A 57,671-nucleotide genomic window follows, 5' to 3' on the forward strand; every position below is an offset into this window, starting at 1 on the left:
GCGCTACGTGACGCGGGTGTACGCGGACCTGTTCGGCCGCCAGCCCGACCCGCGCGGCCTGCAGAACTGGACCACCAAGCTCACCTCCGGCACTCCCCGGATCGCGGTCGCCAACTCCATCACCTACTCCGACGAGTACCGCTCCCGCCTGATCGCCGCGACCTACCAGCGCTACCTCGACCGCGCCCCCGACGCCCACGGCGCCGCCACCTGGCTCCAGGCCATGCGCACCGGGCGCACCATCCAGCAGATGGAGGTCGGGTTCGTCGCCTCCGACGAGTACTACCGCCGCGCCGGCGGCACCGACGCCGCCTGGGTGAGCCGGCTCTACCAGCACGTCCTGGGCCGCACCGCCGCCCCCGCCGAGATCCGCAGCTGGACCAACGCCCTGGCACGCGGCACCTCACGCAGCCAGGTCGCGCTCGGCTTCCTGATCTCCTCCGAGCACCTCACCACCGTCGTCGACGGCTACTACGTCGACCTGCTCGGCCGGCACATCGACCCCACCGGCCGACGCTCCTGGGTCACCCGCATCCAGAACGGCGAACGCGTCGAGGCCATCATCGGCGGCATCATCGCCAGCGACGAGTACTTCCGGAAGGCCTGAACCCCCGCACCGGACGGCCCGCACCCACCGGGCCGTCCGGGCGGGGCGCACGTCAGTCGAAGTCCAGCAGGTCGCCCAGCCAGGACTCGCGCTTCTTCTTCTTGCCGTACGGGTAGCGCGGGTCGCGGGTGTCCCGGCGGTCGTCGTAGCGCCCGTCCGGGCGCCGGTCGTCCCGGTACCCGCCGGGGTAGCCGCCGCCGTCCCGGTAGCCCGGCTCGCGGTACCCGGTCTCCCGGTAGCCGCCGTCGCGGTAGCCGGGCTCCCGGTAGCCGTCGTACCCGGGCGCGGGCGCCGGCGGGAACCCGGGCTCGGGCACCGGGGCGGCCGCGGGGGCCGCCGCGGCGCCGCCCGGGACGCCGGCCGCGCGGTCGAGGATCTTGTCCAGCTCGCCGCGGTCCAGCCAGATGCCGCGGCACGACGGGCAGTAGTCGATCTCGACGCCCTGCCGCTCCGCCATGATCAGCTCGGCCCCGTCCGTGGGACACCTCATGTCGACCTCCTCACCGGGTACCGGGTCCCCGGCACCGCCTCCTGCCGACCCGAACGAACCGGCGCCCGCCGGGGTTCCTCAGAGCGTCGACCGCCAGGCCGCGACCCGGTCGACCGCCTCGGCCACCACGTCCGGCGCCGAGGCGAACGACAGCCGCACCCAGTCGTGCCCGTCCACGCCGTCGAAGTCGGTCCCGGGCGTCAGGGCGACGCCCGCCTCGTCCAGCAGCCGCGCGCACCAGGTGCGGGAGTCCATCCCGTCGCCGGACACGTCCGCGTACACGTAGAAGGCGCCGTCCGCCGGGGCGACCCGGGCCCAGCCCAGGTCGGGCAGCCGGTCCAGCACCGTCCGGCGGGACGCCGCGTACTGCGCGACGTTGGCCTCCGCCGCGGCGTAGCCCTCGGGGGTGAACGCCGCGACACCAGCATGCTGCGCCAGCGCGGGCGGGCACAGCGCCACGTTCCCGGCGAGCGCGTCGACCGGCGCCGCGAGGTCCTCGGGCAGCAGCAGCCAGCCCAGGCGCCAGCCGGTCATCGCCCAGAACTTCGAGAACGAGTTCACCACCACCGCGCCGCTGCCCAGCGCCGTCGCGGCGGTGGGGGCACCGGCCGGGCCGGGCTCGGCGGCGGCCGCGTCGGCGTAGGTGATGCCGTGGTAGATCTCGTCCGACACGAGCCGCACCCCGCGGTCGGCGCACCAGGCGGCCAGCCCGTCCAGCGCCGCGCGGTCGATCAGCGTCCCCGTCGGGTTCGCCGGGCCCGCGACCACCAACCCGTCGATCGGCGGGTCCAGCGCCTCCAGCTGCTCGATCGTGGGCTGGTAGCGCGTCTCCGGCCCGCACGGCAGCTCGACCACCTCGCAGCCGAGCGACGCGAGGATGTTCTTGTACGCCGGGTACCCGGGCCGGGCCAGCGCGACCCGGTCGCCCACGTCGAACGCCGCCAGGAACGCGAGCATGAACCCGCCCGAGGAGCCCGTCGTCACCGCCACCCGCGCGGGGTCCACGTCGACGTCGTACCAGGCGCGGTAGTGGCCCGCGATGGCGGCCCGCAGCGCCGGGGACCCGAGCGCCTCGGTGTACCCGAGGTCGCCGCCGGCCAGCAGCTGCACCGCCCGCTCCCGCACGACGTCCGACGCCCCGGTGGACGGCTCGCCCACGCAGAGGTTGAGCACCGACTGCCCCGCGGCGCGGCGCGCGTTGGCGGCCGCGACGATGTCCATCACGGCGAACGGGGGCACCTGCGACCGGCGGGAGACCTTCATCCCGCCATCCTGCCCTGCGCCCCACCCCGGCTCACGCCGAGAGAGGGCCGCCGCGCCGAGGTAGGACCGTGGCACGCCCTACCTCGGCGGAAGGGCCCTACCTCGGTGCAGCCTCGGCGGCGTGCACCAGGGCCGGCGCCCGTCAGGCGCGGGCGGCGTCGCGGTCCGCCAGCGCCGTGCGGACCGCGTCGACCACGCCGTCGGCGGCGGCCTCGATCTCGTCCAGGCAGTGCTCGAAGTTCTGCGGGCCGCCGTACCAGGGGTCGTCCACGTCGAGCAGGTGCTCGTCCTGCACGTCGGCGACCGCGGGCGCCGCCGGGTCGAACGTCCGGAACATCACGACCCGCGAGGCCGCCGCGTCGTCCGCCGCGATCCGGCGCAGCGCCCGGGCGTGCGACGCCGTCATCGCGAGCACGAGGTCGCGCTCCGCGAGGTCGCCGGCACGCACCTGCCATGCGGCGCGCGACGGGACCGGGTACCCACGGGCCGCGAGCGCCGCGCGCGCCCGCCGGTCGATGGGGTTGCCGTGCTCCTCGTCGCTGACCCCGGTGGAGTCGACGACCACCCGGTCGCCCAGCCCCGCCGCCTCGAGCCGGTCGCGCAGCACCACCTCCGCCATCGGCGACCGGCAGATGTTGCCGGTGCACACCGTCATCACGCGGTACCGCTCGCCGTCCTGGGTCACGCCTCGTCCTCTCGTCGCTCCAGCAGCACACCCGTGCCACCGTCGAAACCGATCCTCGCCAACGTCGGCGCCCGGCGCACCTCCCGGAACCCGTGGGCGGCGTGCAGCGCCAGCGAGGGGGCGTTGCGGGCGTTCACCACGCTGCGCACGGGACCCCGCGGCGGTCTCTTCTGGGACACGACGTCGCCGAGCAGCCGCGACCCCACCCCGGTCCGACGCCGCGCCGGGTGCACCGTCAGCGCCGAGACGTACTGCCCGTCCGGCACGTCCTCGTACCCGGCCCAGTGCGCGAGCATCGCCCAGCCCACGACGAGTCCGGCCCGTTCCGCGACCAGGACCCGACGCAGCGGGTCGACGACCCACGCGGACGCCCGTGCCTCGAAGCCCTCGGGCAACACGCCCCGTGTCGCCGCGACCACGGCCAGGCTCGGCACGTCGGCGAGGAGCGCGCGCCGCACGCGCACCAGCGCGTCCACCCGTCCGTGCGCGTGCGGCTCGTCGGGGGCGAACTGGGTCACCCGGTCATCGTGGCAGAGCCGGCAGCACTCAGCTCCCGCCGCCCAGCCGTCCCGCGAGCCGGTCGTGCCGGCGGGCGCTGTCCGGGTTCAGACCCACGATCACCGCCGTCTTGCCCTTGGACGCGTACTTGGTGGTGATCGCGTCCAGCGCCGCGACCGTGGAGGCGTCCCAGACGTGCGCGTCCGACAGGTCGATCACGACCCGCGCGGGGTCGCCCTCGTAGTCGAACTGGTAGACGAGGTCGTTCGACGACGCGAAGAACAGCTCACCGGACACGGCGTAGACCCGCTCGCCGTCGGTGTCGGAGGCGTCGCGCCGGGTCACGGTCGTCAGGTGCGCGACCCGCCGGGCGAACAGCAGCGTGGCCAGCAGCACCCCGGCGACCACCCCGTACGCGAGGTTCTCCGTCGCGACGGTGACGGCGACGGTCAGCAGCATGACCGCGGTCTCGCTGAGCGGCATCCGGCGCAGCGTCGAGACCCGCACGGAGTGCCAGTCGAACGTCGCGACGCAGACCATGACCATGACGGCGACGAGGGCGGCCATCGGGATCGCCCCGACGACGTCGCCCAGGCCCACGACCAGCACCAGCAGGAACACGCCCGCGAGGAACGTCGAGATCCGGGTCCGCCCGCCGGACACCTTCACGTTGACCATCGTCTGGCCGATCATCGCGCAGCCGCCCATCCCGCCGAACAGCCCGGACAGCACGTTGGTGGCGCCCTGGCCCCACGCCTCCCGGGTCTTGTCCGAGTGCGAGTCGGTCACGTCGTCGACGAGCTTGGCCGTCATCAGCGACTCCAGCAGCCCGACCAGCGCCATGCCGACCGCGTACGGCGCGATGATCCGCAGGGTCTCCAGGTCCAGCGGCACGTCCGGCAGCACCAGAAACGGCAGCCCGTCCGGCAGCGCCCCCTGGTCCCGGACCCGCGGCACCGCGAGCCCGAGCACCACGGTGACGACGGTCAGCACCGTGATCGCGACGAGCGGCGCCGGCACCCCCGTGGTCAGCCGCGGCAGCAGCACGATGATCGCGATGCCGACCGCGACCAGCGGGTAGACCAGCCACGGGACGTCGACCAGGTGCGGCAGCTGGGCCAGGAAGACGAGGATCGCGAGCGCGTTGACGAACCCGACCATGACCGAGCGCGGGATGAACCGCATGAGCCGGGCCACGCCGAGCAGGCCGAGCAGCACCTGCACCACCCCGCCGAGGATCACGGTCGCCAGCAGGTACTCGACGCCGTGGTCCCGGACGACGGGCGCGACCACGAGCGCCACCGCGCCGGTCGCGGCGGAGATCATCGCGGGCCGCCCGCCGAGGAACGCGATCGACACCGCCGTCACGAAGGACGAGAACAGCCCGACCCGCGGGTCGACGCCGGCCAGGATCGAGAACGAGATCGCCTCGGGGATCAGCGCGAGCGCGACGACCAGGCCGGCGAGCACCTCGGTGCGCAGCCGGCGCGGCGAGCGCAGCGCGGCCAGCACGGAGTGGGCGGCGTCGGCCTCGGGCACGACGGGGTGCGCGGCGGCGGGCGGGGACGTGGGCACGCGGGGTCCGTTCGGGTCGAGGGGCGGCGGCCGCACTCTACTCTCACGTCGCGTCAGGGTTGCCCGTCGCCGGGGCGACGCCGGGCGGCTACCGTCGCTCCCAGCCGGCGACCCGCGCCGGCCGGGCCCGCTCGAGGAGACGCATGGACAGCGACCTGATCGTGGTGACCGGCGCGTCGGGCAGGATCGGCCGCCGGCTCGCCACCCGGCTCGCGGCGGAGGGGGCGCACCAGCGGCTCGTGGTCCGGTCCCCGGACCGGGCACCGGTGCTACCGGGCACGGAGACCGAGGTCGCGCTGAGCCCCGGCTACCGCGACGTGGCGTCGATGCGCGCGGCCTTCGCCGGCGCGCGCACCGTCTTCCTGGTCTCGGGCCGCGAGTCCGCGGACCGGGTGACCGAGCACCGGGCGGCCGTGGACGCCGCCGTCGACGCCGGGGTCGAGCGCGTGGTCTACCTGTCCTTCATGGGCGCCGCGCCCGACGCGACCTTCACGTTCGCCCGGGACCACTGGGCCACCGAGGAGCACGTCCGCGCCTCCGGTCTGCGGTTCACCTTCCTGCGGGACTGCCTCTACCACGACGCGATCGCGCACTTCGTGGGCGAGGACGGCGTCATCCGCGGCCCGGCCGGCGACGGCCGGGTGGCCGCCGTGGCCCACGACGACGTCGCGGACGTCGCGACCGCGGTCCTGCTGGACGAGCGGGCGCACGCCCACGACGGCCAGGCGTACGACGTGACCGGACCCGCGGCCTACACGCTGGCCGAGGCGGCGCAGGAGCTGTCCACCGCGACCGGCCGCACCATCACGTACCAGCCGGAGACGCTCGACGAGGCGTACGCGTCCCGCGCGGGCTACGGGGCGGAGCCGTGGGAGGTCGAGGGCTGGGTGTCGTCCTACGCGGCGATCGCGTCCGGCGAGCTGGCCACGACGTCGCCGACGGTGCGCCGGCTGTCGGGCCGCCCCGCGCAGTCCTTCGCGGAGTGGCTGACCGTCAACCCCGACGTGTGGGCGCACCTGCGCCGCTGAGCCCGGACGCGTAGCGAGGCCCGGACGCACGTCGGGACCCGGACGCACGACCGGGGCCGGCCGAGGTCTCCCACGGCCGGCCCCGCCGCGTGGGCGGGGACGACGCGCGACCTCCCCCGAGCGCGCGCCGCCCCCGCCGGTCTACGCGTCCGCGCGGTCTCCCGCCGCGGACGTCCCGGCCGCGTCCTGACCGGGGACGTCGGCACCGAGGAGCCGGCGCCGGGCGACCAGCACCGACCCCGCGCCGGCCACGACGAGCAGGCTCGCCAGCCCGGCGAGGGCCGGGCCGCCGGCGGCTCCGGTGACCGCGAGCGCCGTGGCGTTCCCGGCGGCGTCGACGACGACGGTGCGCCACACGACCCGGCCGCTGACCTGACCGACCAGCGCGAGCCGGTGCGTGCCCGGCGTCAGCGTGCTGGGCAGGGTGACCGTGCCCGTCACGGAGCCGTCCGCCGCCGCACGGAGGTAGCCGAGGTCGGCCGGGGCGGAGAAGAGCCGCACCAGGACCCACTCGCCGGGCTCGAACCCGTCGGCGGACACGGTGATCCGGCCGCCGGGCACCAGACGCCCGGTGACGGTGACCCGGCCGCGGTTCGCCTCGACCAGGTCGCCGGCCGTGACGGTGTGCAGCGGCGTGCTCGGCGGCGTCGGACCCGCGCCGGGCACGACGGGCGTCGCCGGCTCGCCCGGCTGCCCGGGCTGACCCGGCTCGCCCGGCTGGCCCGGCTGCCCCGGCTCCCCGGGCTGCTCCGGCGCCGCGTCGACCGTGAACAGGTCGGCGGCCGCGCCGAGCCCGAGCAGCACCGTCTCGCCCGTGGCGTCGTCCGCCGCGTCGTTGTCGGTCACCGCGTACACCTGGCCGTCGCCCCCGACGGTCAGGCCCTCGAGCTTCTCCTGCGTCCAGCCGTTCGTCGCCCGCAGCGCGGGCAGCACGTCGACGGCGGGTGCCGGGGTCAGCGGCACGGCCGCGGCCTGACCGGGCGTGACGGCCGGCAGGTCGACCTGGCGCACGACCTTGACCGCCGCGTCCGGGCCGTTGAGCTTGTCGCGCTCGATCACCGCGAACGAGTCGGAGTCCACGGCCACGATCTCGGACAGGCCCATCCAGTCGCCCGCGACCGAGGTCGCGGTGAGCGGGTAGGCGAACCACGTCCAGGTGCCGCCGGTCACGTCGTACCGGCCGATCCGCGCGGTGCCGCCGAGGCCGCCCGGGTCGGTGGTGAGCCCGCGCTGCAGGGCGACGACGACGTGCTCGCCGCCCGCGTCCGTGGTCGTGGTGACGCCCTCGATGCCCCACTTGGTCAGCCCGGCGGCGACGTCGGCGGGCAGCGGCACCGTCTCCTGGACCGCACCGGCGGCGTCCACGCGCACCAGGCGGTTCCCGGGCCCGGTCGCGCCCTCGACGCCGAGCCAGAACCCGCCGTCGGCGCGCGCCGCGATGCCCTCGGCGTCCAGGGCGACCGGCGCGCCGTCCTGCGTCACGGCCACCTCGCCGTCGACCACCGCGGGCGAGGTCGAGACGTCGAGCGACAGCAGGCGCGTCTCGGCGAACGCCGCGTCGGTGACGGACCACAGGTGCGTCGGGTCGTCGACGTCGGGCGCCAGCGCGCCGAGCGCGCCCCAGCCGATCGGGTCGCCGGCCGCGTCGTCCGCGGACACCACGCTCGGGAACTGCGGCGTCCCGGCCCCGGCGGCCCAGGCGGCGCCCCGGCCGAACACGGTCACCGCGGACCGGACCCGCGCCTCGGAGTCGTCGGTCTCCGAGGACACGACCAGCAGGTCCCGGGCCGGCACCGGCAGCAGCCCCTCGGGCCCGTTGGTGGTGGCGAGCACCTGCACGAACGCCGGTGCGACCGGGTCCGAGACGTCGTAGACGGCGACGAAGTTGGACCGCTCGGAGCCGACGAACGCGTACGGCGTGCCGCCGAGCGTCGCGACGGCGAGCCCCTCCATCTCGACGCCCTTGTTGTCCGCGCGGCTCTCGCTGTGCAGGCCCGTGCGGACGGCGAGCCGCTCCAGCTCGTTCCCGGCGTCCCACACGACGGCGCCCGTGGTGACGTCGAAGACGGACCAGCCCCGGGTGCCGCCCTTCCAATCGCCCTCGTTGGCCGTGGCGACGTGCGTGTCGTCCAGCCAGCCGATCGCGTCGGGCTCGCGCGGGGTGGCCGGGATCGACCCGGTCTGGTCGATCCGGCCGTCGTCCTCGACGTCGATGCCGGTCACCGCGACCGAGCCGGTGCTGAACGCGCCGGTGACGGCCGCGCCGGCGACGCCCTGGGTCAGGTCGATCAGCGCGACGCCGTTGTTCTCCTGCAGCGTCACGGCGAGGGTGCCGCCGGACGGGCTGACCGCGACGTACTCCGGCTCGGGGTCCTGGGGCGTGTCCAGCCCGGCGTCGGCGAGCAGCGCCAGCGCGGAGCCGTCGGCGCCCACCAGCGGGACCGGGTGCGCGACCCAGGCGGTCACGTCGGCGGGCGCGAGGTCCACGAGCTGCACGAAGCCCGCGGGCAGCTGCGGCAGGTCGCCCTCGTCGCCACCGGCCGGGGTGGCCTCCTCGTCGCGCTGGTTCTCCATCGCGATCGCCGCGACCGTGCGGTCCGGGGTGAGGACGATGGAGTCCGGCTGCCCCTGCAGGTCGATGGTGTGCAGCACGTCGTGCGTCCGCAGGTCCGCGACCACCAGCACGCCGGTCGGGGCGGTGAAGTCGGCCGAGGTGTCGACCACGACCAGCACGCGGTCGCCGACGATCGCGACCGAGGTCGGCGACGCGTCGGCGCTCAGGCCGAGGTCGGCGGCCAGGTCGAGCGTGCCCGTGCCGACCGGTGCGCTCGGGTCCGTGATGTCGACGAAGCCGATCCGGCGCCCGGCGGCGTCGGTGTGCACGAACGTGGTGCCGTCGTCGGAGATCGCGGAGATCTCGGCGACCGTCTCGTCCGCCGGGTCCACGCCGGCGGGGACGTTCAGGTACACCGGGTACGTCGAGAGCCGGTGGAACGTGTCCTGCGCGGCCGGCGGGGCCCACACGTCGGCCGCCGGGGCGGCTGCCGGTAGCGGCGCGGCGACCGCCGCGGAGGTGGCCAGGCCCGCGAGCCCGGCCACGAGCGCGGTGCAGGTGGTGAGCGCGAGACCGCGGCGGACAGGCACGAGCAGCATCCGGACCGGCTCCTTCGTCATGGGGATGGACGAAGGCTGGTCCGTGGCCCTGGCCGGGGCGCGTCCGCCGGGTGAACGCCGGGCGTCCGGGTGACGAAGAGTCGTCGGTGCTGGTCAGCCCCTGCGCGCGGTCAGCACCAGCGGGCCGTCGGGCGTGATCGCGACGGTGTGCTCGGCGTGCGCGGCGCGCGAGCCGTCGGCGGTGCGGATCGTCCAGCCGTCGCCGTCGATCCCGTAGCCGTCACCGCCCGCCATGAACCACGGCTCGATGGCGATCACCAGGCCGGCGCGCAGCTTCATCCCGGTGCCGCGACGGCCCAGGTTCGGCACGTGCGGCTCCTCGTGCATCGTGCGGCCGACCCCGTGCCCGCCGAAGTCGGCGTTGATGCCGAGCCCGGCGGCGCGCCCGACCTCGCCGATCGCCGCGGAGATGTCCCCCATCCGGTTGCCGGGCCGCGCCTGCTCGATGCCGGCGGCCAGCGCCTCCTCCGTGACCCGGATCAGCCGCTGCGACTCCGGGTCCGGCGTGCCGAGCTGGAACGTCAGGGCCGAGTCCGCCACCCAGCCGTTCACCTGCGCGGCGAAGTCGATGCTCAGCACGTCGCCGTCCGCGAGCACCTGGTCCGACGGCAGCCCGTGCAGCGCGGCGTCGTTCACGCTCGTGCACAGCACGCCCGGGTACGGGATCGCACCGAACGACGGGTGGTAGCCGAGGTAGACCGAGTGCGCACCGGCCTCGTCGATCATCCGGTGCGCGTGCGCGTCGAGCTCCTGGGTGGTCATCCCGACCCGCGCCACGTCCTGCAGGCTGCTCAGCACGCGGGCGATGAACGCGCCCGCCGGCCGCATCGCCTCGATCTCCCGGGGGGTCTTCAGCTCGGTCACCCGACCACCCTAGACGCGCCCCGGCTCCCCACCGGCGAGCCCCTGCACGCCGGCGACGAGCATCTCCACGAGTACCGCGAAGCTCCGGTCCAGGTCCTGCGGCAGCCGGTAGCCGCCGCCGAGCTCGAGCACCACGAACCCGTGCACGCCGGCCCGCAGCGCGCGGACCGCGTCCACCCCCCGGTCCTCGGGCAGGTCGAACCCGTGCAGCACGGCGATCATCAGCCCGACCACCTCGGCCCCCGCGGCCGCCAGCTCCGCGTCCGCCGGGTCCTCGGGGTCCGCCGCGACCTGCACGGCCGCGTACCGGCCGGGGCGGGCGTGCGCGTACGCCCGCATGCCGTGCGCGAGCGCCCGGAGCGCGTCGGGCCCCGAGCGGCCGAGCGTCCGGTCGACCAGGTCGGCGCGCAGGTCGCGGGCGGCGGCCACCGCCACCTCGCGCCGCAGGGCCGCGAGCGAGCCGACGTGCTTGTACAGGCTCGGGGTGGCGACGCCCGCCTCGGCCGCGACCTTGGCCAGCGTCAGGTCGGTGAAGCCGGTGGGGCCGCCGGCGTCCACCAGGTCGAGCGCGATCCGGGTCACCGTCTCCCGGGACAGCCCCGCCCTAGGCACGGGCGACCGGCGCCACGTCGGCGAGCAGGCCGAGCACGGCCTCCGTGACGACCTCGGGCGTCTGGTGCTGCGGGTAGTGGCCCGCGTCCGGCACCAGCAGCGTCCGGGCGCCGATCTGCTCGGCGACCCAGGTCAGCTCGGCGGCCGGGTCCGACCAGTCCGGGTCGAGCGCACCGACCACCGCGAGCGCCGGCGCCTGGATCCGCGGGACGCGCGGCGCGACCACCGCGTGGTCCAGCGCCAGCGAGAACCGGCGGAACGCCCGCAGGTACCCGGGCCGGCGCAGGCTCGCACGGATCGCCGCGACGTGCGCGGGCTGCCGGGGCGACCGCGTGCCCTTGGTCAGGGTGCCGTAGTACGCCGCCCAGGCCGCGGCGCCCCACGGGGCGGCGAGCAGCACGCGCAGCACGACCCGCGACGCCGCCTGCTTCAGCGCGCTGCCACCCGCGTTGCGCAGGAACGGGCTGAGCAGCACGAGCGCGCGGACCAGGTCGGGCCGGTCGCCGGCGACCACCGCGGCCGCGGAGGCGCCCATCGAGTTGCCGACCAGGACCGCCGGCCCGGCGCCCAGGTGCTCGACCAGGGCGACGACGTCGTCCGCCGTCGCCTCGTCGCCGTAGGTGACGAATCCCGCGCCGGAGTCGCCGTGCCCGCGCAGGTCGGTGGTGACCACGCGGTACCCGGCCGCGAGGAGCGCGGTGCGCAGCTCGTCGTAGGTGGTCCGGAGGTCACCCATGCCGGGGACCGCCACCACGAGGGGCCCGGTCCCCGCGTCGTCGTAGGCGAGCACGCCCTCGGGGCGCTGCAGGAGGAGCGTGCGCCGTACCGTCTGAGTGTCCATAGCCCGCAGGCTAATGTCATTAGCCTGGCTCGCGCAAGGGGGGTCTGCCATCCTCGGCACCGTGCAGCACGACATCGCCCTCGCCGGCCACGGAGTCCGCCTCGTCCCGCTCGCCGCCGACCACGCGCCGGCCCTCGCCGCCTTCGTCGACGCCCGGATCTGGTTCGGCATGTCGACGCCGCTGCCCGTGGGGACCGCAGGCTGGCGGCAGGAGGTCGCCGCCGCCCAGGCGACGCCGGGCCGGTACGCGTTCGCGGTCCTCGACGCCGGCACCGGGGAGCTGCGCGGCAGCACGTCGTTCTACGACCGGGAGCCGCGGGTGCCGCGGGTCGAGATCGGGCACACGTTCTACGCGCCGCGTTGGTGGGGCGGTGACACCAATCCCGCGTGCAAGCTGCTGCTGCTCGGGCACGCCTTCGACACCTGGGGCTGCGAGCGGGTCGCCCTGCGCGCCGACGCGCGCAACACGCGGTCGATCGGCGCGATCACCCGGCTCGGGGCGGTCCCGGAGGGGGTGCTGCGCGGCCACCGCCGGGCCGCCGACGGCTCGCTGGGCGACACCGCGTACTTCTCGGTCCTCGCCGCGGAGTGGCCGGCGGTGCGGGACCGGCTCCGGGCGCGGCTCGGCGGCTGAGCACGCCGTCCGCGCGCGGGCAGGGAACAGCCCGTGGGCCGGACCTCCGGGTGGAGGCCCTGCCGCGAAGGACGAGGTCGCGGCTCCCACGGGCTGCGGTGACTGCTGCGGATTCGCTCGTCGCCGACGCCGGCTCTGACCGGCGGGGCAGCGAACGGATCAGGCAATCCGTCCGAGCTGCTCGGGCGACTAGCGAGCAGTCACCTCACGCGTCCTGGAAGACTTCATGTCCTGGACCACCTCCTTCCCGTGTGCCTCGACGGTACGTCCGCGACCCCGCACCGGCCAACGGGTTTTCCGCGATGCGGACGCACTCCGGCGTGACCAGGAACAACGACGGCCCGCAGCCCGTTGGGGCGGGCATGACCACGATCGGATTCATCGGCTCCGGCCACATCGGCGGCGCCCTCGCCCGCCTCGCCGTCGACCACGGCCAGGCGGCCGTCGTCAGCAACTCCCGCGGCCCGCACACCCTCGTGGACCTCGTGTCCGAGCTCGGCGACAACGCCCGCGCCGGGACCTCCGAGGAGGCCGCGAAGGACGGGGACGTCGTCGTGGTGACGGTCCCGTTCAAGGCCTACCAGGACGTCCCCGCGGCTCCTCTGGCGGGCAAGGTCGTCATCGACACCAACAACTACTACTGGGAGCGTGACGGCCACGTCGCCGTGCTCGACGAGGGCAGCACCACCGTCTCCGAGATGCTCGCGGAGCACCTGGACGGCGCCCGCGTCGTCAAGGCGTTCAACCACATCACCGCCGCCGACCTCGGCTCCCGCGGCACGCCCGCCGGTACCCCCGGCCGGCGTGCGCTGGCCATCGCCGGGGACGACGCGGAGGCCAAGGCCGTCGTGACCGAGCTGATCGACGCCTGGGGCTTCGACGTCGTCGACGCCGGGCCGCTCGCCGAGGGCTGGCGGTTCCAGCGCGACATGCCCGCCTACGGCGCGGAGCTGGACGCCGACGGGCTGCGCGCGGCGCTCGCGCAGGCCACCCGGGACTGACACCACCCGGGACGGCGGCGTGCGGTCAGCCCGCGTCGCCGTCCCGCTGCCCGGGGACCAGCACCTCGGGCACCAGCCGGTAGCCCAGCCCGCGCACGGTGCTGATGGACCCGCGGTCGCCGACGCCCTCCGCGAGCTTCCGGCGCAGGTTGGCCATGTGCACCTCGATGCTCCGCCGGTCCGCGTCCGTGGGGCTCGGCACCGCGTGCGGGCCGTGCACCGCCACCGCGACGGCCAGGTCGTCCTTGGACACCGGCGTCCCCGCTCGCTCCGCGAGCGCCACGAGGATCTCGAACTCGCTGCGGGTCAGGGGCACGGGCCGGTCGGCCACGCGCACGCAGCGCGCCGGCACCTCCACCACGAGGTCGCCACGCACCAGCACCCGGCCGTCGTCAGGGCCGGGGATGTCCCCGATCGCCATCGGGCCACGGTACGACGACCGCCTCCTGACAGCACCCCGGGGACGGCGCCGCCGGCGTTCCCGCAGGGTGGGTGCTAGCACCTCAGTTCCGCGGCCGGTCGCTCAGTTCCCCTGGACCGGCCCGCCCCGGCGCCGATCAGGCCCCCGTTCACACCACACGGGGCCTGTCCCCGGATACCTGGGGAGTACCTGTGCACGCAGTGCGCGACACGCGAGCGGGCCGCATGCGGCGTCCCGCCGCCCTGGCCGTCACCACGGCCGTCCTGGCGATCATGGTTCCGACCGGCGCCGCCGTCGCCGACGAGGGCGACTCCGCCGCTGACGCCGGCCTCGTCGAGACCACGGTCCCCGTCGAAGCCGTCGACGACGAGGCTCCGGCGCCCGTCGAGAACGCGGACCCGGTCGCCGTGCCGGTCCAGCCGGCCTCGTCTGCGGCCGACCCGACCCCGGTCCAGGCCGACCCGACCCCGGCCGAGGCCGACCCGGTCGTGGACCCCACCGGGAGCGCGGCTTCCCCCGTCCCGCTGACGTCCGAGGTCACGACGTCCACCAGCACCGCGAGCGAGGCGGAGGATGTCGACGACACCGACGCCGGCAGCGGCACGGAGTCGTCCACCGGCGCGAGCCAGACCAGCCAGGACACGCAGGACGAGGTCGGCTACGAGTTCTCCGACCACGGCTTCACGGTCTACGGCGTCGTCGGCAACCCCGAGGACGACGGTTACGCGCAGGTCGGCACGCCCCTGAGGATCGAGCCGCTGGACGGCTGGTTCCCCGAGGGCACGACGTTCGTCTACTCCTGGCTCGTCGACGGTGACTTCCGCTCGACCGGCACGTCGTACACGCCCGGTTCCCAGGACGTCGATCTCCCCATCAGCGTCGAGATCGACGCGACCTACCCGGACCCGAACCAGAGCGGGGGCGGCCTGGTCCCCGTCGCGGCCACGACCGCCGGGGCGCCCGTGGTCCCCACGACTCCGGACGCGCCCACGAACCCGGAGGTCCCGGTGGACACGGGTCATGAGTTCGAGGGCTTCGTGCTGCGCGGCGTCACCGCCGTCGGGGGCACCGCGAGCGTCGGTACGCCCGTCACGATCGCCCCGGCCGACGACTGGCCTGCCGGGACCACCTTCTCCTTCCAGTGGTACTCGTACAGCCAGAGCCGATGGATCGCCGGTGACGCGTACACCCCCGCGCCCGGTGACGTCGGGCACGTCCTCCAGGTCTTCGTGATGCGCTACGTCGACGGCGAGAACGCCGCCAACCGGGTGATCACCGCGGCCGACTCCGTCGTCGACCCTGACGCGCTGCCCGACATGAAGGACGGCTTCCTGCAGGTCACCGGGTTCGAGCGGGTCAACCCGACCGTCGGCAACCCGCTGACCGTCAAGGCCGACAACTTCCCGGAGGGCGCGCAGTACACCTACCGCTGGACGGTCGGCGGCGAGATCCGCGGCACCGGCGTGACCTTCACCCCGACGGCGGCCGACCTGGGCAAGTTCCTGTCGGTCGACGTGCTCGTCAGCCACGAGGGCTACAACGACCACGTCTTCCACCAGGACTTCGACACCGTCGTCACCACCCCGACCGTCACCGTCGGCGCGGCGGACGTCCTCGTCGGCCAGGACGCGGTCGTCAAGGTCTCCGTCGCCGGGCCGCAGGGTGCCGTCGTCCCGTCCGGCACCGCGAAGATCTCCCTCACCTCGCGGGTGACCGGTGAGGTCCGGACCTTCCACGGCGTCGAGCTCGACCACGGCGTGGCGTCCTTCACGGCGCCCGGGCTCGCCGTGGGTGTCTGGGACATCACGGCCTGGTACCAGCCGGAGCAGGTGTGGAGCTACACCTCGCTGGTCACGGCCGCCGTGTCGTACCAGAGCCGGTACGTCGAGGCCGAGGGGCACGGTACCGTCGAGGTCCGTCGCGCGACCGCCGTGCTGACCGCCCCGAAGCAGCTGACCGTGCCGGTCGCCACGCGTGCCGTGGTCCAGGCCCAGGTCACGGCCAAGGGCGCCTCGTTCAGCACGTCGTGGACGATCCGGGAGGGCGGGAACGTCCTCGCCAGCGGCAAGGTCGGCGAGGACGGCACGATCAACGCCACGCTGCCGGTGCTCGCCATCGGGTCCCACGCCCTGGTGCTCGACGTCGCAGCCGGCAAGCAGACCACCGCGGTCTCCGGTGCCTTCACGGTCGTGGTGAACGGCGAGCCGGTCCAGGTGGGCGGCACGCCGAACGCCGGCCTGGACACCCCGAAGAGCGCAACGGCACCGGGGCAGGAGATGGAGCTCGTCGCCGAGGGCTTCCAGCCGGGCGAGACCGTCGCGTTCTACCTGCACTCCGACCCGGTCTTCCTGGGCACCGCGGTCGCCGACGCCAACGGCGTCGCGCGGCTCATGGCGTGGGTCCCCGCGGACGTACCGGTCGGCGCGCACACGGTGGTCGCCACTGGCGGCACCTCCGGCCGGTGGGCCAACCTGGCCGTGACGCTGACCGTGCCCGCGGACGTCACGACCCCCGTGGCCGCCCCGGTCGCCGTCGCCGCCCCGGTCGCCGCTGCCGACCCGGCCGCGGTCCCGGCCGCGACCGGTGACCTCGCGGTGACCGGCTCGCAGTCCGGCGTCCTGATGACGGGTGCCTGGCTGATGCTCCTGGTCGGCGGTGGCCTCGTGGTCCTCGCCCGCAAGGTGCGCACCCTGCGCTGATCCGGCGCCCGCAGAACGGCCCCTCGACCCGCACCGGGTCGGGGGGCCGTCGGCGTCCACCTGGGTGGTAGCACCCAGGAGCGCAGACCTGGTGCGGCTGAACCCTGCCCGCACCTGCGCGGACGGCCGATGGGGCGCACGTCCGGCGGAGCCGCTCGCACCCCGGTGCGGCGGTCCGGCCGGACCGGCGGCCCCTCGACCCGCGGATCGGGTCGGGGGGCCGTCGCCGTCCTCGCGTCAGCACACCTCGAAGACGTGGCCCGGGTCGTCGGGGGTGCTCAGCGCCAGGTCGCGCAGGATCGTCGACGCCGGCCGGTCCGGGTCGGCGCACGCCGCCGCGAACCCCTGGGCCTCGTACTCGACGTCCAGCACCGCGTCGCCGTAGACGTCCGTGTACGCGGCGCACTCGTCGTACCGGCCGCACTCCTCGGACACCGCGAAGTCGAACCCCGCCTCGTCCCTGCCGCGCGTGCCGAGCTCCGGGGTGTTCTTCTGCCCCGCCGCGAGACCCGCCTCGTGCGCGACCGCCACCAGCCGGGTCGCGAGGTCGACGGCGCCGTCCTCGTCCAGCCGGCCCTCGGAGCGGGTCCACGAGTCGAGGTTGTCCAGCTCCACCGCGTCGAACCCGCGCTCGGCGCACGCCGCCACCTGAGCGCCGACGACCTCCGCGAGCACCGCGACCTGCGCGTCCGTCGACGTGTCGAGCAGCAGCTCGTCCGGCCACCCCGGGTCGGCCACCGGCCGACCGTCGTCGTCGCGCAGCACCAGGTCGGGGTGCTCGTCCAACCACCGCTCCCGGTCGCCGGGCTGGGTCTGGAAGCCGTTCACGTAGCACGCGGACCAGAGCCCGTCGGCGGGCACGTCGGTCACGTCCCGGACCACGCCGTCGACGCCCTCGGCCGGCGGGTAGCCACCGCCGAGCTGGTAGTCCACGACCACGCCCGGCGGCGGTCCGGCCGGGTGCGCCGTGGTCGTCCCCGCCGTCGGGGCGGCCGCGGGCGCCGAGCAGCCCGCGAGCACCAGCAGCGCCAGCGCCGTCGCCGCCCGGGCGGACGGGCGGGTCACAGCACCGCGGCCAGCGAGTCCAGCGCCGCGAGCGGGTCGGGCCCGGCCGGTGCCAGCGCGACCGCGTCCGCGCCGGCCGCCTCGAGCTCCGCCAGCCGCGCCCGCGCCTGCTCCGGGGTGCCGACCACGGCCAGCGCGTCGACCCAGGCGTCCGGCAGCGCCGCCGCGAACGCGTCCCGGTCCGGCGTGCGCTCCCGCAGCTCCCGGAACTCGGCGGCGAACGGCAGTGGGTCGATGTGCGGCGCCCAGCCCGGGTCGCCGACCCACGCCAGCGCGGGGCGGACCCGTGCCCGTGCCGCGTCGCCGTCGGGGTCCACCGACGCGACGTCGTAGGCGACCACCCGGTGGCCGGGCGCGTCGCCGATGTGGCCGCGCGCGACCGCCAGGTACTCCGGACCCACCGGCTCCGCGAGCACCGTGCCGTCCGCGACCCGGCCCGCGACCGCGAGCGACTTGGGCCCCCGCACCCCGGCGATCACCGGCGGGACCACCGCCGGCGGGTTCTCCAGCCGCACGTGGTCCAGGTGCACGTAGCGACCGTCGACGGTGACCTCGTCGCCGCGCAGCAGCGCACGCAGCGCCGTCACGTACTCCTCGAAGGCCGTCAGGAAGCTGCCCGGCCAGGCGCCGACCTGCCGCATCCAGTCCGGCATCCCGTGCCCGACGCCCAGGTGCAGCCGGCCCGGGAACAGCTCGGCCACGGTCGCCGCCTCCATCGCCGCGAACGCGACGTTGCGCGCACCGACCGGGAGGATCCCGACGCCGACCCGGATCCGCTCGGTCACCGCCAGCACCGCCGCCGCCTGCGCCATCCCGCCGCGGAAGCCGAGGTCCTCCACCACCCACAGCTCCGCGAAGCCGAGCGCGTCGGCCTTCCGCGCGTAGGGCAGCACCTGGTCGGCGGGCAGGTCACGGGGCAGCAGGACACCGATGTCGAGGCTCATGGCCTCGACTCTAGGGGCGCGGCGTGCTCTGCTGTCGTCATGTCCCGCAGCGCCGCGGGGTCCCGCCCGGGAGGTCGGCATGGCCACGCTCGTCTACTCCGCGATCACCTCGCTCGACGGCTACGTCGCCGACCGCGCCGGCCAGTTCGACTGGAGCGTCCCGGACGAGCAGGTGCACCAGCGGGTCAACGACCTGCACCGCGACGTCGGCACCTACCTGTACGGGCGGCGGCTGTACGACGTCCTGGTTGCGTGGGAGACCATGGACACCACCGTCGAGCCGCCCGCCGTCCAGGAGTACGCCCGGCTCTGGCGTGCCGCGCACAAGGTCGTCTACTCGACCCGGCTGACCGCGCCGCGCAGCGCCCGCACGCAGGTCGAGCCGACGTTCGACCCCGACGCCGTGCGCCGGCTGCTGGCCGGGTCGCCGCACGACGTGCTCATCGGCGGACCGGAGCTGGCCGCGCAGGCCTTCCACGCCGGGCTGGTGGGCGAGGTGCACCTGTTCGTGTCCCCCGTGCTCGTCGGCGGCGGCACCCGGGCGCTGCCCCGCGACCTGCGGGTGGACCTGGAGCTGCTCGACGTCGAGCGGTTCGGCAACGGCGTCGTGCACCTGCACCACCGGGTGCGGCTCGGCTGACCGGCCGTCAGCGCCGGACCGGGAACGACAGGTGCGTCACCCGGCGGCCCTGCACGACCGACGTCGGGTCGCCGAGCACCGCCGGCCGCCCGGCCGCCTCCGTGAAGTAGGGCCGGCCGGTCCCGAGGAACACCGGCACCAGGTCGACGTTCACCGCGTCCAGCAGCCCGGCCCGCAGGGCCTGCGACGCGATGGTCCCCGCGGCGACGCCGACCACCTTGTCCCCCGCGAGCTCCTGCGCCGCCGCGACCGCCTCGACGATCCCCTCGTGCATCACGACCAGGTCCGGCGACCCGAGCGCGGCCGACGCCGTCACCGGCCGGTGCGTGAGCAGCACGAACGGGACCCCGAGCGGGTGCGTCCCGCTCCAGCCGTCCGTCAGGTCGAACAGCTCCCGGCCGACCACCAGGGCGCCCAGTGACTCGCGCCACGCGAGCCAGTACGCCGCGCTGGCCTCGGTCAGCCGGAACGCCGGCAGGTCGCCCGCGTTCTCCACGACGACCTCGCCGTTGTCGTACCAGCCGAACAGCTCGTCGATCCCGTGGTCCGGGCGCGCGATGAAGCCGTCCAGCGACGTCGAGGCGGACGCGATCACCTGGCCCATGGTCGTGACGCTAGACCCGCCGCCGCCGGCGGGGGAAGGGTCAGACCTTCGCGTGCCGCGCCCGCCCGAACGCGTACACCCCGTACGCCGCGAACCCGAGCGCGATCAGCGTCAGCAGCACCGGGCCGAACGGCAGGCCGGCCAGCGTGTGCAGCGCGGCGTCCAGGCCCTGCGCCTTCTCCGGGTCGCTCTGCACGGCGGCGACCACGAGCAGCGCCCCGACGACGGCGAGCGCGCCGCCCTTGCCGATGTAGCCGACCTTGCCGGCCTTGCGGACCCACGGCGCCGGGCTGGACTCGAGGTCCTCGAGGAACTTCTCCTTCCAGCCCTTCACCACGTGGTAGCCGCCGACCGCGATCACGCCGAGGCCCACCAATCCGACGAGCACCCGGCCGAGGCCCGACGACATCAGGCTCGACGTGGCCCCGCCGGAGCCGCCGCCCGAGCCGCTGGTCAGCACCGACACCGTGGTCCACGCCAGGACGGCGTACGTCACCGCCTTCGCGGCAGCCTTGGCCCGGTCCTTCGCCTCGCCCCACGCGATCGCCTCCGTCGCCTGCCACAGCGCCAGCAGCACGAAGCCGACCAGCAGCACCCACAGCAGCGCCTGGCCGAAGCCGTTGCCCGCCAGCTGCTGCAGCGCGCCGGACTGGTCGGCCTGCTCGCCGCCGGACGTCCAGGCGAGCTGGATCGTCACCCACGCCAGCAGCAGGTGCAGGACGCCGCTGGCGCCGTAGCCGAGGCGGGCGCCCTTCTCGAGGAGGGGGTGGTCACCGGCGCGCGAGGCCGCTTGCTGGACGTGGTCGGACATGGGACGAGGGTGGCATCAGAGTGTCTCCGGCGCTCATCGAGCAACTCAGGCACCGGTGTGACCGCACGCGATCTGTCAGACGTCCGCTCTGTGACGAGAGTTTTCAGTACGGTGCACCGCACCTTGAGGACCCCGTCAGACGGTGTCGAAGAAGGAAGCACTCACGGAATCGAATTCTGAGCTCCAGTTCTGCAAACCCATCATCTCCTCGTCCGACGCTTCCTCGAAATCGGGCGGGGCCTCATCTCCACCCGGGACATCGCCGATAAAGAACTCAGCAGCACTGAAAGAAGCGCGGACGTCCCCCACCTCAAGCGCCAACGTCAAGACTCGCTCGCTCGCAGAGATCGAGTTCGTCGCCCAACCTTCGACCCGCTGCCACATGCGGGGCCCGAGCGCGGGTGTATGCCATTCCAATGCTCGAACCGCGCGCAGCACGACCACCGCCGTGTTGCCACCCCGGATTTGCAGGGCCCCTTTACAATCAAAGAGCAGCCACGCCGTGCATTCGACGACGTTGAACCTGAGGTCGAACAGCGCCGCACCCTCTAGCATCCCGTCATGGAGCAAATGCTCCGTTTCCCGCGACGCGGGCAGTGTCCGCCTATCCGCTCTCGTGAGCATTGCGCTGACGTTCACTCGAGCACCCAGTGCCACATCGAATTTCCCTTTTGTATCGTCTGTCCGGTAAATGGGTTCAGGGTCTGTGAACTTCCACCGGGAAGCTCCTTATAGTACGAGGTGTAGCCATTCGGATACTGATACACCGGCCCACTCTTTGGATCCATGATCCGCACACCGCTTACCGCATCACTCAGACCGTGTCCCCCGGAGCCGCCATCGAACTTGAACCCATCACCATTCTTGGTCGGCGATGGCCCCGTGGCCCCCTTCGGGACAATAATCGTCTCCCCGTTCGGCCGAACTACGAAATCTGGTCCTGGGGCGCGACCGGGTGCTGACGTCGACGGCGAAGCCCCTCGACCCGAGGCGGCTCCGCCGCCACCCCCGCCGCCGCCACTGAGGCCCCGCGCCGCCTGGCCCCCGCCGTACCCACCGCCGCGGCCTACAGGAACGCCGCCACCAGCACCGTTCGCAGGGACTGCGGCCAGTCTCGTACTCCCGCTCAGTGCGGCGAAAGAAGCGTTCGCCACGCCACCACCGGTTCGCGCACCTCCGTCGCCCCCAGCCCCCAACGAGGCCCACGAGAATGCCTGCGAGTGCCGAACCTTCGCGCGCCAAAGGTGTGATGCCGCACGAGCACGGGCGCCTCCAAGACGCGCGCAGGCGGTCCCACCATCTCCTCCGCGGCAGGCGGTGGACACCACTCCCCGTACCAAGCCCCCGATGACGTCGGCCTGGTGCCTCTTCACGAACCGAGTGGTCGACTTGTAGGCCGCGCTGACCCTGCTCTTCGCCGACTTCCAGAACTTTCCCCAAGAGAGCTCGCCAGTCGGGTCCCAGAACGACACCGGGTTGTTGTCCGCGTACGAGTAAGCCCCCCACTGCTGCGGGCTCGACGTCTCGAACACGGGATCCACCGACACGAACCGACCGATCTTGGCGTCGTAGTACCGCGCTCCCACCTGCGTGAGCCCGCTGGTGTCCTGGACCTTGTTCAGGAACCCCCGGTCACCCGGCCACGCCGCGGCCGCACCGCGTGCGTTGCCGTACGGGTCCGTCCGTCGCTGCGTCACCGTCTTCGTCGTGTTGGCGATCGCCAACGTCGCCGTCTGGTGCGGGTCGGCGACCAGCGAGCTGACGGTCGACCCGGCCGTCCCGGTCCGCATGGCGACGTTCTGGCCGTTGAAGCTGTAGTACCGGGTGCCCTTGACCACCTTGGTGGCGGTCGTGAGGTTCAGCTCCTGGCCGCCGGGCAGGTAGACCGTCGTCACGCCGCCCTGGCGGCGGATGAGCCGGTCGCCGTCGGCGGTGTAGATCGACGACATGACCGTGGCCGTGCCCTGGGTGATCGACTCGAGCTCGCCCTCGGCGTCCCACTTCAGCGTCTGCGCGGCCGCACCCGCGACCGCCCGGCTGGTGGTGTTGCCGGCGGCGTCGTACCCGTAGGTGCTCGTCGCCGCACCGGCTGCGCCGGTCTGCTTGACCGTCGCGACGGCGTGCGGGCGAGCCGCGCCCGTCGCGGGGTAGGCGTACGTCCGCACCGTGTCACCGGCTGCGGCGTGCACCGTCTCGCTCGTGCGGTTGCCCGCCGAGTCGAGGGCGTAGTCCGTCCAGTACGGCGCCGGGCCACCGAGCGCGGCGACCGACTTGGCGGTCGCGCAGTTGGCGCTCGCCGGGGTCCAGGCCGAGGTGAGCTGGCGCAGGCCGTCGTAGGCGAAGCACTGGGCGTCGACGGGCTTGCCCGTCGGCCGGTCGACGACCGAGGTCGGGTTGCCCATCTGGTCGTAGGTGTACGTCAGGTCCATGTCGGGCCCGGACTGGCCCTCGCGCTCGACCCAGGTCTTCTGGAGCCGCCGGGTACCGCCCTCGTACACGTAGTTGACGAGGAACGAGTACGTGTTGCCGAGGTCCTGACGCAGCAGCTCGCCGTAGACGTCGTAGGTGCTGTCGGCGACGTAGACGCCCCACCCAAGGCCACCGGACATCCACTCGGGACGGGAGGTCGCGTCGTAGTGCGTGGTGACGGTCTCCGCCGGGAGCCCGCCGCCGGCCGGGAGCTTGGTCGTCGCGACCTGCCCGTCAGCGGTGTAGGTGTAGGACGTGGTGTACGTCCCCGCCAGGGCTCCCTCGGTGCTGGGCAGCGTGACGGAGGCGCCCAGCGGGCGGGACGCCTCGTCGTACCCGGTGACGGCCGTGACGTAAGCGGCGGTGCCGACGTAGCGGGTCGACGACGTGAGCTGGTTTTTCTGCAGGGTGTCGTAGGCCCAGCTCGCCCGGAGGGTGCCCGTCGCCGAGGTCTCGCGGAGCTCGGTCTGCCGGCCGAGCTGGTCGCGGACGTAGTAGAGCGTCGTCCCCCGGGCGTCGGTCGACGTCTGCACCAGGCCCGCGTCGTCGTACGTCGTGGTGGTGGCGCCCTTGTCCGGGTCCTTCGCGGACGTCTGCCGGCCGCGCAGGTCGTAGGTGTAGGTCCACGTGTTGCCGACGGCGTCCTTGACGGACGTCATGTTGCCGGCCTTGTCGTAGCCGTACGTCGCGGAGCGGAACGTCCCGGTCGGCGCGGCACCGAGGTACTGGCGCAGCTCCCTGACCTGGCCGCGGGCGTCGGTGATGGTCGTCTGCGGCGTCCCGCCGGTCGGCGGGTCGACGGAGACCCGGTCGCCCTCGTAGGTGGTGGTCGTGCGCCACCGCTCCTGCTCGCCGACGTCGGTGATCTCCGCGGTGGTGCGGCCCACGCCGTCGTAGACGTACCGGGTCCGCGACGGCACGGCGGTGATCGAGACGACGAGGTTCGTGCTCGGGGCACCGTCGGTGAACCATCCGTCGTGCGTCCACGCGGTCTGCCCGCGGCTGTCGTAGTAGGTGTCCGTCACGATCCGGCCCGGCGTGTCACGTGCCGCGGACGGCGACTGCGTCTGCCGGGGACGCAGCATGCCGTCGAACAGCTCGACGCTCGTCAGGTAGGACCCGTCCGCGGCGAGCGTCTTGGTGGTGACGGTGTTCGGGGCGGTCTTCGAGATCGTGTACTCGTAGGTGACGTGCGCGCTCACGTTGCCCTGCGCGCGGCCGGGGTGCCAGACCGCGGTCGTGCGCCCGAGCGCGTCGAAGGTGGAGGACGTGACCTTGCCGTTCGGGTCGGTGACCCTCACGGTGGACCCCCACGCCGGCTCCAGCTCCGCCTTCGTCACGCCCGCGGTGAGCGGGCCGGTGCCGTCGGGGTCGGGCGCCGTGACGCTGGTGGACCTGACCACGCCGCCCGTGCTCGTGTATCCGGTCGTCGACGCACGTCCCATCGCGTCCGTGGCCACGGTGGGACGGCCGAGGGCGTCGTAGGTGGTCGTGGAGGTGGTCGCGTAGATCGGCGTGGTGCCGGAGTACGACGCCAGCTCCTGCGTCGTCGACGGCAGGCCGCGGCTCGGCGCGGCGCCGAGCGCACCGCCGTCGTAGGCAGTCCGCTCGTCCGAGATGACATCGCGCGGCCGGACCGGAGCCGTCCCGCACGCGACGGAAACGGTCTCGCTCCGCTGCACGGTCGCCACCACGTGGGCGGCGGTGTTCCGGGCGTAGTCGACCCGGGTGCAGGTGTCGTCCGCAGTGGTCGACACGTCACCCTGGTCGTCGACCTGGGTGACCATGCCGTAGGTGCTGTCGTAGGACGTGACGGTCCGCGTGGTGCGTGAACCGCCCGGGAGCGCGGGAGCCGCGGTGCGCGACTCGACGGTCGCCGGCTGCAGGAAGCCGGCCCGGGTGCCGTCCGCGGACACGGCGGTCGCCCCGGAGATCCACGGCGTGGTCACGACACCGGAGACCTCCGGACCGTCGACCCCGTTGTACGTGATCTCCTCCCGGACGAATCCGTTCAGCCGCTCGGTGTCGGCGATGCCGTCGACGGACACCTGCCGCGTGCCCCCGCCCGGGAGCCGGTCGCCGTCCATCCCGCGGAAGTACCGGGTGCGCTCGTGAGAGCGCTGCTCGAGCGGGGAACCCGAGAGCACGTCGACGGTCGCGTAGCCGCGGAACTCGCTCCACGTGCGGTGCGCCGGCGGCGAGAACGGGCTGTCGTCGTAGTGCCAGGCCGGCTCGCCGACGTAGCGGTACGCCGTCTCGACGGCCGCGCTCACCTCGTCGTTCGGGTTCTCGACGACCGTGTCCACGACGTACTTGTGGAAGTACTCCTGGATCTCGGGACCGGTGCCCTCGGGCTGCCAGGTGACCGGGAAGCAGCGGCGGGTGTTGCTCTCCGGTGACGCGGGCAGGCTGCCGGAGGTGCAGTCCGCGGGTGCGTAGTTGATCGTGACGGTGCCACCGGCCTCGGAACCGATCGCCGTGATCCGGTAGCGGTTCATCGGCGGACCGGCGTCACCGGTCGTGTCCACGCGGTTCGCCATCTGCGCGCCGCGGAACGTCACCTCCGGGAGCGTGATCGCCGAGCCGACCAGGCCGCGGTGCGTGATGCCGTCGAGCCAGAGCGCCGCGTTGGTCCGGTCACCCGTGTCGGGGAACGTGTGACGCAGGGTCCACGAGTCCACGTCCTGGTAGGCGGAGCCGTCCAGCACCTGCGTCGTCACCGTCACCAGCCGCTTGCGCGTGAAGAAGGACGGGGAGGTCTGCTCGGGGCAGCTGGAACCCGAGCTGCAGATGAGGTCCGCCGGGACGTCCGGCCACGACTTCGCGTTGGCCTCGGTCAACTGGGCGGGGTCGCAGGTGATCGTCCCGGAGGGCAGGCAGCGCTCGGCGACGGAGAACTCGACCCGCGCCGGCGCGGTGGACCCTGCCTCGCTGCCGGCCCGCTGGCCGTACTCGATCCGGCTCAGGTAGCCGCCGCGGACGTAGGACGAGACGGCCTGGTTCAGGTTGCGGCCGTAGGAGTTCGTCTCCTTCTCGTAGACGTACGTCAGCGTGTTGCCGGACGGGTCCACGACGTACTCGAGGTTCCACCGCCACGCCTGCGTGCACGACGACGCGGCGAAGGTGGGGGCGTAGCAGGGGTCCCCGGGGTGGTTCCCGAACACCGGGACCGACCACGCGGAGTTCAGCTCCAGCGGATCGCCCGCGGCGCGCTTGCCCCGGCCGAAGTAGTACTGGGTGCCGTCCGTCGTCGTGACGCGCCAGTACTCGCCGTCGTCGTCGTCGTTCCACCCACCGGTCAGCCGCTCGACCCGCGAACCGTCGTCGGACTGGGCGTGCCAGGTGCCGGTGGCGGCGTCCTTGACCAGCTCCGTGGTGGATCCGCCGAACACGAGCGTCGCGTTGTCGCTGAACCAGCACAGGTCACCGGTGCGGTGCCCGGCGTTGTTGGCGTTCGCGCCCATGTCGTCCGAGCACGACTGGTACTTGCGCTCGACGTACCCGGAGTCGAGGTTCCAGCCGTCACCGACCCACGACGTCTGGTTGTTGGTCGACGCCACGCGCCCGTCGAGCGAGCCGGACGAGTACGACAGCGCGAGATCGGGCTGCGGACCGCCGGACACCGGCGGGACCCGCATGGGGTAGGACCAGCTGAAGTCACCCGTCTGCCCGGACACCTGCCAGGACGCCGACGGGGAGAGCGGCGTCGCCGACCAGTTGCCGGTGGAGCCGGACGTGGACGCCGCGAGCGCCATCACGCGCGCGCCGTCCGCCGCGACGGTCGCCGAGACCGTGCCGGCCTCCTGGTCGTTGGTGGACTCGACCGGGGTACGGGTGCGGCAGCGGTCCTCGTCCGGGTCCGTCAGCGCGCACGCAGGGAGCTCGACCAGCCGCAGCCGGTTCGACCAGTCACCGCCGAAGGCATCGGCGAAGGCGGTGTAGTCGACCGTGACGTCGACGGCCGCGCCGTCGAGCGGCGCATCAGCGGCCACGTCGAGCAGGACCCCCTCGACCCCCGCGTCCTCGGCGGCCTCGCGGTCGAGGACCTCGACGCTGATCTCGGACTCGGCCTCGGCGTCCGGTGCGCTCGACGGCGAGGACGTGGGGGCGGCGGAGGGCTCCGCGGACGGTGCGGGTGCGGCGTCGGGCAGGGCCGCGCCTTCTGGCGCACTGCCGTCCGCCCAGGCCAGGGTCACCACGTCGCCCTCGGCGGCCGTGGCGTCGTCGGCCAGCGTCGTGCCGTCCACCTCCGGCCAGGCCACCGCACCGAGGTCCGCCTGCGGCATCTCGGGCAGCGGCTCGACCTCGACCACGCCCTCGCGCGCCGGCAGCGGGTCGGTGGTGTCCAGGTCGGGCGCCACCGCCTCGGCGTGCGCACGCCGGTCGGCGTCCGACATCGGCCGGTCGGTCGCTGCCTGGGCGACACCCGGGGCGACCAGCGCCAGCGTCACCACCAGCGTCGCGACGACCGACCCGGCGATGCTCCGTCGCCCTCGACCCCATCCACTCATCGGATGCTCCCCCTGCTCGTGTCGTGCTCGGTGTCAGAGCGTGCCGGTCGGCGTGCAGGCGCGACGCACGGCACCGTCATCGATCACGCCGGTCCACGTGCGTGCCTCGCTGACCGCCCCCGTCCACGGGGCGGCACCCGAGGACTTGCTGCCCCCGAGCCGGAGCGGTCCGGTGCCCGACCAGGCATCCGCGTGCTTCGCCGTCTCCGGCACCTCCGGAGCGACGAAGTCGACACCGACACGGCAGAGGTACAGGCTCAGCTGGTCGGCGCCCGCGTCATGGACACCGGCGAGGAACATCCACCGGCCCACCTCGACCGGCGTCGTGGACACCACCGCGTCGGTGGCGGACGTGGCCGTGTCGGACGTGTTCATCGCGAACGACCAGCAGCTGCCCTGGCCGTCGGCGCACGTCCGGTACCCGAGGTCGAACGCCGCGGCCGCGGCGCCGTCCTGGCTCAGGACGGTCGCGTTCCCCGTCGCCGCATCCGCCCGCACGATCGCGGAGACGGCGAAGTTCTGGTCGGTCTGGACCGGGACCTTGGTCGCGGTCCCGGCGGTGGCCGTGCCGCCGAGCAGGAGCGCCCGGTCGGTCGGGTCGAAGTCGATCTCTGCGAGCGGGCCGCCGATCCGGGTCGGCGCCGCCGAGAACGTCAGCGGGGAGGTGTCCCCCGACAGCTTGCTCTGGCTGGCCGCGATCTGGCCGCCGGTCTCGTCGAAGGACCAGACGGTCTGCTCGGGGAACGCGACGGAGAACACGTACGTCTGGGTCGTGCTCGTGTTGCCCGCACGGTCGACCGACTGGACGTACAGCGTCTGCGAGGCGTTGGTCGTCGGGGTGAACGACACCGTCGGGGCCGCCTTGGTGGCCGCGAGGTTCAACGCCGAGCTGTTGAACGAGTACTTGTAGGACACGACATCGGTCTCCCCGCTCGGCGAGAAGGTGAACGAACCCTTCACCCCGATGCCGCCGGCGGGCTTCCCGGTCTCGTACAGGGGCTGGCCGGCCACGGCGACCGGAGTCACTGTCGGAGGCACCGGTGGGTCGGTGTCGATCTCGACCTCGCAGGCCACAGCCGGCCCACCGGTCACGCTCGGGTCGACCCCGTTGATCTGCACGCGGTAGATACCCCCGTGGGCCATCCCGCCGAGGCGGACCGACTGTCCGAGTCCCGAGGCCTGCGCGGCCGGGCGGGCGTGCCAGAGGATCGGGGTGCTCGTCCCCGCCTTGTACACGTCGATGTTCGCCTGGACGGCCTCGCCGTCCGCGTCGCTCTGAACCGCGTAGAGGACCGGCTGCGTGGACCTCGCCGCGGGGCGTCCGGCGCCGGTCACGCAGGGAAAACCACCGGGCGACGTGAACTTCACGTCCGTGGGCAGGTTGGGCGGCCGGTTGTAGGAGATCGAGAGCCCGGCGTCGTTCCGGAACCGCTTCCAGTGCGCCATGCTGCCCTCGTCGACCGCGATGCCCATCGTCAGCTGGTTCGAGTTGGCGTTCGCGACGGCGCGGCCGGCCTCGAGCGCGGAGAACTCCAACCAGCGCACCGGGCTGCCGGCGCAGGTGGACTTGGTCGCCACGACGAGCGTCTGCTGAGGGAACCAGTTGGTGCTGCCGGGCCACGGCGAGGACGAGTTCCAGTTGTCCACGCGGTAGGCAGTCACCGGCCGTGGGGTGCAGTCGTACGAGTGCGTACCGACCGCGGCGAACGTCGCGCCGGTGATGTGCCCCGGCTCCATGGCGCCGATCGCGGCCAGACCGCCGAACTTGTACATGATGCGGCTGGCGAAGGTCGCGGTGCAGGTGGACGACACCGCGCGGTCGCAGCGGCCGACGCCCTCGTCGTTCGCGAACCGGTACGACTGCCCGAAGACGTCTCGCACGGCGGTCCAGTCGTTGAGCGACCCGCTGATGGCGGGGTCGATGTAGACGGGCCAGACGGTCTCGTCGTCGGTCAGCATCGCGGGGTCCGGGGTGATCGAGACGACGTCCGGTCCCACGGTGGCCGGCATGACGCTGCGCTGGCTGCCCATCGACGGCTCGCGGTCGAGCTCGACCGGGTCGGCACCCGCCACGTCGTCCGGCCCGAACGACGGCATCGCGAGGACGAGAGCGTCGGCCGACGCGCGGAACGTCGGCGAGTCCAGCTCCTGCCGGGAGTCCCACATCACCGGGACCGGGCTGGTGAACATCTGCTCGCCCGCCTCGTCGACAGCGAGGAACCCGCCGGCGTCCTCCTGCAGCTCGAGGCCGTCGGAGGTCTCGACCGGGAAGCTTAGCTCCGCCAGCCGGGGGTCCGCCGCTGCTTCGGGCGTCTCGACCCGGAGCACCTCGGAGAACCCGGTGGCGTCGTCGTTCACCGTGACGACCAGGTCGACACCCGGCAGCACCTCGTCGTAGGTGATCTGGTCGCCGTCCGTGGTGGGCGTCGGCAGGGCGAACGGCACGTCGAACGTCAGCTCGTGGCCGTCCCGCTCGATGCGCGCCAGCGGCATCCCGTCGGTCCCGTCGCTGAAGACCATAGGGCGAACGGGCGCAGCGACCGTCAGCCCGCTCTCACCCGCGACCACCTCGGTGTCGACCTCGCCCCAGCTGCCCTCGACCTGCGTGCGCACGGCCAGTGCCGAGACGTCGAGGCGCATGGTCCCGTCGGGCTGCGCGTAGACCGTGTTCCACTCCGTGCGCTCCGACACGACCTCCACGTCGTGACCGCAGGCGACCGCGATCGTGGTGGCCCACGTCTGGTCGGCGGTGGTCGCCGAGCAGTCGACGGCCGGCGTGTCGGATGCCGCCTCGGGTGCGGCACCTGCGGGCACCGCCACGGAGACGAGGAGGGATGCCGTGAGGACGGCACACCCAGCTGCTGAGATCGGACGCCGCACCGGCAAGCTCCCCCTGCGATGCCCCGACCACCGGGTCGTGGGCATGACGACGGCACGAGCGAGCACCCCTGCCGCGACCGACGACCGGCGCTTCTGAGGGGCCTGTGCGTGATCTGTGAGGAACCTAGGGTGCGCGCGTTCCCGCAGGGCAGGGGCCATTCGGGTGATGTTGGCCGAGGCAAGCGGCCGCAGCGGTCACCCGTCGTCCCGGGCGCGATCCCGGGACCCGAGCGGGACGTTCGCCCCCCTGCTTCGCCGGATCTTCGTGGCAGCGGGGTGGTGTGCTCCGTCACCACGCGCCCGGGTGGCGGTCAGGGGACGCCTGGGCACGTGCGGGGAGGAGCAGGGTGGGCACCGTGCTCCCCGACGACCCCACCCCGCACGACGACGTCATCGGCCTGGCCCGCCACCGCGCCGAGGTCACGCGCGACCACGTCGAGTCCGCCCTCGACCTCGCGGAGCGGGAGGGCGGACCGTTCGACTTCCTGTCGATCGCGATCGCCGCGCACTGCTCCGTCGCCTACCTGCGGCAGCACCGCGAGTTCGCCACCCGGATCCGCGCGCTGCAGGCGACCGTGCCGCACGAGCCGGCGGACGACCGCGACGCCGCGGTCCGGCGGCGGCTGGCGCGGGCCGAGCACCGGGTGGCGGTGCTGCGCGCAGACGTCCAGCAGCTGGAGGCGGAGAACGCCCGGCTGCGGGACCTGCTCGCAGCGGCACGGTCCGCCCGGCTGCGCCCGGGGATCCACCGGCCCGGCTCGCGCACCCCGGCGGAGCAGCCGCCGCCAGTGTTCACCGAGCGTTCGGTTCGCAGTACGGCGGTCTCGTAATTCGTCGTCACCTTCCGCGGTTGGGATACCCGTGTTGTCGGAACTCCCACTCCCCCGAAAGGTCCTGCGATGCGCCGCTACTCGCTCCCCGCGATGGGCATGCTCGGCATCACCGCACTCGCCCTGTCCGCCTGCTCGTCCCCCACCGCCGACGCGGCGGACGCGACGAGCGCGCCGGACGCCCCCATCACCATCGCGACCCTCCCGGTCTCCGACGACCCGACGCAGGTCAACCCGGTCGAGGCGCTCGTCGAGCTGCTCGAGGCGGAGACCGGCCGCGAGGTCGAGGTCACCGACGTCCCCGACTACCTCAGCGTCGTCGAGGCGATCCGGGCCGACCACGTCGACATCGGCATCATGAGCGGCTTCCCGTCCGCGCTGGCGGTCAACACCGGCGAGGTGGACGCGCTGCTGGCGTGGGAGGGCAGCGACGAGCCCGTGTCCACCTGCGTGGTGCTCGACGACTCCCCGATCCAGACGGTCGCGGACCTCGAGGGCACGACCGTCGCGTTCGCCGACCAGGCGTCGAGCTCGGGCTACTTCATGCCGGTGTACATGCTGCACGAGGAGGGCCTGGAGCAGGGCACCGACTACGAGGCGATCTTCGCCGGCGGGCACGAGGGCAGCTTCGCCGCCCTGCAGCAGGGCCAGGTCGATGCGGCCTGCACGGCGTTCGTCCTGACCGAGATGGGGGCACCGATGTTCCCGTTCGCCGAGGGCGAGTGGCGTGCGGTCGGCGAGAGCCCCGCGATGGACATCATGGGCACGGTGCTGGCGCGCCAGTCGCTCGACGACGAGACCCGCACCCTGCTCCAGGAGGCGCTGCCGAAGGTGTTCTCCGCGGAGAACGCCGAGGCGCTGGGCGCGTACAGCTCGTTCGCCGGCCTGGACGTGACCATCGCGCCGGAGCCGAGCGCCTTCGCGTCGTTCGCCGAGATCGCGGCGGTCGCCGGCGTCGAGCTCGAGGACCTCGAGTGAGCCTCGCGGCTGCGGGCACCACCGTGCCCGCCGCGACCGTGCAGCCGGCGCTCCCGCTGGTCACCGTCCGGGACCTGCGGGTCGCCTACGACGAGCACGTCGTCCTGGACGGGGTGGACCTGGACCTGCGACCCGGCGAGATGGTCGCGCTGCTCGGGTCGTCCGGTTCGGGCAAGTCGACGCTGATGCGGAGCCTGACCGGGTTCGTGCCGGTCACCCGCGGCTCGGTGCGGGTCGCCGGGCACGACGTCATGAACCTGCCCCGGGGCGGGCTGCGGACGCTGCGGTCGGACGTGGGTCAGGTGTTCCAGCAGTTCCACCTGATCCCGCGCCTGAGCGTGCTGACCAACGTGCTCACCGGTGCCCTGCACGAGGCCGGCCCGGTGAACCTGGTCGGCGGCTTCTCCAGCGCGCACCGGGTCCGGGCCATGCAGCTGCTCGACCGGGTGGGCATCGCGCACAAGGCGAAGGAGCCGGCCCGGTCCCTGTCGGGCGGCCAGCAGCAGCGCGTCGCCATCGCGCGGGCGCTCATGCAGCAGCCGAAGCTGATCCTCGCCGACGAGCCCGTGGCGTCGCTCGACCCGAAGCTGGCGGGCTCCGTGCTGCGGCTGCTCCGACAGATCGCGACCGAGGACGGCATCCCGGTGCTGGTGAGCCTGCACGTCCTGCACCTCGCGCTGGAGCACGGCGACCGCGTCGTCGGGCTGAAGCAGGGCCGGGTGCTCGTCTCCGCCCCGACCGACCGGCTCGACGCCGACGCGCTCGCCGGGCTCTACGAGGAGGAGGACGGCGATGACCACGACCTCTGAGGCCCCGGCCCGCCGCACCGCCCCGCCCGCGCTCCCGCCGGGTGAGCGGGCCCGGCTGGAGCGCGCGTTCTCCGTCCCGCGGGCCCGGTTCCTGGTCGGGCTGCCGATCGCGCTCGTCGTCCTGCTCTGGTCGATGGGCGGCGCGGAGTTCAACTTCGTCAAGCTCGGCGCGGGCACCGTGAACATGGGCGAGTTCCTGTCCCGCCTGTTCCCGCCGAGCTTCACCAAGTTCGGCGTGATCGTCGAGCTGCTGGTGGAGACGCTGCAGATGGCGATCGTGGGCACGGTGCTCGGCGCCGGGCTGTCCCTGCTGGTCGCGTTCGCCGCGGCGTCCACCATCGCCCCGCGCTGGCTGTACTACCCGGCGCGCTGGGTCATGAACATCATCCGCTCGGTGCCCGACCTCGTGTTCGCGCTGATGTTCGTCTCCGCCGTGGGGCTCGGGCCGTTCGCGGGCATCCTCGCGATGACCCTCGGGTCGCTCGGCTCCATCGGCAAGATCTTCGCCGAGGCGATGGAGTCCGTGGACCGCGGCCCGATCGTCGCCATGCAGGCCGTCGGGGCCTCGAAGCGGCAGGTCATCCAGTACGGCGTCCTGCCGCAGGCCGCGCCGCTGCTCGTCTCCTACACGCTCCTGCTGTTCGAGGGGAACGTGCGCGGCGCGACCATCCTCGGCCTGGTCGGCGCGGGCGGCATCGGCCTGGAGCTGACCACGGCGATGCGCATGTACGACTACGGCCACCTCAGCGCCATCATCATCTGCATCATCGTGCTGGTCACGGTGATCGACCAGGGCAGCGCCCTGATCCGGAGGAGGATCACATGACGACCACCACCATCGAGCTCACCCTGAGCCCCCCGGTGAACCTGCGGGACCTGGGTGGCACGCCGGTCGAGGGCGGGGTCGTCCGCCCCGGGTTCGCACTGCGCAGCGACGACCTGTCCACCGTCACGCCGGAGGACGCGGCCGTGCTGGTCCGCGACGGCCTGACCGCCGTCATCGACCTGCGCTCCCCCGCCGAGGTGGCGCTCACGGGCCGCGGGCCGCTGGCCGGGCACCCGGTGGCCTACCACCACCTGCCGCTGATCGCGCACGTCGGCGACGCCGTCCCCGGGGACGGCCTGACGCTCAACCACCGGACGATGGGCGAGATGTACGTCGGGATGGTGCGGCACGCCGCGCCGCAGCTCGTCACCGCGCTCAACGTCATCGCCCACGCACCGGGGGCGACCGCGTTCCACTGCGCGGCCGGCCGGGACCGCACGGGCGTGCTCGCCGCGGTGCTCCTGCTGGCGCTCGGCGCCGACGACGACGTGATCGTCACCGACTACGCGCGCACCGGGCCGAACATGGCCGCGATCCTGGAGCGCGGCCGCCCGCTGATGGGCGCGATGTTCGCGGCGCTCGACCTGCCGGACGGCGCCGCGAGCACCTCCGGGCTGCTCGAGGGGTCGATGGACGTGTCGATGCGCCTCCTGCTCGACCGGTTGCGCACCGAGGACGGCGACCCGCTCGCGGCCCTGCGCGCCGCCGGCCTCGGCGCGGACACGATCGCCCGGCTGCGGGCGCGGGCGCTCGCCGCATGACGACGGTGACCGACCCGGCCGGGAGCGCGACCCGTCGTGCTCCCGGCCGGCCCCGCGACGAGGACCTCGACGGGCAGATCATCGCGGCGACCCTCGCGCTGATCGACGCCGAGCAGGAGGTCACCGTCGCCCGGGTCGTGGCCCGCAGCGGCGTCAGCCGGGCCGCGCTCTACCGGCGCTGGCCGTCGCTGACCTCGCTGATCGCCGCGGCCCTCGACGTCGGCCGCACCGTCCCGCCCGACGTCCCGCTGGGGGGCGACCTGCGCACCGCCGTCTACGCCGCGATGTTCGGCGCCGCGGACGGCGCGGCGGCGGTCGCGGCCGTCGGGTACTCCGAGGCACGGTTCCGGCAGCGCATCCGGCTGGTCATGGCCGACCGCGCGCTGCAGCAGGCGTACTGGTCGTCGCACGTCGCCCGGCGGCGGGTGCCCCTGGAGCGGGCGCTGCAGGCGGGCGTGGACCAGGGTGTGCTGCGCGCGGACCTGGACGTGGCCGCCTGCTTCGACGCGATCGCCGGGACGGCGTACTACCAGGTCGTGGTGCGCGGCGACCGGTTCGACGACGCGCGGACCCAGGACCGGCTGCGGGCGGCGTTCGACGTCGTGTGGCGGGGCATGCTCGCCTGAGCCGCCGTCAGGCCACGGCCGTGGTGTCGAGCGCGTCCACCAGCACGGTCACGTCGTCGTCGTCGACCACGACGAAGCCGCCCGTGACGCAGAACGCCCGGGCGTCCCCGTCCAGCGGGGTCACCCGGACCTCGCCGCGCACCAGCACCGCCGCCACGGACTCGTGGCCGCGCAGCACCCCGAGGCTCCCGAGCGCCGACGGGACCGTCACCGCGGCCGCGTCCCCCTCCCAGACGACGCCGTCCGGCGCGACCACCTGGACCTGCAGCGCGCGTCCGGCGTGCGGGCGGGCGTCGTGAGCGGTGGCGGGTCGTTCGGCGGGCACGGTCGTCCTCCGGGGGCTGGGGGGTGTCGGCCCGTCAGTGTGTCCGGTGCCAGCCGCCCCGGTCTGGCCCCTAGGTCTCGGGTGACCGCCGCCGCGGTGTGCGAGCGGGTGCTCAGCGCACGCGGGCCTGGAGCGCGACGAACCGCGGCTCCGTGAAGCCCAGCCCCCGGTAGATGGCCTCGGCGGGCGCGGTGGCGTTCAGCTCCACCACGTGCACCGTGGTCTCGGTGCGGAGCCGGTCGAGCAGCGCGACCGTGCACCGGCGCGCGAGCCCGTGACCGCGGTGGGCCGGGCGCGTCACCACGGTGGACAAGCGCGCGTGCCAGCCGTCGGGGCTGCTCGGGCTGGGCGCCTGCTGCTCCACCGCGCCGACCGCGCTGGCCACCACCCCGTCGACCGGGTGCTCGGCCACCACGGCGACGACCGCGCCCGTCGCCAGGCGCTCCGCGAACCAGGCGAGGCCCGCGGCCCGCCACGGGCTGTCGGCGGGACCGGGGTCGCTGCCCATCTCGGTGAGCATGAGCGCACGCATCGCGACGAGGGCGGCGGCGTCGTCCGGGGTCGCGCTCCGGATGCGGACGGCGGTCTCGGGGGTGTCGGTCTCGCGGGCGTCGGGGTCGTTCGGCACCCGGTCATGCTGCCGTGCACCCGCCGACGGGTCGAGCACCGCGCGCCCGGGTCCGGCGTGCTCGGTCCGGGTGTGTGCACTGCACGCGCCGGGTCGCCGTGCGGCCCCGCCGGTCACCCCCCGGCGCCCGTCCCGGTGCGCCCGGCGCGCATTCCGGACCCGGCCCTCCCGGCGGCACCCCCCGCGCTCCTAGCGTCGGCGCATCTCGTCCGGACCCCCGGACGCGTCAGCCGCCGGCGCGCGGACGCCTGGTGCGTCGACCCGCCGCCACCCCCTGGAGGAAGACGTGAGATCTCGTACCGCTGCCGTGGCGCTCGCCGCCACGATCACGCTGGCGGCCACCGCCGCCTGCGCCCCGGCCCAGTCGGGCGGGTCCGCCGCCACGGAGGACGTGCAGGACGGCACCCTGCGGGTGTGGCTGTTCTCCGAGGTCACGCAGGACCCCAAGGAGGCCGTGGTCGACCAGGCGGTGGCCGAGTTCGAGGAGGCGCACGACGGCGTCGAGGTCGAGGTCGAGTACATCCCCGTGGACGCCCGCTCCGAGCGGTTCACGGGCGCGTTCAACGACCCGTCCTCCGCCCCGGACGTCGCGGAGATCGGCAACACCGACCTCGCGGGCTTCGTCGACGCGGGCGGCCTGATGGACGTGACGGACGCGATCGCCGACTGGGACGAGAGCGCGGACATCGACCCGTCGGTGCTCGCGACGACCGAGATCGACGGCGCCTCCTACGCCGTCCCGTGGTACATCGGCGTGCGCGCCCTGTACTACCGCACGGACGTGTTCTCCGAGCTCGGGCTCGAGCCCCCGGCCTCGCTCGCCGAGCTCGAGGAGACGGCCCGCGCGGTCCGCGCGGCCCGGCCCGAGCTGGTCGGCATCGCGACCGGCGGCGCGGCGCAGTTCGCGTTCCTGCCGTACATCTGGGCGCACGGCGGCGAGATCGCCGAGCAGGACGGCGACGGCGCCTGGTCGGGCACGCTCGACTCCGCCGAGGCCCGCGAGGGCGTCGCGGCCTACACCCGGCTGCTGCAGGACGACATCTGCCCCGCGCAGACCTGCGCCGAGTGGGGTGGCAACGCCTCGGTCCAGGAGTTCGTCGCCGGCAACGCGGCGATGACCATCGGCGGCGACTTCAACCGGCGCGCGGTCGACGAGTCGGCCGTCGGCGACCTGTACGGGGTCGTCCCGCTCCCGGGCGTCGAGGAGGGCTCGATCGCCCCGGCGTTCGGCGGCGGCAACCACCTGGCCGTGCTGTCCTCCACCGAGCGCCGCTCGCTGGCGACCGAGTTCGTGCAGCTGCTGGCGGGCAAGCAGTACCAGCAGCAGATGTTCGACGCGATGGGCAACATCCCCGTGTTCACCGACGTGCAGGCCGACGTCGCCCAGCAGGTCCCCGCGATCGCGCCGTTCGTCGAGACGCTCGCCGCGGGCACGTCGTTCGTGCCGGTGACGCCCGCGTGGAGCACGGTGGACGCGCAGGCCGTGCTGCCGACCATGGTGCAGAGCATCGCGACCGGCGCCCTGGACGTCGACACCGCGACCGCCGACGCGACGGCGGCGCTGGACGCCGCGTTCGGCGCGCAGTGACGGCCACGCACGCCGCGCTGCCCGGCACGGGCGGGTCGACCCTGCCCGTGCCGGGCGGCCCGCCCCGCGGTCGGCAGCCGCTCGCCCGGCGCGGCCGGGGGACCGGCTGGGCGCGCCGGTGGGAGCCGCGGTTCTACCTGATCCCGGCGGGGGTGGTCCTCGCCGGCCTGCTCGCCTACCCGCTGTACCAGCTCGTCGTCGTGTCGCTCTACGACTACCGCCAGGCCAACGTGTCCGGCAGCGCCCCGCTGCGGTTCATCGGGCTGGACAACTACGCGCGGCTGCTGGGGGACGACGCGTTCTGGACGGTGCTGGGCAACACGGTGGTGTTCGCGGCGGCGTGCGTCGTGGCGACGCTGGCGGTCGGCGGCGCGCTCGCCCTGCTCGCCACGCGGCTGCGGCCCTGGTCCCGCACGGTGCTCTTCCTCGCGTCGCTCGGAGCCTGGGCCACGCCGGCGATGACCGGCTCCGCCGTGTGGCTGTTCCTGTTCGACCCGACCCTCGGCTTCGTGAACCAGACCCTCACCGCGATCGGGCTGGACGGGTTCGCGGGGCACTCGTGGACGTACGACAAGTGGTCCGCGTTCGGGCTCGTCGGGGCCGAGATCGTCTGGTGCTCGTTCCCGTTCGTGATGGTCACGCTCTACGCCGGGATCATCGGCGTGCCCACCGAGATCCAGGAGGCCGCCCGCCTGGACGGCGCGTCGACGTGGCGGGTCGCCGTCAGCATCGTCGCCCCGATCCTGCGGCCCGTGCTGGCGATCATCACCATCCAGTCGATCATCTGGGACTTCAAGGTGTTCACGCAGATCTACGTCATGACGGGGGGCGGCGGCATCGCCGGCCAGAACCTCGTGCTCAACGTGTACTCGTACCAGCAGGCGTTCGCCGCCTCCCAGTACGGGCTCGGCTCGGCGGTCGGCGTCATCACCACGATGCTGCTGATGGTCGTGACGCTCGCCTACCTGCGGGCCCTGCGCCGGTCCGGGGAGGAGCTGTGACCGCCCCCGCCCTGGCCCCCGTCACGGCCCCCGTCGCCCGCCGGCGGCGGCCGCGGGTCGGTGCCGACGTGCTGGCCGTCGTGGTCGCCGGGCTCGTCGCGTTCCCCCTGTACTGGATGCTGCTGTCCGCGCTCAAGCCGACGACCGAGCTGATGTCGGGCGACGCGCTGCCGTACACGCTGCACCCGACGCTCGACGCGTTCTCCCGGGTGCTGTCGGTGGAGGACGTCGGCCGGTACCTGCTGAACTCGGTGCTCGTGGCTGCCGTCGCGGTGCCGGGCGCGATGTTCTGCGCGTTCTTCGCCGCGGTCGCCCTGACCCGTTACCGCTTCCGGCTGCGCACCACGTTGCTGGTCACGGTGCTGGTGGCGCAGATGGTCCCGGTCGAGGCGCTCACCATTCCGCTGTTCTTCCTGTTCCGGTCGCTCGGGATGGTCGTCCCGGAGCTGGGCCTGAACCACCTCGGCTCGCTGATGCTCGTACACATCTGCTTCTCGACGCCGTTCGCGATCTGGATGCTGCGCGGGTTCGTGGCCGCCGTCCCCGAGGAGGTCGAGGAGGCCGCGCGGCTCGACGGCGCGTCCGGCCTGCGGTTCGTCCGCTCGATCCTGTTCCCGCTCGTGGCCCCGGGCCTGGTGGCGGTCAGCATCTTCGGGTTCATCTCCACCTGGAACGACTTCCTGTACCCGCGCACGTTCATCATCTCCGCCCAGGAGAACCAGACCCTGCCGCTGGCGATCCTCAACTTCTTCAAGCCCGACCAGAACGACTGGGGCGCGATCATGGCGGGCTCGGTCATCATGACGCTGCCCGTGCTGGTCTTCTTCGTGTTCGTGCAGCGGCACCTCGTCTCCGGGCTGGCGGGAGCCGTGAAGGGGTGAGCGTGGACGAGTTCCAGAGCCGCAACGAGTCGCTGTCCGTGCGCCGCAGCCTGCAGCTGCTGGAGCAGGTGCGGCAGCAGGCGACCGCCGAGCGCGGGGTCCCCGTCGCCGCGCTGGCCGAGCTGGTCGGCGTGCACCGCTCGACCGCCACCCGGCTGCTCGCCCCGCTCGTCGAGGAGGAGCTGCTGGCGCGCGACGCGTCGGGCCGGTACCGCCTCGGACCCGGCGCGCTGCGGCTCGGGCAGTCCTACGTGGACGAGCTCGACGTCGCGGGGCTGGCCGCGCCCTACCTGCGGGAGCTGGCGGCCCGCACCGGGTCGACCTCCACGCTCGGCCTGCCCGCGGGCGGGTCCGTGCGGATCGCGGCGTGCGTCGGCGACGGCGGCCGGCTGCCCGGCGGGGCGGGGGTGGGGACGCTGCTCCCCACCTACTGCACCGCCCTCGGCAAGGCCGTGCTGTCCGTCGCGCCGCCCTCGTGGATCGACCAGGCGATCGCCACCGGGCTGCAGAGCTTCACCGCCCGGACGATCACCGACCCGACCGAGCTGCGCGGCGAGCTCGACCGCACCCGCCGCCGCGGCTTCGCCCTCAACGACCGCGAGCACGACCTGCACGTCCGGGCGGTCGCCTCGCCCGTGCTCAACCACGTGGGGTCGGTGGTCGCCGCCGTCTGCACGTCCACCGACCACACCCGCATGCCGCCGGCCGCGATCCGCACGCACGCCCGGGCCACCGCCGAGGTCGCCCGCGCCCTGTCTCGCGCGATGGGCTGGACCCGCGCGCCGCAACCCCTCCGAGAGGTCTGACGTGACTGCTTCCACCCCGCTCGGCCTCGTCCCCGCGCCCCGCGACGCCGTGCTCCTCGGCGAGGACGCGGTGCTGCCCCCGGCGTTCGTCGCGCACGTCGACCCGGAGCTCGCCGACGCGCGCGCGGTGCTCCTGGACGTGCTCGCGGTCCGCCTGGGCTGCGCCGTGACCCTCACCGCCGACCGCGGGACCGACGCCGCCGTCCGCGTCGCGCACCACCCGGGCATGCCCGAGGAGGACTACCGGCTGACCGTGGACGGCGCCCGCCTGCCGATGGTCCTGGTCGAGGCGGGCGGCGCCGCCGGTGCGCGGCACGCCGTGCGCACCCTGCAGCAGCTCGCGGGGCCGGCGGCGTTCCGGACCGTGCCGACGGGGGCGGCGCCCGGCGTGCTGCTGCCCGGGGTGCTGGTGGACGACGGCCCGCGCTTCGGCCACCGGGCGGTCCTGCTCGACGTCGCCCGTCACTTCATGCCGAAGGACGGCGTGCTGCGGTTCATCGACCTCGCGTCGGCGCACAAGCTCAACGTGCTGCACCTGCACCTGACCGACGACCAGGGCTGGCGGATGGAGATCCGCGCCTTCCCGCGGCTGACCGAGGTCGGCGCCTGGCGCACCGAGTCGCAGGTCGGGTCCTCGCGGTCGCCGCTGCGCGACGGCACCCCGCACGGCGGGTACTACACGCAGGAGGACCTGCGGGAGATCGTCGCGTACGCGCGCAGCCGCGGCGTCATGGTGGTCCCCGAGATCGACGTGCCGGGCCACTCGCAGGCCGCGATCGCCGCGTACCCCCACCTGGCCCCGCACCTGCCGCCGCAGCAGGTGTGGACCCGGTGGGGCCTGAACCCGCACGCGCTGGGCGTCTCGGACGAGGTGCTCGCGTTCTTCCGCACCGTGCTCGACGAGGTCATGGAGATCTTCGACGCCCCGATGATCTGCCTGGGCGGCGACGAGGTCCCGACGCAGGAGTGGGCGACCGACCCCGCGATCGTCGCGCGCGCCGCCGAGCTCGGGCTGGACGACGTCGAGGAGCTCGTCCCGTGGTTCGTCGCGCAGCTCGCCGACCACCTGCGCGCGCACGGGCGCCGGGCCACCGTCTGGGACGAGGTCGGCGGCGCACGGGTGCCGACCGACGTGGTGGTCAACTCCTGGCGCGGGTACCGGGGCGGCATCGACGCCCTGCGCGACGGGCACGACGTCGTGGTGTGCCCGGAGCACGAGGTCTACCTCGACCACCGCGCCGCGGCCGGCCTCGACGAGCCGGCGCCGGTCGGCACCGTGCACACCGTGGAGGACGTCTACCGGTTCGAGCCGCTGACCGAGCAGGTCGCCGAGGCGGCCGGCGAGCCGGGGGCCGGCACCGTGCTCGGCGCGCAGGCCCACGTCTGGACGGAGCAGCTCGACAGCGGGCGCCGGGTCGACTACGCCGCCTACCCGCGGCTGACGGCCTTCGCCGAGGTGGTCTGGTCGCCGCGCGAGCGGCGGGACTGGCCGGACTTCGACCGCCGGCTGCGGGAGGCGCACCTGGCGCGCCTCGACGCCGCGGGCGTGGAGTACCGCCCGCTGGACGGGCCGCACCCGTGGCAGCGGCGCCCCGCGGTCCCGGGGTGGCCGCTGCGGTTCGACGAGCTCGGCCGGCTGGTGCACGCGGAGGACGGCGCGCGATGACCGGGACCGCAGCCGCCGAGGCGACCTGGGTTCCGCGCCCCGGCGAGGCGCTCCTGCTGCGGGGCGGCGAGGTCGCCGACGGCACCGGGGCGCCCACGTCGCGCGCCGACGTGCTCGTGGCGGGCGGCCAGGTCGTCCGCGTCGGCCCGGGGCTGAGCCCGGCGGGCGCCGCCGTGGTCGACGTCGGCGGCATGGTGCTGATGCCGGGCTTCGTGGACGCGCACGTGCACGCGGACGGCGTCGCCCTGGACGCGGCGGTGCAGGACGCGCTGGCGCACCAGGGCGTCACGACCGTGGTCGTCGGGCAGGACGGGCTGTCGTACGCGCCCTCGCACGCCCCGGGCGGTGCGGGCCCGGACGCGGCGGCGTTCGTCCGCCGCTACTTCGCCGCCGTCGACGGGGACCACCCCGCGTTCACCAGCGGGTCGGTGGCCGAGCTGCTGACGACGTACGACGGGGCGGCGTCGGCCGACGTCGCCTACCTCGTCCCGCACGGCACCCTGCGGTACGCGGTCATGGGACCGGACCCGCGTCCGGCGCGCCCCGACGAGATCGGCGCGATGGCGGACCTGCTCGCCGCCGGCCTCGACGCCGGCGCGCGCGGGATGTCGACCGGGCTGGAGTACGCGCCCGCGTGCTGGGCGGCGCCCGACGAGCTGCTGTCGCTGTGCGCCGTCCTGGCCAGCCGCGGCCTGCCGCACGTGTCGCACATGCGCGGCTACGAGGAGCAGGTGCCCACCGCGCTCGCCGAGCTGCTCGAGCTGTCCCGCCGCACCGGCGTGGCCACGCACGTGTCGCACCTGCACGGACCCGCCGAGGTCGTCGTCCCGCTGCTCGACGCCGCGCTCGCCGACGGGCACGACCTCACGTTCGACAGCTACCCCTACCTGCGCGGCGCCTCCGTGCTCGCCCTGGTCGCGCTGCCCACCTGGCTGCCGCTCGCCGACCTGGACCGCGCCACCGCGATGCTGCAGGAGCCGGACGTGCGGGCCCGGCTGCTCACGGAGGACCTGCCGGCCCGGGCGGAGGTGTGGCCGCGGGTCACGCTGGCCTCGGTGCCGCACCCGGACTACCGCTGGGCCGAGGGCCGCCGGCTCGTGGACGTCGCCGAGCAGCTGGACGAGCCGCCAGCGCTCACCGCCCTGCGCCTGCTCGTCGCGACCGGCCTGCGGGTCGGCTGCGTGTTCGAGCAGCCGCCGACGGGGTCCGAGGCGTCGGTCCGGGCGCTGCTGCGCCACCCCGCGCACTGCGCCGGGTCGGACGGCATCTACGTCGGCGGCCACCCGCACCCCCGGGGCTGGGGCACGTTCGCCCGGTTCCTCGGCACGCACGTCCGCGAGCTCGGGGACTGGGACTGGGCGACCGCGGCGCAGCACCTCGCCGGGACGGCCGCCGCGCGCTTCGGCCTCACGGACCGCGGCGTCCTGCGCCCCGGGTCCCGCGCCGACGTGGTCGTGCTCGACCCGCGTACCGTCGCCGACACAGCCACCTACGCCGCCCCGAGGTCGCTCGCGCGCGGCGTGCGGGACGTCCTCGTGGCCGGCGACCCGGTCCTGTGGCAGGGCACCCGCACGGACCGGCTCCCGGGCCGCGGGGTCCGCTGACTCCCCCGGTCCCCCTCGCACCGCACACCGCCGGACCGGCCGGCACGATCAGGAAGGCACCACCATGACCCGCACCGCCGTCAGCACCGACGCAGCCCCCCGCCCCGCCGGGGCCTACTCCCAGGCCGTCTGGCTCGGCGACCTGCTGTGGACCGCCGGCTTCGGGCCGCAGGACCCGCAGACGGGAGCGGTCGCCCGCTCCGTGTCCGAGCAGACCCGCCAGGTGCTGCGCAACGTCCGCGCCACGCTCGAGGCCGCGGGGCTCACCATGGACGACGTCGTGAAGACCACCGTGCACCTGGCGGACCTCGCCGACTTCGCCGAGTTCAACGCCGCCTACGGGGAGTTCTTCGCCGACCCCGCGCCCGCCCGCACCACCGTCGGCTCGCAGCTCGCGGGCATCAAGGTCGAGATCGACGTCGTCGCGGGCCGCTCCGCCTGAGCCCGCCGGTCGCCGCGGTCGCGCCGCGGTCCCGCCCGGGGCCGCGGCGCGCGCTCAGAACAACGTGGCGAGCAGCTCGGTGACGCGCAGGTCCGCATCCAGCACCGGGACGACGCGCCACTTGTCGAACGCGGTGCACGGGTGCGAGACGCCCAGCTCCAGCAGGTCGCCGGGCGCGAGCGGCGTGCGGTCCGGCCCGGCCGGCTCCAGGTAGGCGTGCTGGTCGTTGGTCCGGGTGAGCGCCCACCCGTCGACGGGCGCGGGCGCGACGCCGGGCCGGTGCACCCGGAGCGGGACCGGCAGCCCCTCGTCGACCGGGACGTCCCGCTTGCCCGCCCCGACGATCACCAGCCCCGGCTCCGGGCACGACGTCACCTGCGCCCACACGCGCAGCGCCGGCCGCAGCGTGCCCGGCACGCGGGTGAACGGCGTGCGCGTCGCGTACACGCCGTGGTCGTGGGTGACCGTGGACCCGCTGCGCAGCAGCACGCGCGCCGGCAGACCCCCGAGCACGGGCCGCCCGCCCAGCACGTCCGCGACCACGTCGAAGTACGCCGACCCGCCCACCGACACGGTCACCTGCTCGTCGTCGACCAGCCCCGCCGCTGCCACGGCCGCCGCGACACCGCGGAGCCGCTCGAGGAACGACCGCACCTCCGGCACCCCCGGCAGCCCGCCCTCGTACGCGGTGACCCCGAGGAGCCGCACTCCGGCAGTCGCCTGCACGGCGCGCGCCAGCTCGAGGACCCCGTCGTCGTGCCGCAGACCGGTCCGGCCGCCCGGGTGGCCGACCTCGACCAGGACCGGGACCGGCCGCGCGGGGTCGGCGACGGCCACCAGCCGCGCGAGCCCGGCGGCCGAGTCGACCTGGAGCACGACCTCGCCGTCCGCGCCGCCGGCACCCGCCACCCAGCGGAGCACCGCGTCGTCCAGCACCTGGTTCGCGATCAGCAGCCGCCGCACGCCGGCCGAGCGCGCCGCGAGCGCCTGGTTGCCCGTCGCCACGGTCATGCCCCACGCACCGGCGGCCAGCTGCCGCGCGAACAGGCCCGGAGCCATCGACGTCTTGCCGTGCGGGGCCAGCGTCAGCCCGTGGTCCGCCGCGAACGCCGCCATCGTGGCGACGTTGTGGTCCACCGCGGCGCCGTCGACCGTCAGCAGCGGCCAGGTGAAGGAGCCGTCGAGCAGGTGCCGCCCGGCCGCGAGCCAGTCGTCCGTTGCGACCGGGTCCGGCTGCCACAGGCCCTTGGTCCACGGCCCGACGACCTCGGGGGATGCGGCGGGGACGGGCGTGGCGATCGGGTGCACGGCTCCGACGCTAGGGCGGGGGGTGCCGGGAGGGGAGGGCTGGGCCGGAGGTGTGTGCGGGCTGCACGGCCGCGTCCGCACCGGCCCGGACGTGGCGGGAGCGCCGACCCGGTCGGGACCGGCCGCTTCGCCGTCCCGCCGCGACGGCCACGCACGTAATGCGCACCTAAGCGAAGAACCCCCGGTCGGATTTCTCCGACCGGGGGTTCTTCCTGTGTGCGCGAGGCGGGATTTGAACCCGCACGCCCTTTCGGACACTGGCACCTGAAGCCAGCGCGTCTGCCGTTCCGCCACTCGCGCGCCGCAGAAGATTAACACGATCCGGAGGTCGTCCATGACCACCCCCGCGAGCGCCCCGCGAGCACCCGCCGCGCCCGCGTCCGGCAGCCCTCTCTGCACGACTCCCCCACGCTCCCCCGCGAGTCGTTCACCAGGTCCGCGCCGCGCCGCCGTCCCCAGGGAGAGCCCGCGGACCGGCCGCGCGGCTAGCATCTACGCAGGATGTCGGCGCCACCCGGGTGCCCGGCGGTACGCGCGTGCGGTGAGGAGGTGGTGGGCGTGGGCATCCTCGACCGGTTCGAGCACGGTGTGGAGCGCGTCGTGAACACCGCGTTCGCCAAGGCCTTCCGCAGCGAGGTGAAGCCCGTCGAGCTGGCGAGCGCGCTGCGCCGCGAGGTCGACGACCGGGCCGCCGTGGTGGGGCGGGACCGCACGGTCGTGCCGAACGAGTTCACGCTCGAGCTCTCCCCCGGCGACTACGACCAGGTCGAGGCCTGGGGCGCCGAGGCGCTGGCGGACGAGCTCGCGGCCAACGTCACCGAGCACGCGACGGGTCAGCGGTACGCGTTCGTCGGGCCGGTGACCGTGGCGTTCCACGAGTACGAGGACCTGGAGACCGGCCGGTTCCGCGTGAAGTCGGCGACCGTGCGCGGTGCGGCTGCCCCCGCGACGTCCGCGGCGCCCAGCCCGCGGCACCCGCTGATCGACATCGACGGCCAGCGCTACCTGCTCACGGGGCCGGTGACCGTGATCGGCCGCGGCAGCGAGGCGGACATCGTGGTGGACGACCCGGGCGTCTCGCGGCGGCACCTGGAGATCCGCGTCTCGTCGCAGGGCGTGGTCGCCTCGGACCTGGGGTCGACCAACGGCCTGTTCGTCGAGGGGCACCAGGTGCCGGCGGCGACACTCCTGGACGGCAACACGCTGACCATCGGCCGGACCCGCATCATGTTCTGGACGGGCGACGGCGACGGACAGGACCTGGACGAGTGAGCGACGGCACGCAGGGCACGCATGAGTGAGCTGACGGTCACCCTGCTGCGTCTGGGGTACCTGGTGCTCCTGTGGGCCTTCGTGCTGTCCGCGATCGGCGTGCTCCGCCGCGACCTGTACGGCACCCGGATCGTGAACCGCCGGCGTCCCGGCCGCCCGGCCCCGGCGCCCGCCGGCACCCCCGCGGTGGCCCCGGCCGCCGAGAAGCCCCGCGGGCGGCGCGGCGGCCCGACCCGCCTGGTGGTGACGGAGGGCCCGCTGCGCGGGACGACCCTGCCGCTGGGCACGTCGGCCGTGCTGATCGGGCGCGCGCCGTCCTGCACGCTGGTGCTGGACGACGACTACTCCTCGTCACGGCACGCCCGGGTGTTCCCCGAGGGCGACCAGTGGCTGGTGGAGGACATGGGATCGACCAACGGCACGTTCCTCGACGAGCAGCCCGTCACCGGCGCGCTGCCGGTCCGCGCGGGCTCGCAGATCCGCATCGGCCAGAGCGTCCTCGAGCTGCAGGGGTAGCGGGGGATCGTGAGCATCGCGCTGCGCTACGCCGCCCGGTCCGACGTCGGACTGGTCCGGTCGAACAACCAGGACTCCGCCTACGCCGGGCCGCACCTGCTGGTGGTCGCCGACGGCATGGGCGGGCACGCGGGCGGGGACGTCGCGTCGTCGGTCGCGATCGCCGCGCTGGCGCCGCTGGACGGCGAGTCGCACGGCCCCGACGACGCGCTGGACGAGCTCGAGCGCGCGCTCGAGGAGGCTCGCGAGGAGATCATCAGCCGCTCGGAGGTCAACCCGGAGCTGGCCGGCATGGGGACGACGGTCACCGCGATCCTGCGCGCCGGCAACAAGCTCGCGATGGTGCACCTCGGCGACTCCCGCGGCTACCTGCTGCGCGACGGCGTCCTGACCCAGGTCACCACCGACCACACCTTCGTGCAGCACCTGGTCAACACGGGCAAGATCACGCCCGAGGAGGCCGAGCACCACCCGCAGCGCTCCGTCGTCATGCGCGTGCTCGGCGACTTCGACGTGGACATCGCCCCGGACCTCTCCGTCCGCGAGGCGCGCGCCGGCGACCGCTGGCTGCTGTGCTCCGACGGGCTGTCGGGCTTCGTCAGCGGCGAGACCATCGCCCGCACGCTGTTCGAGCTCGCCGACGTCGACACCTGCGCCGAGCGCCTGGTGCAGCTCGCGCTGCGCGCGGGCGGCGGCGACAACGTGACCGTGGTGGTCGCCGACGTGCTGGAGCTCGACCAGGTGCGCGACGGCGCGGGTCCCACCACCAACGCCGTGGTCGTCGGCTCGGCCGCCGTCTCGCGGAACCGCCCCACCGCCGCCCAGGACGGTCCCGCCGCGCGGGCCGCCGAGCTGGCCCGGCAGGCGGCCGCGAGCACGCCCGGTGCCGGTGTCCCGGAGGTCGCGTCCGACGACGACGAGGAGGACGACGCCGACGAGCGCCGCACCCGCCGCCGCCGGCGCACCCGCCGCGTGCTGCTGAGCCTGCTCGCCGCGCTCGTGCTGGCCGCGGGCGCCGTCGGCTTCTACCGGTGGACCCAGACGCAGTACTACGTGGGCGTGGACGGCGAGGTCGTCGCCATCTACCGCGGCATCCCGCAGTCCGTGGGGCCGCTGTCGCTGTCCGACGTCGTCGAGCGGTCGGACCTGGCCGTCGACGACCTGCCGGCGTTCGTCCGCGACCGGGTCGAGCAGACCATCCACACCGCCTCGCTGGCCCAGGCGCGCCAGCGGGTCGAGACGCTGGCCGAGGACGCCGGCGTCGAGCCGGAGCCGACCCGCTCCCCCGCACCCACGCCGCGTCCGACGACGACGGCACCGGCGGCGCCCTGATGGCCACGGTGGAGGCGCACCGCGTGCGCGCCGGCCGCGGCACCGAGCTCGGGCTGCTGGTCCTCGCGCTGGCGATCGCGATCGCGGCGTACGCGCTGGTCGGTCTCGGCGCGACCGACGAGCTGCCCGCGGACGTCGTCGGCTACGGCGCCGGGATGGCCGGCCTCGCGCTGGTGGTGCACCTGGTGCTGCGCTGGCGCGCGCCGTACGCGGACCCGGTGATCCTGCCGGTGGTGATCGCGCTGAACGGCATCGGCCTGGCGATGATCTACCGGATCGACCTGGCGCGGGAGGCCCGCGGCGGCACGGAGATGTTCGCCGGCAAGCAGCTCGCGCTGTCCGCGGTGTCGGTCGTGCTGGCGTGCGTGGTGCTGATCGTGCTCCGCGACCACCGGACGCTGCGCCGCTACACGTACACGGCGATGGTGGTCGCGCTCGCGCTGATCGCGCTGCCGCTGGTCCCGGGCCTCGGCGTGCAGATCAACGGCGCGAACATCTGGATCCGCGTGGCCGGCTTCTCGCTGCAGCCGGCCGAGCTCGCCAAGATCGCGCTGGCCGTCTTCTTCGCCGGCTACCTGGTCACCAACCGCGACACCCTCGCGCTGGCCGGGCCCAAGGTGCTCGGCCTGCAGCTGCCGCGGCTGCGCGACCTCGGCCCGATCGCCGTGGTCTGGGCCGCGTCCATCGCGGTCCTGGTGCTGCAGAGCGACCTGGGCACCTCCCTGCTGCTGTTCGGCCTGTTCGTCGCGATGCTCTACGTCGCCACCGAGCGGCTGTCCTGGATCTTGATCGGCCTGGCGATGTTCGCGGGCGGCGTCGTCGTGGCGACCGCCTCGTTCGGGCACGTCGCGGCGCGGTTCCACATCTGGCAGCACGCGCTGGACCAGGAGGTGTTCGACCGGCACCCCGGCGGCTCCGGCCAGCTGGTGCGCGGGCTGTTCGGCCTGGCCAGCGGCGGGCTGTTCGGCACCGGCTGGGGCCAGGGCCGGCCCGACCTGGTGCCGTTCGCCGAGTCCGACTTCATCGTCGCGTCGCTGGGCGAGGAGCTCGGGCTCACGGGGCTGATGGCGATCCTGGTCATGTACCTGGTGCTCTGCCAGCGCGGCCTGCGCACCGCGATCGGCGTCCGCGACGGCTTCGGCAAGCTGCTGACCGCCGGGCTCGCGTTCGTCATCGCGTTCCAGTGCTTCGTGGTCGTCGGCGGCATCACGCGGATCATCCCGCTGACCGGCCTGACGATGCCGTTCCTCGCGTACGGCGGGTCCTCGCTGCTGGCCAACTGGATCATCGCCGCCCTGATGCTGCGGGTGTCCGACGACGCGCGCCGTCCCGCGCCCGAGCCCGGCGGCGACCTGCTGCACACGCCGTCCGGCGGCATCCCGCTCGACGCCGACGCCCGCAACCCCGTCGCCGTCGCCGGTCCGGCCGAGGCCCGGCGGCCGCGCGAGCCCCGCCCCGGCGACGACCAGCCGACCGAGCGCCTGCGCCGCACCTCGGGCGGTGGTGCGTCGTGAACACCGCCCTCCGCCGGCTGTCGACGGTCGTCGTCATCATGTTCCTCGCGCTGCTCGCCGGGACCACCTGGGTGCAGTTCGGGCAGGCGTCCGCGCTGAACAACGACTCGCGCAACGTCCGCACGCTGTACCGGGAGTACGGCAAGCCGCGCGGCCCGATCATCGTCGCCGGCCAGCCCGTGGCGCAGTCCACCCCGGTGGACGACCCGTACGGGTTCCAGCGCGCCTACTCCCAGCCCGAGCTGTACTCGACCGTCACCGGGTTCTACTCGGTGGTCAACGGCGGGACCCAGCTGGAGCGGGCGATGAACGACGTGCTCACCGGCCAGGCCGACTCGCTGTTCTGGACCCGCGTGCAGCAGCTGATCACCGGCGCCCAGCCGCAGGGCTCGTCCATCGAGCTCACCATCGACCCCGCGGCGCAGCAGGCCGCGCTCGACGCCCTGGGCGGCCAGCAGGGCGCCGTCGTGGCGATCGAGCCGTCGACCGGCAAGATCCTCGCGATGGTGTCGACGCCCGGCTTCGACCCGAACGCGCTCGCCACGCACGACACGACCGCGGCCAGCGCGGCGTACCAGCAGCTCGAGGCCGCGGAGGGCGACCCGCTGGTCAACAAGACGACGCGGGAGAACTACCCGCCGGGGTCGACGTTCAAGCTGGTCACGGCCGCGGCGGCCCTGGAGTCCGGCGAGTACACGCCGGAGTCCGTGCTGTCCGCGCCCGACCTCTACACGCTGCCGGGCACCCGGACCACGCTGCCCAACTTCGGCGGCGGCTCGTGCGGCGCGAACGAGCAGACCACCCTGGCCGACGCGCTGCGGATCTCCTGCAACACCGCGTTCGCCTCGCTGGGCGCGGACCTGGGCGACGACGCGATCCGCGAGCAGGCGGAGCGGTTCGGCTTCAACTCGGCCGACCTCACCGTCCCGATGAGCGTCGCCGCGTCGACCTACCCGCCCGACCCGGACGCCGCGCAGACCGCGCTCACCGCCATCGGCCAGGAGTCCGTGCGCGCGACGCCCGTGCAGATGGCCATGGTGGCGTCCGCCATCGCCAACGGCGGCGCCCTGATGACCCCGTACCTGGTGCAGACGGTCCGCACGGCGGACCTGGACGTGGTCAGCGAGGCGGAGCCGAGCCGGCTGTCCGACGCGGTCTCCGGCAGCACCGCCCAGCAGCTCACCGACATGATGGTCGAGGTCGTGCAGTCCGGGTCCGGCACGGCCGCGCAGATCTCCGGCGTCCGGGTCGCGGGCAAGACCGGCACCGCGCAGACCGGCGTCGAGGGCGAGTCCCCGCACGCCTGGTTCACCGGCTTCGCCCCCGCCGACGACCCGCAGGTCGCCGTGGCCGTCATCGTCGAGAACGGCGGCGACGTCGGCTCGGAGGCCACCGGCGGCCGCGTGGCGGCGCCGATCGCCCGCGCGGTGATGCAGGCGGTGATGGCCCCGTGAGGCCGGCTCCGGGCGTCGTCCTCGGCGGGCGCTACCGCCTGACGCGGCAGATCGCCGTCGGCGGCATGGGCGAGGTGTGGGCCGCCCACGACGAGTCCCTCGCCCGCGACATCGCCATCAAGGTGCTGCGCGAGGAGTACGCCGGCGACCGCGGGTTCCTCGAGCGGTTCCGCACCGAGGCCCGCAACGCCGGCAGCCTGTCGCACGACGGCATCGCCGCGCTGTTCGACTACGGCGAGCAGGACGGGTCGGCGTTCCTCGCCATGGAGCTGATCCTCGGTGAGCCGATGAGCGACCTGCTCGAGCGCGAGCCCGTGCTGCCGCCCCGCCGGCTGCTGCCGATCCTGGCGCAGACCGCGCGGGCGCTGCACGCCGCGCACCAGGCCGGCGTGGTGCACCGGGACGTCAAGCCGGGCAACATCCTCATCACGCCCACCGGCAAGGTGAAGATCACCGACTTCGGCGTCTCGCTGTCCAGCAACCAGGTGCCGATGACCGCCACCGGCATGGTCATGGGCACGGCCCAGTACCTGTCCCCCGAGCAGGCCGTCGGCGGGCCGGCGACCGCCGCGTCCGACCTGTACGCGCTCGGGATCGTCGCCTACGAGGCGCTGGTCGGGCACCGGCCGTTCACCGGGCCGACCGCGGTCGACATCGCCGTGGCGCACGTCAACACGCCGGTGCCGCCGCTCCCGTCGTCGGTCGACCGGCAGATCGCGTCGCTCGTGATGCGGCTGCTCGCCAAGGACCCGTCGCAGCGCCCGCGCGACGCCGAGGAGCTCGCGCGGATGTTCGACGCGCTGGTCCCGCACACCCCGGCGGGAGGCAGCGCGCCCGTCTCCATCGTGCCGGGCCGCGGCGCCGCCCGCCCCGGGGCCGCGCCCGGCCGGGGCGCAGCCGACTCCGGCGACACCCGCCGGGCACGTGCCGCCGCCGGTCCCCGGCCCAGCGCGGCCGGCGCGATGCGGGTGCGCGGCTCGGAGTCGTCCGCCGCCCCCGCGGTCACCGACGCCGCACCGCCCTCCTTCGACCCCCGCACCGGGCGGCCCACGGGTGAGCAGTCCCGTGCCGGCCGGCGCGACGACCGCACGCCGACCTACCGGGCCACCGGCGGCGGCGCGCACAGCCACCCGACCACCCGCGCCCACGCACGGGTGCAGGACGGCGCCGGCAACGGCCGGTTCCACGTGCGGTGGCCCCTGCTCGTGCTGGCCGTGCTGGTGGTGGCCCTGCTCGGCGCCGCGCTGGCGCAGAGCCTGACGGGTGACACCGGGTCCTCCGTCCCCGTGGGTACCGCCGGGTTCGCCCGCGCGGACACCGGGGGTGGGATGATCTCCGAGCACGCGACCGGCGCAACCGCGCCGGACGCGCGAACGACGACAGCGAAGGACGCCTAGTGGTGGACGACGGATCCCGGATCCTCGCCGGACGGTACGAGGTCGGTGAGCTCATCGGCCGCGGCGGTATGGCCGAGGTGCACATCGGGCACGACACGCGCCTCGGGCGCACCGTGGCCATCAAGATCCTGCGCTCCGACCTCGCGCGCGACCCGTCCTTCCAGGCGCGGTTCCGCCGTGAGGCGCAGGCCGCGGCCGCGCTGAACCACCCCTCGATCGTCGCCGTGTACGACACCGGCGAGGACACGTACACCGAGCCGACGGGCGCCGTCGCGCACGTGCCGTTCATCGTCATGGAGTACGTCGAGGGCCACACGGTCCGCGACATCCTCCGCGACGGCCAGGCCGTGCCGATCGAGGAGGCCATCGAGATCACGGCCGGCGTGCTGTCGGCGCTCGAGTACTCGCACCACGCCGGCATCGTGCACCGCGACATCAAGCCGGCCAACGTCATGCTGACGCCGACCGGCGCCGTCAAGGTGATGGACTTCGGCATCGCCCGCGCGCTGGCGGACTCCGCCGCGACCATGACGCAGACGCAGGCCGTCATCGGCACCGCCCAGTACCTGTCGCCCGAGCAGGCGCGCGGCGAGACCGTCGACGCCCGGTCCGACCTGTACTCGGCCGGGTGCCTGTTCTTCGAGCTGCTCACGGGTCGTCCGCCGTTCATCGGGGACTCCCCCGTCGCCGTGGCCTACCAGCACGTGCGGGAGATCGCGCCGGCGCCGTCGTCCATCGCCTCGGACGTGCCCGAGACCCTGGACCGCATCTGCTCCAAGGCCCTCGCCAAGGAGCGCGACGCCCGCTACTCCACCGCCGCGGAGTTCCGCGCCGACCTCGAGGCCGCCGCGCGCGGCCAGCAGGTCTCCGCGCCGGCCGTGGCGGCCGCTGCCCTGGGCGCCGGTGCGGCGACCCAGGTGCTGCGCCCCGACGCCGCCGCCACGCAGGTCATGCCGGGCGACGCCCCGGCGTGGGCGCCGACCGGCCCCGGCACCTCCGTCCTGCCCGCGCAGACCGACGAGGACCCCGAGGACGAGCAGAAGTCCAAGCGCTGGCTGTGGATCACGCTGAGCGTGATCGCCGCCGTCGCCGTCGGCGGCATCCTGTGGCTGCTCTTCAAGCCCGACGCCGCGCCCGAGGTCACGAACGTCGCCGTGCCGAACGTCGCCGGGATGGCCGAGGCCGACGCCGTCGCCGCGCTGCAGACCGCCGGGTTCGAGTACACCCGCCAGGCCGAGGCGAGCGCGGACGTCCCCGAGGGCACCGTCACGCGCAGCGACCCCGCCGGCGGCACGCAGGCCGAGGAGGGCTCGACGGTCGAGTTCTGGGTCTCCACCGGCCCGAACGCCGTCGCGGTGCCCGACGTCGCGGGGCTCACGCAGGAGGCCGCCCGCGCGCAGCTGGAGGACGTCGGTCTCACCGTCGGCAGCGTCCAGGAGGAGAACGACCCGGGTCAGCCCGCCGACCGCGCGCTGCGCACCGACCCGCCCGCCGGTCAGTCCGTCGCCGACGGCTCCTCGGTGACGCTCCTGATCTCGTCCGGCAACGTCGAGCTCGGCGACCTCGCCGGCCAGACGCAGGACGAGGCCGTCGCGGCGCTGAACGCCCTCAACCTCGGGTCGAACATCGTCCAGGAGGAGAGCGCCACGGTCGAGGCCGGGCGCGTCATCCGGCAGGACCGCAGCGGCCTGCTCCCGCAGCGCACCGCGATCACGCTGACCATCGCCACCACGCCGACCACCGTCACGGTGCCCAACGACATCGTGGGCAAGTCCGAGGCGGACGCGAAGGCCCAGCTCGAGGCGCTCGGTGTGAGCGTCGACTCCGTCTCCACCGACGAGCCGTCGAACCAGCCCGTCGGCACGGTGCTGACGTCGTCGCCGGCCCCCGGCCAGACGGCGCGCGTCGGCTCCACCGTGACGCTGACCCTCTCGTCCGGCCCCAACCCGACGGGCGGCAACAACGGCAACGGTGGTGGCGGCGGCGACGACGAGGGCTGACGCCATCTGAAGCGCCCCGACGACGCCCTGGTCCCGATGGGAACCGGGGCGTCGCCGCATCCACCCCACCCCTCCCCGCCCTCGCCCCGCCCCTGGCCCTCAGCCGTCCCCGATCGCCGAGATAGGGCCTCAGCGCCGAGATAGGGCCCGCGCCGGTCCTATGTCGGCGTGGCGGTCCTATCTCGACGACCGTTTCCGCGTCTGCTCGCACTCCGTCAGACGGTGCGACGGGAGCGCGTCGCCCGGCGGAGTGCCCGCTGGACCCGAGCCATGAGGTCGTCCGGGCGGCCGAGGTCGTCCCACCCGAGGCGCAGGATCCGCCACCCCGAGTCCTCCAGCGCCTCCTGCCGTCGCTTCTCCGCGACGACGGCCGCGGCCACGTCGTGCGCGGTCGCGCCGTACTTCGCGCGCCCGTCGAACTCCAGGCCCACCCGCTCGGCGGGCCAGCCGAGGTCGATCCAGCGCCAGCCGTGGCGGGTGCGCACGGGCACCTGCAGCTCTGGTGGCGGTGCCCCGGCGCGGAGGAGCTCGTAGCGGACGAGCGACTCCCCGGCCGACTCCGACCGGTCGTCGGCCCACGCGACCACAGCCCGGGCACGGCGCACGCCCCGGTCACCGGTGCTCGCCGCGAGGGCGGCGGACAGCTCGACGGGGTCCGTCCCGGATCGGAGCGCCGAGTCGGCGACCACGAGTCCCTCGCGCGGCGGGAGCGACGAGGCGCACTCGACAACCGTCCGAGCCAACGGGGAGGCGGGAAGCGGGAGCAGCCGGCTCGGGTCGGCTCCGCGTTCCGGCCGGGCCGTCCAGTGCCGACGGACGCCCGGCATCGCACCGGTCCGCACGTGCGGGTTCACCCGGGTCACGACATCCACCACCCGGGGCACCCGCACCACGGCGCAGCCCCACAGCAGCGCGGCAGTCTGCCCGCTGAACCAGTGCTCCCCCGTCAGCGAGCGGTGCAGCGCCGCCGCGCGCGCGAGCAGCAGATACCGATCGACCTCCCACGGCGCCGCCCCGGCGGGCGGCGGGGCCGCGTAGAAGCCGCGAAGCACGCGCACGAGCCCCTCCTCTCCCAGGTCGCGGTCGACGAGCCGGCTGGCAGGGATGATGCGCGGCACGGAGGGTCGGACGACGGTCGGCGAGGCTCGCCGCGGCGGCCGGGCTCCGCGCTGGTCTGTCGTCGTGGACGTTCGGGACTCTGTCGTCATACCGCCACGGTGACCCCAGGCGCAGGGCTGAACGTCGACTCGTCCCCAGGTGGGGGTGCTCGCGCCCCGTCCACAGGCGCCCCGGTACTCGCCGCACCCGCACGATCCCGGCCCTCGGACTCCACGCCGGGCCGATCGAGATAGGTCCCTTCACCCGAGATAGGTGCCCGTGGCGTCCTACCTCGGCGGGCGGGCCCTATCTCGGCGGCCGGGCCCTATCTCGGCGGGCGGGCTCTATCTCGGCGGGCGGGCTCTCTCGACCCGGCGACGAAGGCGCGCGGAGGGTGGGGGGCCGGCGCGCGTGCAAGGCGCCCGGGGTCAGGGGCGGACGAGGGGGTGGAGGTCGGCGCTGCGGGCGACGGCCTCCGGCTCGCCCGTCAGGGCCAGCCAGTTCGCGAACAGGCGGTGCCCGCCCTCGGTCAGCACGGACTCCGGGTGGAACTGGACGCCGTGCAGCGGGAGCGACCGGTGCTGCAGCCCCATGATGATCCCGTTGGCGCGGGCGGTGACCTCGAGCTCGTCGGAGGTGGTGCCGTCGACGACGGCGAGCGAGTGGTAGCGGGTCGCCGTGAACGGGGTCGGCAGCCCCTCGAAGACGCCGGAGCCGTCGTGCGAGACCAGGCTGGTCTTGCCGTGCATGAGCTCGGGGGCGTGCGTGACGGTGCCGCCGAACACCTCGCCGAGCGCCTGGTGGCCCAGGCAGACGCCGAGCATCGGGGTGCCGGTCTCCGCGCAGTCGCGGATGACGTCGATCGACGCACCGGCCTCGGACGGGGTCCCGGGACCGGGCGAGATGAGCACGCCGTCGAACTCCCCGCGCTCGGACAGCGGCGGCACGGCGTCGTTGCGCACGACGACCGTCTCCGCCCCGAGCTGGTCCAGGTACCCGACGATCGTGTAGACGAACGAGTCGTAGTTGTCGACGACCAGGATCCGGCTCACGTCACTCCTCCCCGACGGTGGTGTCGTTGAACGGCATGTACGGGGCGAGCCAGGGGAACACCCAGACGAAGCACGCGGCGAGCACCGCGAGCGCGAGCAGCAGCAGGACCAGGACGCGCACCAGGGCCGGCCCGGGCAGGTGCCGCCACAGCCATCCGTACATCAGGCTCCCTCGGCGAGCTCGGCGGGGACGCCCTCGGAGACGGGCGCCCAGTAGTCCAGCACCCCGTGCACGATGAACCGCTCGCGGGCGGAGAACATCGGGTGGCAGGTGGTCAGCGTGATGAACCGCTCGGTGGGCTCGACGCCCGGCTGGTCCGGGACCGGGGCGATGACCTGGACGTCGTCCGGCATGACGATCTGGGACGACGTCACGCGGTAGACGTACCAGGTGTCCTGGGTCCACACCACGACCGGGTCGCCCACCTGGAGCTCCTCGATCCGGTTGAACGGCTTGCCGTAGGTGGTCCGGTGCGCGGCGAGAGAGAAGTTGCCGACGCCGCCCGGCATCGCGGTGCCCTCGTAGTGCCCGATGCCGAGCGGGTTGAGCACGTTCGGCCGGTCGGTGCCCTGGGTGATGGTGCGGGTCGGCTCACCGTCCCACCGGGGCACGCGCATGGACGCGAACGTGGTGAGGTACG

The 57,671-nt window shown here is 74.3% G+C and carries 50 protein-coding genes and 1 tRNA gene (1 of these 51 running past the window's edge); 26 read left to right on the forward strand and 25 right to left on the reverse strand.

Annotation, left to right across the window (positions count from 1 at the left end):
* Nucleotides 1-607: DUF4214 domain-containing protein (locus AC1050_RS16050; RefSeq protein WP_482388416.1), on the forward strand; the 607-nt coding region annotated here is incomplete at its 5' end.
* A gap of 52 nt (nucleotides 608-659) precedes the next feature.
* On the opposite strand, the gene AC1050_RS16055 is transcribed toward AC1050_RS16050, so the two are convergent.
* The 5 genes from AC1050_RS16055 to AC1050_RS16075 form a co-directional block, all read right to left on the reverse strand.
* Nucleotides 660-1,097: a TFIIB-type zinc ribbon-containing protein gene (locus tag AC1050_RS16055; RefSeq protein ID WP_482388417.1), complete on the reverse strand. Its 438-nt coding sequence runs from the start codon at nucleotides 1,095-1,097 to the stop codon at nucleotides 660-662.
* Nucleotides 1,098-1,175: 78 nt separating this feature from the next.
* Nucleotides 1,176-2,360: a pyridoxal phosphate-dependent aminotransferase gene (locus tag AC1050_RS16060; RefSeq protein WP_482388418.1), complete on the reverse strand. Its 1,185-nt coding sequence runs from the start codon at nucleotides 2,358-2,360 to the stop codon at nucleotides 1,176-1,178.
* A 142-nt stretch (nucleotides 2,361-2,502) separates the two neighbouring features.
* Entirely contained in the window at nucleotides 2,503-3,015 is a 513-nt protein-coding gene (locus AC1050_RS16065) for a low molecular weight protein-tyrosine-phosphatase (RefSeq protein ID WP_482388701.1), read from the reverse strand.
* A 26-nt stretch (nucleotides 3,016-3,041) separates the two neighbouring features.
* Complete coding sequence (locus AC1050_RS16070) at nucleotides 3,042-3,563, reverse strand: GNAT family N-acetyltransferase (protein ID WP_482388419.1); 522 nt, start codon at nucleotides 3,561-3,563, stop codon at nucleotides 3,042-3,044.
* A gap of 28 nt (nucleotides 3,564-3,591) precedes the next feature.
* Complete coding sequence (locus AC1050_RS16075; protein ID WP_482388420.1) at nucleotides 3,592-5,118, reverse strand: SulP family inorganic anion transporter; 1,527 nt, start codon at nucleotides 5,116-5,118, stop codon at nucleotides 3,592-3,594.
* Nucleotides 5,119-5,261: 143 nt separating this feature from the next.
* Here AC1050_RS16075 and AC1050_RS16080 point away from each other — a divergent pair, with 143 nt between their 5' ends.
* Nucleotides 5,262-6,146: an SDR family oxidoreductase gene (locus AC1050_RS16080; RefSeq protein ID WP_482388421.1), complete on the forward strand. Its 885-nt coding sequence runs from the start codon at nucleotides 5,262-5,264 to the stop codon at nucleotides 6,144-6,146.
* A gap of 141 nt (nucleotides 6,147-6,287) precedes the next feature.
* On the opposite strand, the gene AC1050_RS16085 is transcribed toward AC1050_RS16080, so the two are convergent.
* The 4 genes from AC1050_RS16085 to AC1050_RS16100 all read right to left on the reverse strand — a co-directional run bounded on the left by AC1050_RS16085 (nucleotide 6,288) and on the right by AC1050_RS16100 (nucleotide 11,637).
* A complete protein-coding gene (locus AC1050_RS16085) occupies nucleotides 6,288-9,320 on the reverse strand; it encodes an esterase-like activity of phytase family protein (protein WP_482388422.1) in 3,033 nt (1,010 codons plus the stop codon).
* A 93-nt stretch (nucleotides 9,321-9,413) separates the two neighbouring features.
* The gene (gene map, locus AC1050_RS16090; RefSeq protein WP_482388423.1) at nucleotides 9,414-10,184 is read right to left on the reverse strand and encodes a type I methionyl aminopeptidase; all 771 of its coding nucleotides are present in this window, start codon (nucleotides 10,182-10,184) and stop codon (nucleotides 9,414-9,416) included.
* Between the two features lie 9 nt (nucleotides 10,185-10,193).
* Nucleotides 10,194-10,766: a TetR/AcrR family transcriptional regulator gene (locus AC1050_RS16095; protein ID WP_482388424.1), complete on the reverse strand. Its 573-nt coding sequence runs from the start codon at nucleotides 10,764-10,766 to the stop codon at nucleotides 10,194-10,196.
* 22 nt (nucleotides 10,767-10,788) lie between these two features.
* The gene (locus AC1050_RS16100; RefSeq protein ID WP_482388425.1) at nucleotides 10,789-11,637 is read right to left on the reverse strand and encodes an alpha/beta fold hydrolase; all 849 of its coding nucleotides are present in this window, start codon (nucleotides 11,635-11,637) and stop codon (nucleotides 10,789-10,791) included.
* A 61-nt stretch (nucleotides 11,638-11,698) separates the two neighbouring features.
* On the opposite strand from AC1050_RS16100, the gene AC1050_RS16105 reads away from it, so the two are divergent.
* Nucleotides 11,699-12,271, forward strand: a complete 573-nt coding sequence (locus AC1050_RS16105; RefSeq protein ID WP_482388426.1) for a GNAT family N-acetyltransferase — start codon at nucleotides 11,699-11,701, stop codon at nucleotides 12,269-12,271.
* Between the two features lie 362 nt (nucleotides 12,272-12,633).
* Nucleotides 12,634-13,272, forward strand: coding sequence for an NADPH-dependent F420 reductase (locus tag AC1050_RS16110; protein WP_482388427.1), 639 nt, complete (start codon nucleotides 12,634-12,636; stop codon nucleotides 13,270-13,272).
* A gap of 25 nt (nucleotides 13,273-13,297) precedes the next feature.
* Here AC1050_RS16110 and AC1050_RS16115 read toward each other — a convergent pair whose 3' ends face one another.
* Nucleotides 13,298-13,693: a winged helix-turn-helix domain-containing protein gene (locus AC1050_RS16115; protein ID WP_482388428.1), complete on the reverse strand. Its 396-nt coding sequence runs from the start codon at nucleotides 13,691-13,693 to the stop codon at nucleotides 13,298-13,300.
* A 224-nt stretch (nucleotides 13,694-13,917) separates the two neighbouring features.
* On the opposite strand from AC1050_RS16115, the gene AC1050_RS16120 reads away from it, so the two are divergent.
* Complete coding sequence (locus tag AC1050_RS16120; protein ID WP_482388429.1) at nucleotides 13,918-16,392, forward strand: hypothetical protein; 2,475 nt, start codon at nucleotides 13,918-13,920, stop codon at nucleotides 16,390-16,392.
* Between the two features lie 237 nt (nucleotides 16,393-16,629).
* Here the strand turns inward: AC1050_RS16120 and AC1050_RS16125 are convergent, their stop codons facing one another.
* Together AC1050_RS16125 and AC1050_RS16130 are read right to left on the reverse strand one after the other, a co-directional pair.
* Complete coding sequence (locus tag AC1050_RS16125) at nucleotides 16,630-17,457, reverse strand: endo alpha-1,4 polygalactosaminidase (protein ID WP_482388430.1); 828 nt, start codon at nucleotides 17,455-17,457, stop codon at nucleotides 16,630-16,632.
* Nucleotides 17,454-18,401, reverse strand: coding sequence for an LLM class flavin-dependent oxidoreductase (locus tag AC1050_RS16130; RefSeq protein WP_482388431.1), 948 nt, complete (start codon nucleotides 18,399-18,401; stop codon nucleotides 17,454-17,456). The genes AC1050_RS16125 and AC1050_RS16130 overlap by 4 nt, the downstream gene beginning before the upstream one ends.
* 79 nt (nucleotides 18,402-18,480) lie before the next feature.
* Here AC1050_RS16130 and AC1050_RS16135 point away from each other — a divergent pair, with 79 nt between their 5' ends.
* Nucleotides 18,481-19,041: a dihydrofolate reductase family protein gene (locus tag AC1050_RS16135; RefSeq protein WP_482388432.1), complete on the forward strand. Its 561-nt coding sequence runs from the start codon at nucleotides 18,481-18,483 to the stop codon at nucleotides 19,039-19,041.
* A 7-nt stretch (nucleotides 19,042-19,048) separates the two neighbouring features.
* On the opposite strand, the gene AC1050_RS16140 is transcribed toward AC1050_RS16135, so the two are convergent.
* The 5 genes from AC1050_RS16140 to AC1050_RS16160 form a co-directional block, all read right to left on the reverse strand.
* Nucleotides 19,049-19,645 carry a dihydrofolate reductase family protein gene (locus tag AC1050_RS16140; RefSeq protein WP_482388433.1) on the reverse strand — a complete coding sequence of 199 codons (597 nt, stop codon included), beginning with the start codon at nucleotides 19,643-19,645 and terminating at the stop codon, nucleotides 19,049-19,051.
* A gap of 40 nt (nucleotides 19,646-19,685) precedes the next feature.
* A complete protein-coding gene (locus AC1050_RS16145) occupies nucleotides 19,686-20,456 on the reverse strand; it encodes a DUF1206 domain-containing protein (protein ID WP_482388434.1) in 771 nt (256 codons plus the stop codon).
* A 135-nt stretch (nucleotides 20,457-20,591) separates the two neighbouring features.
* Complete coding sequence (locus AC1050_RS16150) at nucleotides 20,592-21,095, reverse strand: hypothetical protein (RefSeq protein WP_482388435.1); 504 nt, start codon at nucleotides 21,093-21,095, stop codon at nucleotides 20,592-20,594.
* The gene (locus AC1050_RS16155) at nucleotides 21,092-27,436 is read right to left on the reverse strand and encodes an RHS repeat domain-containing protein (RefSeq protein WP_482388436.1); all 6,345 of its coding nucleotides are present in this window, start codon (nucleotides 27,434-27,436) and stop codon (nucleotides 21,092-21,094) included. Before AC1050_RS16155 ends, AC1050_RS16150 begins: the two co-directional genes overlap by 4 nt.
* 33 nt (nucleotides 27,437-27,469) lie before the next feature.
* Entirely contained in the window at nucleotides 27,470-30,256 is a 2,787-nt protein-coding gene (locus tag AC1050_RS16160) for a LamG-like jellyroll fold domain-containing protein (protein WP_482388437.1), read from the reverse strand.
* Between the two features lie 416 nt (nucleotides 30,257-30,672).
* Here AC1050_RS16160 and AC1050_RS16165 point away from each other — a divergent pair, with 416 nt between their 5' ends.
* The 6 genes from AC1050_RS16165 to AC1050_RS16190 all read left to right on the forward strand — a co-directional run bounded on the left by AC1050_RS16165 (nucleotide 30,673) and on the right by AC1050_RS16190 (nucleotide 35,146).
* Complete coding sequence (locus tag AC1050_RS16165; protein WP_482388438.1) at nucleotides 30,673-31,146, forward strand: hypothetical protein; 474 nt, start codon at nucleotides 30,673-30,675, stop codon at nucleotides 31,144-31,146.
* A 69-nt stretch (nucleotides 31,147-31,215) separates the two neighbouring features.
* On the forward strand, nucleotides 31,216-32,124 hold the full coding sequence (phnD, locus tag AC1050_RS16170) for a phosphate/phosphite/phosphonate ABC transporter substrate-binding protein (protein ID WP_482388439.1): 909 nt from the start codon (nucleotides 31,216-31,218) through the stop codon (nucleotides 32,122-32,124).
* A complete protein-coding gene (locus tag AC1050_RS16175; protein ID WP_482388440.1) occupies nucleotides 32,121-32,933 on the forward strand; it encodes a phosphonate ABC transporter ATP-binding protein in 813 nt (270 codons plus the stop codon). Before phnD ends, AC1050_RS16175 begins: the two co-directional genes overlap by 4 nt.
* On the forward strand, nucleotides 32,917-33,759 hold the full coding sequence (gene phnE, locus AC1050_RS16180) for a phosphonate ABC transporter, permease protein PhnE (RefSeq protein ID WP_482388441.1): 843 nt from the start codon (nucleotides 32,917-32,919) through the stop codon (nucleotides 33,757-33,759). The genes AC1050_RS16175 and phnE overlap by 17 nt, the downstream gene beginning before the upstream one ends.
* Nucleotides 33,756-34,520, forward strand: a complete 765-nt coding sequence (locus AC1050_RS16185) for a tyrosine-protein phosphatase (RefSeq protein WP_482388442.1) — start codon at nucleotides 33,756-33,758, stop codon at nucleotides 34,518-34,520. Before phnE ends, AC1050_RS16185 begins: the two co-directional genes overlap by 4 nt.
* Nucleotides 34,517-35,146 (forward strand): TetR/AcrR family transcriptional regulator, encoded by a 630-nt coding sequence (locus AC1050_RS16190; RefSeq protein WP_482388443.1) that lies wholly within the window; start codon nucleotides 34,517-34,519, stop codon nucleotides 35,144-35,146. The genes AC1050_RS16185 and AC1050_RS16190 overlap by 4 nt, the downstream gene beginning before the upstream one ends.
* A 7-nt stretch (nucleotides 35,147-35,153) precedes the next feature.
* Here AC1050_RS16190 and atpC read toward each other — a convergent pair whose 3' ends face one another.
* Together atpC and AC1050_RS16200 are read right to left on the reverse strand one after the other, a co-directional pair.
* A complete protein-coding gene (gene atpC / locus AC1050_RS16195; RefSeq protein WP_482388444.1) occupies nucleotides 35,154-35,471 on the reverse strand; it encodes an ATP synthase F1 subunit epsilon in 318 nt (105 codons plus the stop codon).
* A gap of 112 nt (nucleotides 35,472-35,583) precedes the next feature.
* Complete coding sequence (locus AC1050_RS16200) at nucleotides 35,584-36,099, reverse strand: GNAT family N-acetyltransferase (protein WP_482388445.1); 516 nt, start codon at nucleotides 36,097-36,099, stop codon at nucleotides 35,584-35,586.
* A gap of 286 nt (nucleotides 36,100-36,385) precedes the next feature.
* On the opposite strand from AC1050_RS16200, the gene AC1050_RS16205 reads away from it, so the two are divergent.
* From AC1050_RS16205 to AC1050_RS16235, 7 genes are all read left to right on the forward strand, one after another.
* On the forward strand, nucleotides 36,386-37,687 hold the full coding sequence (locus AC1050_RS16205; protein ID WP_482388446.1) for an extracellular solute-binding protein: 1,302 nt from the start codon (nucleotides 36,386-36,388) through the stop codon (nucleotides 37,685-37,687).
* A complete protein-coding gene (locus AC1050_RS16210; protein ID WP_482388447.1) occupies nucleotides 37,684-38,688 on the forward strand; it encodes a carbohydrate ABC transporter permease in 1,005 nt (334 codons plus the stop codon). The genes AC1050_RS16205 and AC1050_RS16210 overlap by 4 nt, the downstream gene beginning before the upstream one ends.
* On the forward strand, nucleotides 38,685-39,569 hold the full coding sequence (locus tag AC1050_RS16215; RefSeq protein ID WP_482388448.1) for a carbohydrate ABC transporter permease: 885 nt from the start codon (nucleotides 38,685-38,687) through the stop codon (nucleotides 39,567-39,569). The genes AC1050_RS16210 and AC1050_RS16215 overlap by 4 nt, the downstream gene beginning before the upstream one ends.
* Before the next feature lie 2 nt (nucleotides 39,570-39,571).
* Nucleotides 39,572-40,375, forward strand: coding sequence for an IclR family transcriptional regulator (locus AC1050_RS16220; RefSeq protein WP_482388449.1), 804 nt, complete (start codon nucleotides 39,572-39,574; stop codon nucleotides 40,373-40,375).
* Nucleotide 40,376: 1 nt separating this feature from the next.
* On the forward strand, nucleotides 40,377-42,041 hold the full coding sequence (locus tag AC1050_RS16225; protein WP_482388450.1) for a beta-N-acetylhexosaminidase: 1,665 nt from the start codon (nucleotides 40,377-40,379) through the stop codon (nucleotides 42,039-42,041).
* Nucleotides 42,038-43,645: an N-acyl-D-amino-acid deacylase family protein gene (locus AC1050_RS16230; RefSeq protein ID WP_482388451.1), complete on the forward strand. Its 1,608-nt coding sequence runs from the start codon at nucleotides 42,038-42,040 to the stop codon at nucleotides 43,643-43,645. Before AC1050_RS16225 ends, AC1050_RS16230 begins: the two co-directional genes overlap by 4 nt.
* A 64-nt stretch (nucleotides 43,646-43,709) precedes the next feature.
* A complete protein-coding gene (locus AC1050_RS16235; protein WP_482388452.1) occupies nucleotides 43,710-44,087 on the forward strand; it encodes a RidA family protein in 378 nt (125 codons plus the stop codon).
* A 54-nt stretch (nucleotides 44,088-44,141) separates the two neighbouring features.
* On the opposite strand, the gene AC1050_RS16240 is transcribed toward AC1050_RS16235, so the two are convergent.
* The gene (locus tag AC1050_RS16240) at nucleotides 44,142-45,395 is read right to left on the reverse strand and encodes an alanine racemase (RefSeq protein ID WP_482388453.1); all 1,254 of its coding nucleotides are present in this window, start codon (nucleotides 45,393-45,395) and stop codon (nucleotides 44,142-44,144) included.
* A 217-nt stretch (nucleotides 45,396-45,612) separates the two neighbouring features.
* Nucleotides 45,613-45,695 (reverse strand) — tRNA-Leu (locus AC1050_RS16245).
* Between the two features lie 258 nt (nucleotides 45,696-45,953).
* Here AC1050_RS16245 and AC1050_RS16250 point away from each other — a divergent pair.
* Genes AC1050_RS16250 through pknB form a run of 7 tightly spaced genes read left to right on the forward strand, consistent with a single transcriptional unit; the run spans nucleotide 45,954 to nucleotide 54,880 of the window.
* Entirely contained in the window at nucleotides 45,954-46,667 is a 714-nt protein-coding gene (locus AC1050_RS16250) for an FhaA domain-containing protein (protein WP_146837699.1), read from the forward strand.
* Nucleotides 46,668-46,688: 21 nt separating this feature from the next.
* Entirely contained in the window at nucleotides 46,689-47,183 is a 495-nt protein-coding gene (locus AC1050_RS16255) for an FHA domain-containing protein FhaB/FipA (RefSeq protein ID WP_482388454.1), read from the forward strand.
* Nucleotides 47,184-47,192: 9 nt separating this feature from the next.
* Nucleotides 47,193-48,515 carry a Stp1/IreP family PP2C-type Ser/Thr phosphatase gene (locus AC1050_RS16260; protein WP_482388455.1) on the forward strand — a complete coding sequence of 441 codons (1,323 nt, stop codon included), beginning with the start codon at nucleotides 47,193-47,195 and terminating at the stop codon, nucleotides 48,513-48,515.
* Nucleotides 48,515-50,029 carry an FtsW/RodA/SpoVE family cell cycle protein gene (locus AC1050_RS16265; RefSeq protein WP_482388456.1) on the forward strand — a complete coding sequence of 505 codons (1,515 nt, stop codon included), beginning with the start codon at nucleotides 48,515-48,517 and terminating at the stop codon, nucleotides 50,027-50,029. The genes AC1050_RS16260 and AC1050_RS16265 overlap by 1 nt, the downstream gene beginning before the upstream one ends.
* The gene (locus tag AC1050_RS16270; RefSeq protein ID WP_482388457.1) at nucleotides 50,026-51,483 is read left to right on the forward strand and encodes a peptidoglycan D,D-transpeptidase FtsI family protein; all 1,458 of its coding nucleotides are present in this window, start codon (nucleotides 50,026-50,028) and stop codon (nucleotides 51,481-51,483) included. Before AC1050_RS16265 ends, AC1050_RS16270 begins: the two co-directional genes overlap by 4 nt.
* The gene (locus tag AC1050_RS16275) at nucleotides 51,480-52,880 is read left to right on the forward strand and encodes a serine/threonine-protein kinase (protein ID WP_482388458.1); all 1,401 of its coding nucleotides are present in this window, start codon (nucleotides 51,480-51,482) and stop codon (nucleotides 52,878-52,880) included. The genes AC1050_RS16270 and AC1050_RS16275 overlap by 4 nt, the downstream gene beginning before the upstream one ends.
* Nucleotides 52,880-54,880 carry a Stk1 family PASTA domain-containing Ser/Thr kinase gene (gene pknB / locus AC1050_RS16280; protein ID WP_482388459.1) on the forward strand — a complete coding sequence of 667 codons (2,001 nt, stop codon included), beginning with the start codon at nucleotides 52,880-52,882 and terminating at the stop codon, nucleotides 54,878-54,880. Before AC1050_RS16275 ends, pknB begins: the two co-directional genes overlap by 1 nt.
* 215 nt (nucleotides 54,881-55,095) lie before the next feature.
* Here the strand turns inward: pknB and AC1050_RS16285 are convergent, their stop codons facing one another.
* The 4 genes from AC1050_RS16285 to AC1050_RS16300 all read right to left on the reverse strand — a co-directional run.
* Complete coding sequence (locus AC1050_RS16285; protein ID WP_482388460.1) at nucleotides 55,096-55,938, reverse strand: hypothetical protein; 843 nt, start codon at nucleotides 55,936-55,938, stop codon at nucleotides 55,096-55,098.
* A 468-nt stretch (nucleotides 55,939-56,406) separates the two neighbouring features.
* Nucleotides 56,407-57,030, reverse strand: coding sequence for an aminodeoxychorismate/anthranilate synthase component II (locus tag AC1050_RS16290; RefSeq protein ID WP_482388461.1), 624 nt, complete (start codon nucleotides 57,028-57,030; stop codon nucleotides 56,407-56,409).
* Nucleotide 57,031: 1 nt separating this feature from the next.
* Nucleotides 57,032-57,193 (reverse strand): hypothetical protein, encoded by a 162-nt coding sequence (locus AC1050_RS16295; protein ID WP_482388462.1) that lies wholly within the window; start codon nucleotides 57,191-57,193, stop codon nucleotides 57,032-57,034.
* Nucleotides 57,193-57,671, reverse strand: the 3' portion of a protein-coding gene (locus AC1050_RS16300) for a class E sortase (protein WP_482388463.1). The gene runs 343 nt beyond the window's last position; only the last 479 of its 822 coding nucleotides appear in the window; its start codon lies off the right edge, out of view; the stop codon is at nucleotides 57,193-57,195. The genes AC1050_RS16295 and AC1050_RS16300 overlap by 1 nt, the downstream gene beginning before the upstream one ends.

The sequence above is a fragment of the Cellulomonas sp. NEAU-ZC6 genome (assembly GCF_056844425.1).

Coding starts and splice junctions, on each gene's coding strand:
- AC1050_RS16055 (WP_482388417.1), bottom strand. CDS start 1,097: ATGAGGTGTCCCACGGACGGGGCCGAGCTGATCATGGCGGAGCGGCAG.
- AC1050_RS16060 (WP_482388418.1), bottom strand. CDS start 2,360: ATGAAGGTCTCCCGCCGGTCGCAGGTGCCCCCGTTCGCCGTGATGGAC.
- AC1050_RS16065 (WP_482388701.1), bottom strand. CDS start 3,015: ATGACGGTGTGCACCGGCAACATCTGCCGGTCGCCGATGGCGGAGGTG.
- AC1050_RS16080 (WP_482388421.1), top strand. CDS start 5,262: ATGGACAGCGACCTGATCGTGGTGACCGGCGCGTCGGGCAGGATCGGC.
- AC1050_RS16085 (WP_482388422.1), bottom strand. CDS start 9,320: ATGACGAAGGAGCCGGTCCGGATGCTGCTCGTGCCTGTCCGCCGCGGT.
- AC1050_RS16100 (WP_482388425.1), bottom strand. CDS start 11,637: ATGGACACTCAGACGGTACGGCGCACGCTCCTCCTGCAGCGCCCCGAG.
- AC1050_RS16110 (WP_482388427.1), top strand. CDS start 12,634: ATGACCACGATCGGATTCATCGGCTCCGGCCACATCGGCGGCGCCCTC.
- AC1050_RS16115 (WP_482388428.1), bottom strand. CDS start 13,693: ATGGCGATCGGGGACATCCCCGGCCCTGACGACGGCCGGGTGCTGGTG.
- AC1050_RS16120 (WP_482388429.1), top strand. CDS start 13,918: ATGCGGCGTCCCGCCGCCCTGGCCGTCACCACGGCCGTCCTGGCGATC.
- AC1050_RS16130 (WP_482388431.1), bottom strand. CDS start 18,401: ATGAGCCTCGACATCGGTGTCCTGCTGCCCCGTGACCTGCCCGCCGAC.
- AC1050_RS16135 (WP_482388432.1), top strand. CDS start 18,481: ATGGCCACGCTCGTCTACTCCGCGATCACCTCGCTCGACGGCTACGTC.
- AC1050_RS16140 (WP_482388433.1), bottom strand. CDS start 19,645: ATGGGCCAGGTGATCGCGTCCGCCTCGACGTCGCTGGACGGCTTCATC.
- AC1050_RS16145 (WP_482388434.1), bottom strand. CDS start 20,456: ATGTCCGACCACGTCCAGCAAGCGGCCTCGCGCGCCGGTGACCACCCC.
- AC1050_RS16155 (WP_482388436.1), bottom strand. CDS start 27,436: ATGAGTGGATGGGGTCGAGGGCGACGGAGCATCGCCGGGTCGGTCGTC.
- phnD (WP_482388439.1), top strand. CDS start 31,216: ATGCGCCGCTACTCGCTCCCCGCGATGGGCATGCTCGGCATCACCGCA.
- phnE (WP_482388441.1), top strand. CDS start 32,917: ATGACCACGACCTCTGAGGCCCCGGCCCGCCGCACCGCCCCGCCCGCG.
- AC1050_RS16185 (WP_482388442.1), top strand. CDS start 33,756: ATGACGACCACCACCATCGAGCTCACCCTGAGCCCCCCGGTGAACCTG.
- AC1050_RS16190 (WP_482388443.1), top strand. CDS start 34,517: ATGACGACGGTGACCGACCCGGCCGGGAGCGCGACCCGTCGTGCTCCC.
- AC1050_RS16230 (WP_482388451.1), top strand. CDS start 42,038: ATGACCGGGACCGCAGCCGCCGAGGCGACCTGGGTTCCGCGCCCCGGC.
- AC1050_RS16235 (WP_482388452.1), top strand. CDS start 43,710: ATGACCCGCACCGCCGTCAGCACCGACGCAGCCCCCCGCCCCGCCGGG.
- AC1050_RS16255 (WP_482388454.1), top strand. CDS start 46,689: ATGAGTGAGCTGACGGTCACCCTGCTGCGTCTGGGGTACCTGGTGCTC.
- AC1050_RS16265 (WP_482388456.1), top strand. CDS start 48,515: ATGGCCACGGTGGAGGCGCACCGCGTGCGCGCCGGCCGCGGCACCGAG.
- AC1050_RS16295 (WP_482388462.1), bottom strand. CDS start 57,193: ATGTACGGATGGCTGTGGCGGCACCTGCCCGGGCCGGCCCTGGTGCGC.